Source organism: Paenibacillus sp. CF384 (assembly GCF_900106745.1).
Classification (GTDB): Bacteria; Bacillota; Bacilli; order Paenibacillales; family Paenibacillaceae; genus Paenibacillus_Z.
This window is the reverse complement of sequence record NZ_FNNV01000008.1, coordinates 115343-173013: the sequence shown is the minus strand read 5'-3', so window position 1 is coordinate 173013 and position 57671 is coordinate 115343. Positions and strand designations below refer to the sequence as shown.

The window sequence follows — 57671 nt, the reverse complement described above, 5'->3', positions numbered from 1 at the left end:
CGCTAACCTCCTTGATCAATCTAACGAATCGTAGAAGGCATATTGGGGTAAAAAAAGCCCTATATGTCTCGAAATCAGCTAAATAGGACCTCCACGATTCGTTAGATTTTATTGAAGGGCATTTTCACATAAATAAGGCTCCTACGATTAGTTAGCGCGTACAATAATAAAAACCCTCCATCAGCTCAACTGATGGAGGGTTTACCGGTTTCTTCGATGTTGGAATCTAGCTCAGTTAAGTACAATACGATCTTTCATCTTCACATGATAACACCCGATCTTAATGCAAGGCTGCGGCGAAGACGTGAGTTTACCCACAAGCGCCAGCTCATTATCCCCTTCTTTGAGCCATGAGCGCCAGACATAGAATCTGCGTTGATAGCCTCCAGGATAATATTTGCCGATTAACTCGCCATTTACATAAATCAAAGTGAAATCTTGCACGCCCTCCAGCTCGATGTACATCGGATGAACCAAATCCGCCCATTCTGTATAGGCAAACTGACTTCTCGATATAATCAGGGAACCTTCCTGCCTAGCTATCAAGCCTTTCAAGCTGCCCTGCTCATATGTACCGAGCTCACCCTCAATCGCAGCTTGAATGCCTGATGCTAACGGAGTGAAGTTCGCTTCCCCTTCGATTGCGGTTTTGTAGAAGGAAACGCTGGCAGGCTGAAGGACACCACCGCCTCTTGGCCCCATTAGACAACGAAGCAGGATTTGGTTGGATTCTCCGAATTGAATCAACGAGGTAATATCCCAGTATTTCGGGCTATTCTCGAAGCCCCAGTTGCTCCACCCTTGCCAGATCGCAGCAAGGTGTTTGCCATTCACATAAAGAGCGTAGATTAAATCAGCATCTCGAACTTCAAGCAGCACCCGACTTCCGGCATACTTGGCATCCGCATAAAACTGGGTTCGGTTTAGCACTTCTCCCGAGCCCGTGTAGTCGATATTGGCATCTTTGATCAGAACGCCTTCCGAGCCGAATTCGAATGAGGACCAATTCCCCGTCTCCTTACCGAGCCCCCCGATATCGATGCCGATTGCCTGCGCATAGCCATTATCGTGATAGGAGAGCAGCAGATCCTTGTCCTCGAACATCGCATCCTTCTCTTCCTTGGTGAACAACATCTTCTGTTGCCAGCTCACCAGCTCTTCGTAGTGAAGGGCACCAACATACAAAGGCAGCATCATGCCGCTCAAAGCCGGATCAAGAGCCATATCTTTGTCATGTCCCGTGGAGTAGCAGCGCAGCATCAAGCTGTTTTTCCCGGCAATAAGATTATTTAACCGGAGCTTCATGGTCCGTTGTCCCGAAGCAATCCATTCCTCATTGATAAACAGATCAAAGTAATCATTCACTTCCGGGATCAATAATTGCTGCTCCTCACCATCGCTGATCCATTCACTTGTGTAGACCGCATAGCCGCAATCATTATGCCCGTTGGCCTCAAAGGAACTTCCTAGTTTGGTTTTCTTGGCTGCAGCCTCTGAGGACACAAATGACTTCTCCCAATCCTGGCATATATCCCACTTCATGATTTCGGCGGTTTCCTGAAGATCAGCAGCGATTGCATCAGGTGCCGTGTAAGTCATTTGCTTCATGGATGCATCCGCACTGCGAATCACCGTCAACGCATGGGTAACTCCAAGTTCAGCTTCCACTTGAATATGACCGTCGTCCGAATCCGACCAATCCGCATAATAGAGGTCCGAAATAAGCAAATCCCGTTTGCCGCCGACTTCTGGCCCAAACCAAGTATGCATGGCCCGCTCCCGCGAAACCATCATAATCCGGTAGGCATCCAAGCAAATCCATTGATCTTCCCGCTGAGGCGTGAACGTAATGGTTAATTCATTCGCACGCCATTCTGTCTGCACGGCTCCGGAATCAACCACATGCGGCAGGAACTCGCTGTTCCACACCAGCTTCAATTGATTCTCTTGTCCGATCTCCCCAAATACGATACAAACGCCCGCATCCCTGTAGAGAATTTCAGCCGAGGAATGCATCCATTTCAAGCCCGCATGCAGTAGAACATGCAGCGGATAAATCTTCGTTTCCATCGGCTGAAGCACGGTGAGGGTTGGAACTAAACCTAGCAACTCAGACTCCCAGGTGAACGCTTGTATTTCATCGGAAGCATTACTGAAAGCTAGCAGCTGTTTACCGCGAAGGTTCACCAACACTTCGGAAGGAACCCCTTCTACGCAAGCTTCTGAACCCGTCATGATTTCCGGCTCCTCCACCAGCAAGGATTCGAAGGAAAGCAGCTGAGCATGCGTAGTCTTATAGCGATAGTACAATTCCCCGAGCTCGCCCCACTCTTCGATGGCAGCTTCGTTATAATAGCGATTCGGGAAAAATTTAGCAGGCTGCATCCCCGGATCGGTTCCACCGGCAAACATAAAGTAGTTCAATCCTGCACAGCCGTTTATAAACGCAAGCTTCGATAAGCTTTCTAGCCATACGCGCGGTAAATGTCCCATTGTCGTGACGTCAGAGCTGAGAGCGGTGTTTAACCAGCCCGCCTCAAATTCCTGACTAAAAATCGGTTTGTCCGGATGCGTGGCCCGGTAGTTCTGAAAGTAAGCAGCGACTTCCCGTATTTGATCCGGAGCAGGTGTCGGATAGTAATCAAATGCCCCCAGCAGCCCCTCTTCGGCATAATAATCTCCGTTATTGAGCACGATTGGCACCTCGATGCCAAGCTCTTTCACGCGATTGGCGAGTTGAAACAAATACGGCTTATTCCCGAAACCGAACTCATTCTCCACTTGCCAAAGGATCACGTTTCCCCCCTCTGTAATTTGAGTGTCTTTCAACAAAGGCGTGATCGTATCCAACCAGCGATGCAAATAATCTAGAAATGCGGGGTCGCCGGTTCGCGTTCTGACGCCTTCCGCCCAAATCCAGCTTGGGAATCCCCCACCTGAGATTTCATCGCAAACATATCCGCTCGGCTTCAAGATGCCGAATAACTGATTCTGTTTCATTAACTCCACGAACTCGGCGATATCCAAGCGGCCCGAGAAGCTGAACTGCTCCTTCTCACTCTCATGTAACCCCCAAGGCACGTAGGTGCTAATACAATTCAAGAGACTGGCCTTTAATTTGCGGATGCGATCCTCCCATTCGATCGGGTCCGTTTTGAAATAAGACAATTCCCCGGAGATCACCAGTCTGCTCTTGCCATTTATCTTAAAATAAGACTCCTTGCAGCTTATTGCCGCTTCAAGCTTAGTCGTCATGATGTAGTCTCCCTATCGCTGAGTGCCTCCCGAATGCTGAGTTCTAACGGCGAGTATTCACGAGGATCATCTCGATTCAAGTTCATCCGTTCTGTTAACGGGGTAGTTCGGTTGCACATGAACCGTGGAACGCCGTTATGGTTCTGCGATGACGTATGATACAGAAACGGATGACAGAGGATCACATCGCCCGGCGAGCCGGTCGTTTCGACCACGCGCAGTTGAATACCTTGGGAATCCGTATGCAGTGTATTCATGAAGATATCTATGCGCTCTTTCGCAGAAGAAGCAGCTCTCCCGCTCGTTATGCCGGTCAATTCGGCTAAATAGGGATGCTGGAGGTTTAGCGCATCTATTGCAGCCTGTGATTCAAGTCCCTCAGGATGCTCGGCCAAGAAACGAGCGACCAGCTTATGTGAACCTTCAAGCACTAGCGTACCTCCGCCGCGGGGAGCAATGTCGGAGAATAGGCATAGACACAGCAGTCCCTGCTCCGGGCTATCTACATAATGACGGAAGTGTATGCCATCCCAATGCCACCCTTCAGTAGGAACGCTCCACTCTTTCTCTGCCCCCAGTGCAAAGTTCACCGGCCACCAGCCCCATGTCGAATGAATCTCATCCACGCCGTACACACCTTTATCTGTCCATCTGCCTATGCCGATCAACTCTTCAATCGCATTAGCCATTCTCAGCGTGTTGCAACGGTCAAATTCCGGACTTCGATAGGCTTCCTGGATGTAAATCATCGGCTCTGTCCAGGTCGATGGATCCTCTTGCAGAATCCCTCGCTCTCTCAGCTTCTCCCATAGAAATTGCTGACAGGAGCGTGCGGTTTCCGGCGCAAAAGCCTGTTCGACCTTGACCCAGCCCCGTTCCTTGAAATGCTCGATTTGCTCGAAGTTAAGCACATGATGAAGCATCCGATCCCTCCTTGGTATAAATAAGGCTAACGCTCCGAAGAGCGTCAGCCTTTGAGATGTAGATTAATTACTTCGCCGTTTTTACCCATTCATCCAGCTGCTTCTGCTTCTCTGCAATGATTTTATCGACCCCGATGGACTTCATTTTATTGATGTACTTAGGCAGGAATTCATTAGGATCAACAGTTCCGGTGAACAGAGCAGGCTCGAATTCCTTCTTCGCGTTGTTGAATGCCGCGATTTCATTCTTAACCGGTTCTGGGTTAAAGACAAATCCAAGCACGCTCGACTTCTCCGCGGATTCGTTGAACTTCAAGAAATTGTCCCATTTAGCCGGGTTCTCATTGGCCCACAGATAATCGTTAAACTGATTACCGAACATCCAAGCGCCGTTAAGCACGTAACCTGATGTTGCAGCATCTACGCCTTCCGGGAAATCGATTACGTTATCGGATTTCTTCACGAAGTGCTTACCTTCAATACCGAATGCAAGCAGGTTAACTAAGTATTTGTCGGTGTAAAGGAGATTCAGGAACATCATCGCACGATCCGGATCCTTCGAGGTTCTGGAGATCGATGTCATTGAACCCGTTGTATCTGCCGTTCTGACAATGGGCTTGGTTAACTCCACCTGTACAAATTCAACGCCGTTAGCCAAACTATCTTCCGCATCTTTACCCGGCTTCAGCTGCTGGACGTAAGAGAAAGCTTTACCCGCTTTGAGTGCTCCCGAGATATCTGCTGCTGTTGCCGCATCCTTGTTTACATAGCCGGCCTGGAACCATTTGCGTGCCAGATCCAATTCCGCTTTCACTTGAGGCGTTTCAATGCTGGACACGACTTTAAAGTCGTTGGCTCCGCGTACTACCGATCCCGGGGTGGCGTCTCCCAAATCTTCGAAATTCATGGGATTAAAGATCCAATCCACGCTTGTATCTTTATTCAAGTAGAGCGGAGTTACGCCGGCTTCTTTCTCTTTGATCATTTGGTAGATCGGTTCTAAGTCTTCGACCTTTTTAATTTGAGTGATATCGATTTTGTATTTATCCACCAAATCTTTGCGGAGCATGACACCTGCTTGGCTGGCTAGCTCTTTATTGATAGGAATGCCATAATTGCGTCCATTCACCTTCGAACCTTCAAGCAGCGCCGGGTTGATTACGGATTTCAGATCCGGTGCATTCTTATCGATCAGATCGGTCAAGTCGATAATGTTGCCTTGTTGAATCTTGGTACCGAAGTTATCCCAGTTCATCGTTTGAAGCAAGTCAAACTGCTCGCTTGATGCAAACTTCAAGTTCACTTTGTCCTGCCAGCTGCCCCAGTCGATAACATCCAACTCGAACGATGCGTTAATTTTATCCTTTAGATACTTGCTGACTTCCTCGTTGACCAATGCCAAGTCCTTCGGCACCGCTCCGCCCGGCACGACCATCTTGAGTTTGTATGGCGCCAGTTCCGGCGTGGCAGGAGCTTCATTGGTCGTGGTGGCGGTTTCATTGGTCGCCGTCGTTTCTTGCTTCGTATTAGTAGCGGCCTGCTCGTTGCTTGCACTTTGATCGTTGTTTTTTCCACAGCCTGACAACAACAGAGACGCTGAAACAATAGAGGCTACAACGAGTGGAGCTGCTTTTTTCATTTTCTTCATACAAACCCTCCTGAGTATATTTATCTATGCTAACTAGCCATGCTAGTTTTAGCCTTTTACAGCGCCTACCGTCAATCCTTTGACGAAGTACTTCTGGAAGAATGGATAGGCGAACACCATCGGCCCCGTGCCAACAATACACATGGCCATACGTACGGATTCACTCGGTAAGTTGGCGATCTCCGTAGAGCTCGGCCCCCCTGCTTGAGCGTTTGCCAGCAAGAACTGCAGGTTCATTAACACCTTGTACATCATGTACTGGAGATTGATGATGTCATCATTATTGATGAAGATCAGACTGTTGTACCAGCCGTTCCAATAACCAAGGGAGTAAAACAATCCGATTGTGGCAAAGACAGGAAGCGATAACGGGACAACAATCTGTACGAGAATGCGGCCTTCACCTGCCCCCTCCATCGTTGCGGATTCAATGATCGAGGGATGAATTGTCGTTTGAAAGAACGTTCTCATAATGATCACGTAGAAGGCGTTCATGAGCAGTCCCGGGACGATCAAGGCGAAGATAGTATCCTTTAGATGAAGGAGATTCGTGTATACCAAGTACCATGGCACCAGACCGCCGCTGAATATCATCGTGAAGAAGATAAAGAAAGAGAAGAAGCCGCGGAAGTGAAAGTCTCCCCTCGATAACGGATAAGCGAACAAGGCAGTCATAATGATGCCGGCTATGGTTCCGACAACCGTAACTAAGATCGAAATCCCGTAAGCCGTAATAATACTGTGAATATCGAACCACAAATACTCATATGCGGACAAGCTGAATTTCTCAGGTATTAATTTATAGCCGTGGAGTGCGATCGATTTCTCATCCGAGAAGGAAACGCCTACGACTAATAAGATGGGAAGAAGACACAGACAACCGTATAGGATAAAGATGATGTTTAGAATGATATTGGACTTTGTTGAGACAGCCAGTATGTCTCGCTGATTCCTTCTTACAGCCGAAGGTTCATCTTGCAAAGAATAGTTGACCGATGATGTAGTTTCCAAGCTTCTCCTCCTCCTGTTCTAAAAGAGTGCATTCTCTTTGTCTATTTTGCGTACCAGGAAATTTACACTAACGACTAGTACAAATCCGACTACCGACTGATACATGCCCGCTGCCGACGACATTCCGGTATCTCCCAATCGAATCAAAGCCCGGTAGACGTACGTATCAATGACGTTGGTTGTGGAATATAAAGCTCCCGCATCAAGCGGCAATTGATAAAACAAACCGAAATCTGCATTTAAGATATGGCCGACTGCGAGCAAGGTCAGAATGATCATCATCGGCTTGATGGAAGGCAGTGTAATGTTTCGGATTAACTGCCACTTGGTTGCACCGTCGGTTATGGCAGCCTCATAGTACTCCTTGTCGATACTGATAATGGCCGCTAAGTAAATTACGATGGAGTAGCCTACGTTCTTCCAAATGTAGACGATCGGCAAGATGAACGGCCAGTATTTCGGCTCGCTATACCACGCAATCGGTTCAATGCCGAGTGGAGCCAATAGAATTGTGTTTATGAAGCCAAACTCTTGGCTCAGCATCGAGTAACCAAGATACCCTACGACAACTGCAGACAGAAAGTAAGGGAGGAACATGATGCTCTGATACAAATTAGAGAAGAAGCGGTTGCGCAGCTCGTTCAGCAGGATAGCGAATGTTACGGCACTGACCAGGGTAAGGACGATAAATACTAGATTGTACAAGATCGTATTTCGCGTAATGACCCAGGCATCGCTTGAGTTAAACAGAAACTCGAAATTGTCGAATCCGACCCATGGGCTCTTCAAGTAACCCAGCGCGTAATTGATGCTTTTGAAAGCGACAACCGACCCTAGCATCGGAATGTAGTTGTTAATAATCAAGTAAATGACGCCTGGCAGCAACATGAGTAATAAATAGCGATTTTGATATACTTTCTTCATAAAGGATGTTTTGTATTGATTATTAATGGGTTTATTACCCATATTCAGCACCTTCTCTCTCGTTATCCCCATCTGTTACCTTTATTATAGAGTCTCGATTATAGGCTTTCTACGAAGTGGAATGACCTCATTGCCGTTATTATGACAGCAATAAAATAAACCCTCGGATGAACAATGGATCGCTCACCGAGGGTCTGTTCTTGCACTTATTTATCCAGCAATTGATATCGCTTGCGAAATTCTTGCGGATGAACGCCGACTTGTTTTTTGAAAATTTTACTAAAGTGAGAGAAGTTTTCGTATCCCATAGATTCACAGATTTCACTGATCTTTAGATCCGTTTCGATGAGCATGATCTTGGTTTGATTCATGCGAACGGTAATGATGTAGTCCATCAAGGTTTGCCCTGTTTCTTTCTTAAACAGCCTGGACAGATAGGCGGAATTCAAATGCACATGAGAGGCGATCCCTTCCCTCATCACATCCTTCAAATTCGCTTGCACGTACTGCCTGATCTTCTCGATAATGGCGGAGCTGTCCATCCGCATGACCTGCATATACTCAATTCCTGCTGTAATAACACGTGCGGCCCATTGCTGGAAGTGAGCAATGGAACGGGTAGCCGATGCATCCCCAAACCACTTCCCCGTACCCAGCATTTCCTTCACGGACCGTCCATGCTTATGCGACACTTGGTACACCATATGTAAGATGGAGTGATACAGGGCATCAATCGTTTCAGCGGCGGCACTGGCTTGGTCCTCCCGAAGCTCTGCAAGGATAGCCTCCAATCGCTTCATGAGCTCCTCTTTCTTCCCTAACTCGAACAGCACGACCCAATCCGCGCATTCAATATGGACCGGCGCTTTAATCGGTTTCGTCGACACGCTGCCCGTGCTCTCCTGCTGGAATTGGACAACTCTCGTATTCGCAATATTGCGAGCCTCTAGCTCCAGCAGCGCATGATAGCTTTCCGATAGATCGATTATCTCTGTCGGCCGTCCGATATAACAAGACAAGCTGCAATAGAACAATCGTGAACAAACGTCAATATAGTCCTGACATTTGGCATGCCATTCATCCTTATCGGCTTCTGCAGGGTTCGTCAAATAAATGAGGATGAAATGAAGGCCGTTGCGATCTTGAATGACGTCACCTGCATGGGATTGCAGAAACATCTCGGCCGCCGCATTCCGCAATGCGTACTCCATGATTTCTTCATCGCGCAGATTGAACTCCTTGCTCCACATCTCCACACTAAGCAGAATTGGCAAAATCCATGTTTTCGGGTCAAACGTGACATGATACGCAGGAAGCTGCTCCATCAAATTGTCCGCGGTCGGAATGAGGCGCTGAGCTAATATATCCTGCCAGAATCGTTCGGTCAGCAGCGGCTTCTGCTTCTCCCACAGCTTCTCATAGGTTTGGAAGCGTTCATCGAATTGCTCGACCTTCCTCAGATCTTCTACCCGCTCCTGTACCTTCACCATGACCGTTCTTAGCTGATCATAGTTAACAGGCTTCAGTAAATATTCATAGCTGCCCAGGCGAATGGCCTGTTGTGCGTAGGCGAAATCAGCATGACCGGTCAAGAAAACCGGCACGATCGACGTGCTGTGCTCTCTAACCCAGCCAACCAGATCAAGTCCATTGCTGTCAGGCATTTCAATATCGCACAGCAGCACATCGATGCTCACGGATCGAATAATCTCCATCGCTTCATCTGCGTCGCTCGCGCTGTACACCTCGCTGTAGCCTAACCCCTTCCAATCGATCCCTCGCAGCAACGCTTTAATTGCATAGACTTCATCATCTACGATAAGTAACTTATACATGCTAGAGATCCCCCTGTTCTTCATATGGTGACTGTTTGGGAATAATTAAGCGGACGACTGCCCCTTTAACGGCTCCATTCTCGAACAGAATACGGAATCCCTCACCATACTTCATCCGTAAGCGATGGTGTACATTCCAAATACCGAGATGTTTATCGCCCGAGCCCTGGCCTTCGGCATATTGACCGGCTTGGAACAGCTGCAGTTTATCAGGAGCAAAGCCTTTACCGCTATCGCTGATTCTCACTTCATAGCAATCGGCCGACTCTTCGGATTGGCTCACCGTGATCGCAATGTGAAAGATCGCTTTGCCTTTATCCATTCCGTGTATGATCGCATTCTCAACAAAGGGTTGAACGATTAAGGGAGAGATACTGTATGGCTTGAACGTGTCAGGGACTGTAATCTCAAAGGTTAACTTCTCCGGGAATCGAAGCTTCTGAATTTCCAAATAGTTCTCGATATGTCCGATCTCTTCAGCCAGCGTGATCGTATCCCGGTGGGAACGAGTAATGAAGCGGAAATAATCGCCCAAATGCTCGGTCATCTTCTGAACCAGCAAATTCTCTTCCAGCACCGAGAGGCTGAATATAATATTCAGGGAGTTTAAATAGAAGTGTGGGTTAATTTGCGCTTGCAGATGATTGAATTCCGCCCTCTGCGCGCGCAGCATTTCCTCGTATACGTTGATTTTCAAGCCTTGCATTTGCGAGGCCATCTTGTTAAACGTCTCGACCAGGAAGGAGAACTCTTTGGTGGAATGGTCAGCAAGCCTCACATCCAGGTTCCCCCGGCCGATGCTCTGCATCCCTTTGATCAGAATGTTCATGGGCCGCAGCAGGACGTTCTTCACGAATAACAAGTAGAAAGCAAGGATGATAATTAACCCGATGGGGAGCAAGAAGAGCAGGCGTTGAAAATATAACAGCTTCTGCAGCACGACTTTCTCCGGTATGAAGACGGCCAGGCTAATCGGCGCATATTGAAAAGGAAGGCCGACAAGCATATACTTGCTCCCGCTCGATGACTTCGTAAAGGAGACGTACTTCATCTCGTTGTGTTCGAGCTTCTTCACGATTTCATTCACGTTATCGGAAGAGAGGGTCGTTTCGATCAGGGAAGTGCCCGCGTTCGACATCAGCAGCAGCTCTTTCCCGCTGTTCCCGAAATTAGATTGTTTAAGCGGTTGTATTAAGTGATCAATATCGATTAATGCGCCTACATACAGCTCTCGATTGATTTCATTCGGGCTGATCGGAATGACACGAACCAAGTAATACTTACCCGACCAGGAAGTGACCGTCCAGTTCTGCGTATCCATGTCATTCGCATGCCGTTCGAAGAAGGAATACAGGACGCCGTCAAATTCCTGGGTATCTTCATAGCTCTTCTTGACACTGATCATGTCATTATTCTTCTTCGAATAAACGAAGAAGGTTTTGATTCCTTTGTAAACGCTGAGATCATCATCGAACTTGCGCAATAACCACTGTTTGGCCATAAAATAATCGCCGTTCTCCTTCGGATACAGTGTAAGCGGTATCAAATTCGTGTAGGAGAAATCGCTGCTTCCAAGGCGCAAAATATAATTGTTCGTTTCCTCCAACGTTTGATCGAGAGAGGAGACCTGCGTTTCGAGGAAATTATAATACGACTGGGATACCTCCGTACGCACGACATTCATCGCATAGAAATTATTATAGAACAGAAAAAAAATCAACGGCGTCGTTACGATAAAAAAACCGAGGATGAATTTGAAACGCAATGTTCTCTTCTGGTTCATTGGCTTACCTCTCCCTGCGTCAATCAATCGACCTCAGTCCGGTATGAACAATAAGGACAAGCGCGATGGTAATGCAAATTGTAACCCGATTCCTAAGAAAATGTCGATACTTGGATTAATCATAACGGAAAGGGCTAGTCGTAATATACGAATAGCCATGACATGATTACGGTTATTATCGCTAGTTTCGTAAACAGCGCACAGGAATAAAGCCGCTGCCCTGCTGCTTAAGGCAGCAAAACAACGGCTTCTAATTAAGCGTAAATAGGAATGTCATCCGTAAGGACCGTGCTGATGAAAGCCCAGCAGCCGTCTAAGACGAGGATTCCCTTCCGCGTAATCAATGACATCCTGCGGCATTACGTAGTTAATGAATGGCCAGAATCGCTGCGAGATCCATCTCTTCCCGTACATCATTTGCTGCACGGCGCGATCTGTATCGCTTTGATTCGTCGATCCGCGGTGCCAGGTTTGCCCGGAGAAGATCAGGCAATCGCCTTTGCGCGCGTTAATCGTCACCGGTTCTAGCCCTTTGTAGATCGGCGGATCCTGATTAGCCGGCGGATGCTGACCGCTCCGATGACTGGTCGGGATCAACTGCGTTGGCCCCATGTCTGGTGCAACATCTACCAAATAGTAGATGCACGTAATGAGATAAGTCGGCATTTGGATACGCTCATCCAGTTCCGTTCCTTCAGGCAGCGGGAAGAATAGTTCCTCATCCACATGCCACGTATCGAAGCCTTTGCCTTTCTTAGTCGTGAACGCATTCATGCAGAACATATGGCATTTCTCGCCAAGCAGCGCTTCCGCGAAGTCGACGATAGGTTCATTTTCAATCAATCGGATATACGCTTCTCCCCGCTCGAACATACGCGTACGGAATCCGTCCCCTTGCCCCGGTAAATGCGGTTCTTTCAAATATTGCAGCAACCCGGCATGCAGCTCGTCTGCCCACGCTTCCGAAATGGCCCCCCGAAATACCGTAAACCCTTGTCGATTAAACTCATCCAGATGCGATTGTAAGGTTGTCATGATCAACACTCCTAATCCCAGCTATATTTGGGTTTCTTGAGTCCGTCCTCTATCCATAGGAATCGGCCGGTAATGGAGTCCGACTCCGGCTTTAGCAAATCGGCAATAAGCTGGACAGATTTCGCCGGCGAGTCGCCGCCTGTTCGCTCCACCCAAGCCACCCAGTCCTGCAGCTCCCCCGGCACGCGGACATTGTCCCTTATGGCTTCGAACATTTCCGTTCTCACTTCGCCGGGGTGAAACACGTTCGCAGTCACCCCTGTTCCGCTAAGTTCTGCAGCCAGCTGTCTGGTAAAGTGATTCAACGCCACTTTGCTCGTAGCGTAGGCACTGTTAGTTCCTTCAGGCTCGGCCAATGCTGCCGCTGACGTAACGTTAATGATGCGCCCCCACCCCGCCTTCACCATTTCGCCCGCCAGTGCTCTGCAGATGTAATAAGGACTGACGGCATTGATCATGATCGTTTCCATCCATCCTGTTGGATCGCTTTCCAGAATCGGACCGATTTCTTTGAACACTCCCGCAGCATTCACGACTACGGCCGGGACGCCATAGTTTGTGAAAATGTGCCGAGCCATCGCCTCTACTTCATCCAGCTTCGAAATATCAGCTGCAATCGGGTAAGCCGTCCCGCCTTCTTCCCGGATGATTGCTGCCGTTTCTTCCAGCTTCGCCGCTCGGCGGCCTACCAGTACGAGCTTCGCTCCTTGTTCTGCCAAGCCAACGGCAATGGCTCGCCCGAGCCCGCTTCCGGCCCCTGTTACTAGTGCAATTCGGCCATCCAGCAGCCTTGATGCTTCCGACATACGATCCTCTCCCATACGATGATGCGGATGATAACGATACTTAACTGTTATTGTAGAATAGGTTCAGGTATGCGTCATTGATCACAGTAGACTCAAAATATACGAAATATGACTTTATAAGAAAAGGCTACCGCGCGGGCAGCCTTAGTGAGATATGCGGGCTGTGTGCGATCACCTTGTAACAAGACCAATCATGAACCCATCGTAGCCTTTGCTGCCCACGGTTTGAATCGCAGTGGCTGTAATTCGGGACTCTTCTGCCAAGAGATCATAGAACTGTCTCACCCCTATGACACGAGGATCGGGGTTATTCTCGTCTAGCACCTCGCCTCCACGTACCACATTATCGCCAACGATGACCGTTCCGGGATGGGAGAAATGAAGGGCCCACTTCAAATAAGCTGGATTGTTCGGCTTATCCGCATCAATGAAGATGAAATCGAAGGCCTCCACGCCCTCGTCCCGCATGAGAGCCAATTGCTGCAAAGCTTCGCCCACTCTAATTTCAACTTTATCCTGTACCTGTGCAAGAGCTAGATTAGCTGCTGCAATTTGTGCATGATGGGGGTCGAGCTCAAGTGTGACGAGTTGGCCATTTGAAGGAAGGGCTCTCGCTAACCAGATGGTGCTGTAACCGCCCAAAGTCCCGATCTCCAAGATTCGTTTGGAACCATGCAGCCGTACAAGCAAGTTTAAGAATTTGCCTTGTGCCTGCGAGACATCAATCACCGGTAATCCCGCTTCTTGATTGTTCGTTAGCACGTTATCGAGAATAACATCCTGTTCAATCAACCGCTCCGCAATATACTGATCCACCTTACTCCACACCGCAGCTTGATTCATCATGATCACTTCTCCTTCTCCTTATGAACTTCTGCTTCCAGTGTATTCGAGTTATAATCATAAATATAATATATGTTTAAATTGAATTTATATATTTCATATATGGTTTGACGAATAGGGGGATTGGGATCGCGATGAATCTACATGCCTTACGATTATTTCATGTGATTGCAAGTACGGGGAGTGTCACTCGCGCGTCGGAGCTGCTCAATATCAGCCAGCCCGCCATCACCGCGCAGATTAAGAAATTCGAGAAAGAGCTGCTGCTCCCTCTGCTTAAGCCACAAGGAAGAGGGATCGCTTTAACGGATGCGGGCGAAGAGATCGCTTTGCTGGCGAAGCGACTTTTTGCCGTGGAACAACAAATTGAACAATATGCCCGGGATTACCTAAGCGGCTCGCATGGATGCATTCGTTTGGCAGCGACGTATTTGCCGGCTCATTTCTTGATTCCCGCTTGGATTGCAACCTTCAAACAGCAGTACGAGCAAGTCGAAATGATTATCACCACGACGAATTCCAATGATGCGTTGAAGCAGCTCTTGAATGTAGAGGTCGATATCGCGATTTACGGTGGGATGCCGGAGGCTTATCCGGATACGATTCAGACGGAGGAGTTGTTTCGGGATGAGTTATGGTTCGTCGTTGCTCCCGGGCACCGTTATGCGAATCAACAAATTTCGCTGTCCGACATGATGAAAGAGCCTTTCGTCATGCGCGAAGAAGGAAGCTCCACCCGTGAGCGACTGCTGTCTCTATGCCGCACCTACAACTCCTCGACCCCAACAATCTCCTTGCAATTCAATGGATTGCACGAAGCGATTACCGCTGTAATTGCAGGCTACGGCGCCAACTTCGTCTCTTCGTTGGTTGTGCGAGACTACGTCAAACGCGGAGAACTGTGCCGCGTTTATGTGGAGGGGATCCATCTGACCAACAGCATTGCGATATGTACGCGCAAGCACGAGCCGCTCTCTGCTTCCACGATGAATTTTATCCAGATGATCCGCGCTAACCCGGTTCGCGAGTAGAGTAGCTGAGAGTTCAATCATGGAACTCTCAGCGGCCAAACCAACTAAAACAAAGCTGAGTGTCCAATAATGGAACTCTCAGCTCGTTAAACAAACACAATCCACCTCCGCCGTATGCTGAGCATTCGAAAGTCGAACTCTCAACTGCCAAACCAACTTAAAACAAAGCTGAGAGTCCAATAATGGAACTCTCAACTCACCATTCAAACCCAATCCGCCTCCATCTTATGCCGAAAGTTCGAAAGTTGAGTTTAGTTTCTATCGAAAAACTCTAACGAACCGTAGAGGTCTTATTCGCCTCAAAATAGCTTCAATAAAATTCTAACGAACCGTGGAGGTCTTATTTGGCGTTTTGCATGTTGTTCGCAGTCGATTTCCCTATAATAAGGCCTCTACGATCCGTTAGATTTTCACACCCCAGAATAGATGCGATTTACGTGAACGAAAAGAAACCCGACGTTTATGGAAACGTGGGGTTTCTCTCTACAGGCTGAAAATGCTAGATCGAACAAGCCATCAGCACATTCCCATCCAGGTCTTTAAAAAGAATGACTTCTTCATCCTTGCGTATAATTTCCACGCCAAGCTGAGTTAGAAATTGAAAAGCAGCTTCATGATCAGGAGCAGTTAAACTGAATAACGGCTCAGCAGAAGGGGTTACTTCGTCTCTCTTTTCCAGAAAGATATTCGAGCACTGACTTCCACTTAAGTCGAAGATATGCATGCCCTCTCTGGTTTCCTCCGGGATCGGAAGACCCAGCAAGTTGCAGTACCAATCAACAGATTTCCTCACATTCGTTACATTAACGAAGATTGCCGGAACAATCGGTTTAATTGGAGAAGTCACTGCCTGCTCTACCATATCAATTACCTCCCAATGATGGAAAAAATGTTTATGAAGCTTACCCCTACTCCTATTCTACTCCCGCACGGAATTTCCTTTATTTGTAATCCTACATACTCAGAAAACAAAAAGCTGCCGAATAAGTCGACAGCTTGCGATATTTATAGATAGTAATGATTCGATAACAGTCTTACAACAAGACTCAGCATAATAATCACAATACCTGATGGTATAGATACACATTTGCCTGCAAGTCTTGATTTCTCAAGTACAAGGAAGGCTACTCCGACAAGCAGACCGAAGATAATGGATTTCACATCAGCACTCCCCACCCAGTTCAGTACATACCTATCAGCAAAAATAGATATTAAACAGGTGGCAGCGAGATATAACGGAATACGTAGTTTCATCAGTTAGTCCTTTTTCTCCCATCATAACATTGGAACTGTTTAGGAGATAGGCGTTGAAAACGAAAATCCTCCGATCCCGCCACAAAGGCGAGACCGGAGGCACAGTCAACTTAGTACTGCGATAAATAACCGGAGCCGATGACCGTGATCGACGAGATCCCCGGTCCGGTCCAGCCGACGGCCAGGTTATCTCCACCGCCGCCGTCTTTATGCAGGATTTCAAAATAATACGGCTGACCGGCAGTCAAGGTAATGGATGCCGATTGCTGGGAGCTGTTCTTGTTCCATTCACGAACGCCCGTATATTCGTAGACACTGGCAATCACGGTACCGTTCGAGGGACTGTTGTTGGTGCTGAGCAACAGCTGCGATGCATCGTCACTTGCAATGTAGAATGTATAGGTACCGCTTGTTGCAGGCATGATATAACCGCGAATACGATCCCCGTAGTTATCCGCCCAGTTGGTTGCTCCTTCAAGACTGGTTAGCACGGTTGTGCCCGAAGGCGCTGTGCCCGTTGGAATGCTGCTGACACTCGTTCCGGAGACACCGGTCCAATACTCTTGGATGACGCTGCCCGCACCGCCGCCGCCTGAAGCATTCGTCGTCACACTGATCGATGTGCTCGCAGCGGAAACATTGCCCGCTGCATCCTTGGCTTTGACAGAGAAGGAATAGGCTGTATTCGCTGTCAACCCGCTAACGGTGAATGCCGTACCTGTTGCAGAGCCGACCAGTGTCGTACCGCTGTAGACATCATAGCCGGTTACAGCTACGTTGTCGGTCGAAGCCGACCAGGATAGACTGACGCTCGTGGATGTCTTCGATGGTGAGGTCAGATTGGCCGGTGTTGAAGGTGCTTGCGTATCGGCACCGCCGCTGCCGCCGAGGTTCACATCGCAAGTTTTGTAGGAGCCCGGAATCGGGTCGCCGAACGTGCTGTTGCCGCAATAGACGGAATTCGTGAACGTCCCGTATGCGTAAGAGCCATTGGCTCCATAACGTACTTCTTTCGTTCCGCTGAAGGAGCAAGTATTGTTCTCGCCTGCGCAATTCGTCCAGTTCGCCGCAGCCGAGCTGCTGGTCGTGACGCTAAGCGAGCTGCTGGCCGAGGAGATATTGCCCACGGCATCCTTCGCTTTCACGGTGAACGAGTAGGACGTATTCGCCGTCAAGCCGGAAACGGTGAACGTCGTGCCGGTTGAAGAGCCCGCAAGGACGCTGCCGTTATAAATGTCATAGCCCGTTACACCGACATTGTCGGTCGATGCCGTCCAGGACAGGCTGACGCTCGTGCTCGTCTTCGAAGGCGAAGTGAGGCCTGTCGGCGCGGTTGGCGCTTGCGTATCAGTCGCCGCGTTCGTCGTGACGCCGAGCGCTCCGCTCGCAGCCGATAAGTTGCCGGCCGCATCCTTCGCTTTCACGGTGAAGGAGTAGCTCGTGCTGGCAGTCAAACCGGTCACAGTAAAGGAGTTGCTTGTCGGTGTTCCCACCAGCGTCGAGCCACTATATACCTCATAGCCGGTCACGCCGACATTGTCGGTCGATGCCGTCCATGACAAACTGACGCTCGTGCTCGTCTTCGAAGGCGAAGCGAGTCCGCTCGGTGCAGTCGGCGCCTGCGTATCCGCAGCGGCATTCGTCGTGACGCTAAGCGTATTGCTTGCGGCAGATGCATTGCCAGCCGCATCCTTTGCTTTGACGGTAAAGGAATAGGTCGTCCCTGCGGTTAGACCGCTAACCGTGAACGTCGTTCCCGCCGTCGTGCCTGCCAGCGTAGAGCCGTTGTACACGTCATAGCCCGTTACGGCTACGTTATCCGTCGAGGAAGCCCAAGACAGGTTAACGCTTGTGCTTGTTTTGGACGGCGAAGTCAGACTGCCCGGAGCAGTAGGCGCAGTCGTATCGCTGCTGCCGGTTCCGGCTAAATTTACTTCGCAGGACTTATAGGCACCCGGAGCCGGATCGCCGAATTGGTTGTTCGAGCAAACGACCGAGTTCGTGAAAATCCCATAGTTAAAGCTGCCATTGGCGCCATAACGGACCTCTTTGGTGCCGGTAAAGCTGCAGGTTTGGTTCTCGCCTGCGCAAGCGGTCCAATTCGCGGCCGGATCGGTAGTGGCGGACGCCGAACTGCTCGCCGCCGATACGTTGTTCGAAGCATCCTTCGCTTTGACGCTAAACGTATAGGCCGTGCTAGGCGTCAGCCCGGTTACGGTCTTGAACGTATTGATTGCGCCGGTCGTCGATCCCACCACGGTCGATCCGCTGTAGATATCATAGCCGGTTACGCCCATGTTATCGGTGGATGGCGACCAGGCGAGAGTGACGGTCGTATCCGTGACGTCCGTAATCGTCAGACCTGTCGGCGTCGTCGGCGCTTGCGTATCGCCTACGTCCGTCGTTACATTCAGCGTGTTGCTGGCAGCCGACACGTTGCCCGCCGCATCCTTCGCCTTAACGGTAAAGCTGTACGCCGTGCTAGGTGTTAAACCGTTGACGGTTAAGGACGTAGCGGACGTAGAGCTGTAAAGCGTGCCGCCTTTATAAACATCGTAGCCGATGATGCCGACGTTATCGGTCGCACCGGACCAGGACAGGTCCACGGTTACGTTTGATTTGGACGGGGAGGTAAGCGTCGGCGCCGTTGGCGCTTGCGTATCCGGCGGACCGGCATAGACGTTGACCATCTGCTCCTTCAGGCTTGCGCGGCCCGTATTATCCCAAACGACGAGCGTTACACGATAGTTGCCCGCGGTCTGATACGTGTACGTCGGGCTTGTTGACGTTAACGGAGGTCCTTCGCCCAGATCCCACAGGTTCTCTGCGATGGTGCCGTTGTCCGTAGAGGAGTTGGTGAACGTAATCGGCTGACCGAGCTGCACGGTCAGCGGGGCGCTGAAATTCGCGACGGGCTTCGGATCGCTGAAGCCGCGGCTCGTCAGCTGCGTGTTGGTTCCGTTGCCGCTAACCGTGTTGCCTGACCATTCAAGATCGGCCGCCGCGGATGGATATTGATCGATGGACGCTCCGGCATTGCCCGTAATCGTGTTGTTGATGAAGCTGATCCGATCCGTACCGGAGGCCGTCGTAATCTCGATCGCTTTGCCTCCGTTGTTCGTGATGATGTTGCTGTCGAAGGTCAGGTTCTTCGAATTGCCGTGAATCCGGATCGCGTTGCCGGCATAGCCGGGATAAGCGGCAGCCGGGTTGTTGTTCGGGCCGTTCTTGAACGTATTCTTATAGAAGTATTGGAACTGCTCCGTCTCGCCCGTTCCTTCACCTTGAAGCTGCATGCCCCACATGACGATGTTCTGAACGGTGTTGTAGCCCCAGTATTGGTAGCCGGTGCCCGGGGATTGCTGCATGCCGACTTGCTGACCGCCATCCACTAAGTTGTCGGTCGTCACGCCGTGCGTCACCATAACTTCGAGTCCCATGCCTTTGACCGTGCCGGCCGTGGTATGAACGACATTGCGCCGAACCGCGATAGACTCGGACCGTACGGCGCTGATCCAGTGGTCGACGTTGTTGTCTTCAATGACCGAATTGTTGCAGTTCGTGTGCAGCTCGATCGAGAGGCCGTGCGCATTGACGCCCGATCCCGTAATCGTGTTGCCTTTGACGACAACCCCGTTACAGCCGTCACTTGCGAAGATCCCGCCGCGGCCCGTGTTGGAAATCGTGTTGTTCAGGAACTTCGTATTGTTCGAGTTCCAGCCGGCACGAATCCCTGCGCCCCATTCGGAATTGACGCCGATATTCGAGATCGTATTATTGGAGATAACCGAGTCGGAGGAAGCTGACAGCAGGATGCCAAACGGCGCGAAACCATCCGATTTGGTCAGATCCTTAATGATATTGTCATGAATGTAATGACTGCCGCCGGGCTCGCCCCAGATCCCGGAAACAACATGGTTGTTGCTGTTGCCGTCGATGGTGAGCTGCGCGATCTCAACGCCGGTTTTGCCGCTGAGCGAAATCATATTGTTGTCCATCGTGCCGTTATACTTGATAATGGCTGTCGATTTGCTTTGTCCGATCAGTTTAACGCCTGACTTCGCGACAATCGTCCCGGACGTATAATAAGTACCGGACGGGAAGTACACCGTGTCGCCGCTCGACGCTGCCGTAATGGCATTGTTGATAGCCTGCGTATCATCCGCAGTATCGCCGCCATTAGCTCCGTATGAGGTGATATTGTAACTTGCTGCACTGGCTACTGGTATGGATACGGCTGATAAGAGCATGGATAGAACAGGCACGATCAGGGCAACGCTTGTAACTAATTTTCGCTTTCGGAATTTGAATCTTTTCACTTCATCACAACTCCTTATTCATCATGTGTACGGCTCGATGATACCCTTGCCTGACGTCTGCATGGATCATGTTGCATGTGTACGGAGATTGATAAGCTGCAATCAGCCCCTTTCGCCAACCGGAATGTAAGCGCTTGCCAAACGCTTGTTTTATATGCTACATGCTGGAAGAAGTGGCTGAAAGTGTACAATAATGGAAAGCCTCTTTATGGGATTGGCAGCCGACTATGATTTTTTCGAATTCATGCACTTTCATGAATTTTTCCTATAAAATGGACAATTGTACATGAAAAAAAGGACTATAGGGATGATCCCTACAGCCCTTCAACTAAACCTGACTCATGCTGATTCTACATTCACCTTGGTCATTCGGACTCCTCAATTCAAGTCGAATCCGATACAAGTACTCTCCCCATGCACCTCGCATAATTGGATCCTCAAGCGTAATGGTTTCTACCGAGCCTGCCAACTTCGTACTGTTGTATTGGATGCTAACCTTGTTGTGACTCTCATCCTGCAAAATAAAGCTCCCTTCTCCTTCACGGCGAGGAAGGTGAGGCGACAGCAGCACCCACGTTATATCCTCCGTCACCTGCTGCAGCAAAAATTCATCCTTGATCTCCACATATGAGGTCGAATCACGAATGAGACTTATCGTCCGAATCCAGCTCTTAATCCCGGCAGATTCCGGATAGGCGCCTCCGATATCCATCGCTAAGGATGCAGCATTATCATCAAGCTTACAATCGACATCAACAGCTCGATAGATGCTTCCATTCCTTTGCTCTACGCCATTTACGATCGGAACATTGTGGTAGCCGGATTGCATGGCCCATATCGAATAGCGCTCCGCAAAAAACGATTGCGAGGTATAGGTCAACACCCCGGGATCGATAATCATCGGAGAGCCGTTGCAATACACGATGAAATGACCAATGTCATTATGATTATGGCTCTCATCGTTATGTCCGCCCTTCGCTGCAACGAATAACCCTGCGGACGACCCCTCCTGCTCTCTGGCCACCATCATTTGGATGCCATCCAGCCACGCCTCTCGGACGTAAGGCAGTTCTCCCACATCGTGTTCGATTTCCGAGTAATGAAATAACGCAGGCAGCAGGCGGGACATCGAAGAAAACTCAAGGTCGGTTGCCGCTTCCCGCTCCTTCCTCAGTATCACGGCTCCCAATCCGGCAAGCTTACTATCTCCGATGCGGCGTCCATACCGATAGACGAGCTCTGCCGGAATCTGCACCTTAGGCTTGCTGTCTGCGAAATTAACATAGTAGTCATCATCGATAAACGCTTTGTACAGGTAACGTCCGATTTGCCCAATGAGCGGCTCCTGATAAATATTGATCTCGCCAGCCGTTGCGCTATAGAGCAGCTCCAAGCAATCGAACAGCATTCCGCCGGCGTACATCCAATACTTAGGTCCTTCCTCGCAGCCTCCATCGGGGTAGAGCCGTTCCATATACTGATCCAAGCTGCGCATCGCCTTCATTACCGCTGCTTCACGGCGTTCGGGGTCATCCTCCAGAAGCAGGAATGCCGCTAAACAATTCGAATTACACCATGGATTCCAATTATTCAGCATCCTCTCTTGATTAAAGCCCATCCACCACAGATCGTTCCGATCCAAATACGGATCCAGTATCCGCTTCCTTACCTCATGCTGTATCCGCTCGCAGACCATCTTACTTATGCCATCCAGCCCAGTCCTCAGCAAATAACAAGTCCAAGCAAGCAGTGCTCCAGTCTCCGCCGAGAACAATTCAATAACGGGATCCGTCACATCCGGAAGCGCGCTCTGCCTCTTCATCATATAGCCGTGCCCGGGAATCCCCCAGAACGTTTCCTCGCAGATGCACCATACGCCGTTCACGATGTCATCCAAGAATCGCCCCTTGTTCTCGATACATTCCGCGATGACCAAGGAAGCCAAATCCCGTCTTCGCTCCCATGAAGCCGAATCGTACCGCGACCGATTGCCCGTTCTGCTATAGTCCATGTACGCGGTGGCCGGTAACGGATTCCAGGCACAATTGAGCTTCTCAACGCCTTTATTCACCCAATAGGTACGCAGATGAAGCGGCAATCCGTCCCATGCATCACGGTCATCACTAGTCGGATAAGGCTTGTAATTCTCCCGCGAGATCAATATCCCCCTCAGATCCGCAGTCATATATCGCTGTGCCAGCATAGCATCTTCAACCTCCACCCTGCCAAAAGAAAGGCAAGCAAACGGACAGCCCGCTGCTTGCCTCTTCTCTTATTTAAAATACTTAGCCAAATGCTCCGTCGCCTTCATAACCCCTAGTCTCTCGGCCTCTATAGAGCCCCAGAAACGGTGATCCTCCAGCTCAATGCTTACGGCTCCTGCATAACCAAGCCGATCGAGACGGACAGCTACTCTTCCCCAATCGACTTCCCCATGACCAGGAATCGTATATCGCCAGGCTCCCTCGGAGAAGTCGTATTTCGTTCCGAAGGTTGGTGTGATAACGCCGCTCTCGTACTGCTCTTCGCGAAGGATTTCCGTATCCTTGCCATGGCAGTGATTAATGCGTTCTCCGAATTCGTCCAGCGCACGAAGGTAGTCAATGCCTAAACGCACGAGATGAGAAGGATCGTAATTCAGTCCAAAATGCTTGGAAGGGATCGCCTCGAACATCGCTCTCCACATTTCCGGCGTACAGCCAAGCGTTGGATAGTGCGGCGCAGGTCCGGGCCATCCTTCTATCGCAATATAGATTCCCGTCTGCTCTGCATGGCGTACGAGCTCCGGAAATGTTTCCTTCCAGATCGCGAAACCTTCCTTGCGCGGGAGGGTATGATCCTCAGGCACCAGACACATGAACAGCACGCTTCCGCCTAGGGCAGCAATGGAGCTCAATTGTTTCTTCGCCGCTTCCAGCGCTTCCTCGCGGCGGCCTTCATCGCGGCTCAGCAGCCGTCCTGTATGATGGGCATCAATCGATCCGATGCCTATCCGAGCATCCTCGCAAGCGGCCTTCACTTCGGGAGTCAGATTGGATACATCCAGTACATCAAGCCCAATGCTTGCAGCCCACGCGGCCGTCTTCGCGATTCCTTCCGCCCCAATTCTAGGCGGAATGCGCATTCCTAATTGGATCGTCATGCCGATTGCTCCCCCTTCGCTTCTGCGTCTGCATGCGGCTCGTAGCCGGCAGCTTGATAGATCATCTCCGACAGCTTCACGACCTTCAAGGCAAACTCGCCCGGTACAAGCACCTCATGCCGGCCAAGAATCGCATCGATAAAGCTCTTATCCTGATTGGTCGTCTGCTCCGGAAGCTCCGGCACGATCGCATCTTGTCCGAGGCGGCGCAACGTGATCTTCCCATTATCGTAGAAGACGCCGCCTTGCTCCCCGCAGAATACGAAGGTTTCATGCCAGCACGGCGAGTACCCGACCAAGTTCAAGCCGGCAACGGCCCCTTCCGCGAAACGGATCGACGTGAACGTGTCGATCTCGACGGCGGCGCCGTGCATATGCAGCTGCGGCTTCACTTCAATCGGCGTAAGGCCGGTCGTCCACAGCAGCACATCGATGATGTGACTGCCGGAATCCATCAGGAAGCCGCCGCCGGATAAGGCCGGATCAGCCCGCCAAGAACCGGGCGTTCCTTGTCTCCATTGCTGGTAGAGCGATGCCGTAATCGAAGTGAGCTTACCGATTTCTCCGCTCGCGATCGCATTACGAATATATAAGAATTCCGGTTGAAAGTGGCGTTGGTAGGAAACTTGCATGATTTTGCCTGACTGCTCCGCAACTCGCATTAACTGCTCCGCTTCCTCGGACGAGCAGGTCATTGGCTTCTCGATCAACACATGCCGCCCGCTGCGCAGTACATCCTGCGCCTGAGCGAAATGCAGCGTGTGCGGGGAACAAATAATAACGGCATCGATGTCCGCCTGCTCCAGCATCTCGCGATAATCCGAGAATTGCAGCACGTCGGTCAAGGTGTTTTTCGCAATGAAGTTTTCCCTATTCTTGCTGCTCGTATCGGCGACAGCCTTAATCTCAGCCTCCGGAAGCTCCAGCAGCTGCCGGGCATGCCACCCTGCAATGCCACCTGTTCCGATGAATCCAATGCGTACTTTATTCATGTCCATACCTCCCAAGAATGAATGTACTGCTAAGTTCCACACGCGAACCGAGCTCTTACTCTACCAAACCGGAACGCTCCACGCCTTGAATGAAATAGCGCTGAAGGAAGAAATAAACCAGCAGCATCGGCAGCAGAGCCATGAAAGTAGCGGCCATTACAACAGGTAAACTGAAGACTTCAAAGCTGCTGCCCGTTAACGTATCCAGCGATTGATAGAGACGAGGCAGCATCATCGGCAGCGTGAATTTCTCTTCCGAGGTCAGGAAGATCGACGGTTCGAAGAAATCATTCCAATGCCATACGAGCGACAACAGCATAGTGACTACAATAGCGGGCGGCGTAAGCGGCAATATAATCTTCCAATACACCTTGAAGCTGCCGCATCCATCCACTCGGGCTGCATCCTCGAGCTCCCAAGGAAGCCCGCGGAACAGCTGGCGGAAGATGAAGATGAACAGCGCACCGCGAAGCCCGCCTGCGAAGAAAGACGGGACAATGAGCGGCATGACGCTATCGAGCCAGCCCATTGTTTTGTACTGCATAAACAGAGGTACAATGATCGTTTGCGGCGGAATAATCATCGTGAACATGCATAGGAAGAACAGAAGCTCGCGCCCGGGAAACTTGATGCGGGCAAAGCCATAAGCAACAAAGGAACAGGACAGCACCTGGCCGACCACGCTCAAGACGGCAATGAGAGCGGAGTTATTGAAGTGCGTCATGAATTGCAGGCCCTTCATTCCGTAATAGAAATTCTCCCAAGCCAGACTTGTCGGAATCCACTTAATCGTAAAATCCATCAGATCCACCGGATGTTTAAGCGCAGTCGTAACCATATAGATGAATGGATAAAGGAACACGAAAGCCAAATCAATCAGAATGACATAGACGAAGGTGCGATAGATGAGCGAGATCCAGCGGCTCTTGCTCCCGATTCGGCTTACCAAGCTGTGGTTTCGGATCGCCTTTACTTTGCTGCCCACCTCTGTTTGCGTAACAGCAGCAACACGCTGCTTGGATTTCGGAATGGGAATCGACTTCACGCTGCAATCACCTCCTGTATTATTTTTCCCCTGTGTACACTACAAAGCGCTTGGTAGAAACGAATACGAGAATGAGCAGCACGAAAATAAACAGGAAGTAGATCCAGCCCATTCCGGAAGCATACCCCATCTGGATGTCGGTAAAGGCCGTATCTTTGATATAAACCATCATCCTATTGTTGATATCCGTAAAGGAATCGACGCACGTATAGACCAAATTAAGCAGAATGATCGGCGTCATGAGCGGCAGGGTGATTTTCCAGAACATCTCCCACTCGGTCGCGCCATCGCATCTTGCCGATTCATACAGGGACACGGATATGCCTTGAAGTCCGGCTAAGAATAGCAGAATTTGCACGCCTGTCTTCCAGAAGATTACGGTGAGCCGGCTTAACATATCGAAGACGATCTGCGAGAAAGTAGGTCCCATATAGAGAAACACTTCATCCGGAACGCCGATTCCGTTGACCAGCGTATCCTTGCCTACCCCGGCATACAGCAGCTGCTGCATTGCCAGACCGGAACCGATCAATACGGGCAGGAAGAATGCGGCTCGGAAGAATGCTCGGCCTTTAATGTTATGGTTGAGTAGAATCGCGATAAACAATGAAAACACGAGTACAAGCGGCGTATTGATGACCGCATCTTGTATGACCGAGATAAACAGCGGAATAAACTGCGTATCGAGCACGAAAGCGCGATTGAAATTGTCCCAGCCCACAGACTCCAGCTCGAAATTTCCTACGCCGACGACCTCATGAAAGCTAAGCCACAGGGAATACACCAAGGGATAGCACATAAACAAGGCGAAGCCGATTGCCCATGGGGCGATATAAACATAGCCAGCCAGCATCTTCTTCTTCTCTAAACTCATCCTCCGCTCGCTCATGCTTATCCCCCCTTCGGTACGACGATAAAGTCTTTATCCGGCACAAGGTGACCATCGATCTTGACCTCGCGCGGCAAATAATTGACGATTAGTCGACTTCCATCCTCATAAACGACCTCATAGACGTCCTTCTCCAGCTTGCGATGCCCTACCATCGTCTGCGACCATACCGGCTGAAGCTTCTCGCTCATCTCTTTGTATTGATCGACCGCTTGATCGACCCAGTTGTGATAAGCTGAGCTGAACAAATCGCTGTAATACGTGTCTTTGAGATCCTCGGAATGTTTCTTCGTAAATTGGTAGTAAGGCATATAGCCGTATTCCACCATCTTCAGAAACTGCAGCCGCGGATCGTAAAATAAATTCTGCGCATCACCCGAGTATGGGATCAGCCCGTGCACGACCATTTGGTAGAACGGAATCGTTTCATCGGTGAAGAAATAGCCGCTGTCTTCCATTGGAATACTGAACAAACGAGACGAGTGGGGAATGGTATATCCGTTGCCCCCGATTGACGCAGCTGCGCCAAACTGGTCTACCGATTTGCCCATCATCTCCAGCCACTTCGAAGCCGTTCCTTCTCGATTCAACGGGTAAGCCTTATTGTAATCGTAGTAGTCCGTATAACCGATACCGTCGAAATTAATGCCGGTAATCGCCAGTTTGCTTAGCGGATCAAGCACCTTATCTTGAAAACGTTCATTTTGCTTGCCCGCATTCAAGTAGAAGAGCTCGCTATACCGATCCGTGACGGCAAAGTGATTCGCTCCGACAACGACATCGCTGCGTGTAGAGAAGCCGTCGACGCCTTTCCAGGCCATGATGTAATTGTCCTGTAGAAACAGCTGATCGTTATTCGCCTTGGCATACTCGCTTAATTTCTTTAGTCCGCTTGTGCCGCCGATCTTCGAAGATGGTTTATAGCCGGATGGGTACTCCAAGTAGCCCTCTCTGGTCCAGCCCAGCAGATTGGCGGAGATGCTGCTTACTCCCCGCTTGTTCAGATCCTCCATGATGTCCTGCGCTTCTTCGAAGGATGTCGTAGGAATGAAATGATCGAACAGAATTTGGCCTTCCTTAATGCCCATCAGCAGATCAAGTCCGAACGGAATCGCTTCTCCCTTCTTGATGCGCGGAGCGACCCCTTTCTCATCGATGAGATATTGCCGATACGCGGAAGCCATATGGCTGTAATCCGCTTCCTTGCCGCTAAAGAACACATAACGAATGGTATGATCTTCCCGCAGCAGCTGCTTCTCCGGTTTCTTGGTCAAATTCCCGTCCTTCTTCACCGCTTCATACTCACGCCTATAGACAAGCTCCGAGGATACGCGATTCATATTGATCAAGTAACCGCTCGGCGAATACAGAATGTTCGCATCGTACTCGCCTTTCGTGATCATGCCGAGGAAAGCATTATCGTTCACCTTCAAGCCGAATATGGGCAACAGCGCATTCTGCTGCCGTTGATAGTTATTGAATGAGATCGTATCCGAACCATACACGCTTGCCTTGTAGGGATTTAAATAATTCGGATGGTTCGACTTAAAGGTCGACAGCGCTCCTGGACCATCCGGGTAAATCGCATAGCCTTGATCATGATCCAAGGCCGCTCCGAAGAACGGAAGAGGCGATATCGCCATCAGCCAATTATTCTCTGCTTCTTGGATCGATTGGCCGGGAACGGTGACCTCCAGGGCATTCCCTTTCAATTCGAAAATCATATCGAAACTGATCTGTAATCTTGGCAATTCATAGTGAACGGATATTCCGTTATCCAGCGCCGTTGTCTTGATCTTCGGCTGCTCGATCACCGAGTTCGTCTCCTGCGTTTCAAGCGCCGGCAAATTCGGATCCGTAAACGTCATGTGGAAGATAGACTGGCTGCTAGCGGTCCATAGATCATTGCCTTCCGTTGCCGCGTCCTGAATCGGAACGGCCGATTGCCATGTATAGCCATTGCTCTTATCCTTCACCACAATCGCCGAATCGGAAGAACGGAACAGCAGCTCAAGCCGCTCGGTTTCCCCCACTTTCTTGAATTCGGTTGGCGTCTGCTGCTCTGCATCACTGGTTGGCGTATCGGCCGCAGCCTCCACCACTTCGTTCTTCGGCTTCATTTCCAGCTGCGCGCGGGCAATGGCACTCTTGACCGAAGGTAAGGCAATGATGACCAGAAGCACCACAATGACGGCAACGACTGCTGCATAGATGGTTTTGCGATTCGCTATTCTCGTAATCATGGTACCCCCTTAATTCTCCCACAAGTATCTGATTTCAATGGAGACTTCACGTACGAATTGCAGGACATGATTCGTCAGGGAGAAGACGAGACCAACCGTTCCCCAGAAGGTGATAAACGCAAATATGGACAGCAGGAGGACGCCTACCGATTTCTTGAAGGAATAATCATTCAGCACCTTCAGCTGGATAAAGATAAGCAGCGCGACCCATAACCAGATGATGAGATTGATGCTGTTGTACAGCCCCAGCTCGCCTCTTGATAACACCAAGGAAATCGCGGCGAGCGGAATCGCGAATACGATATACGGAATGAGGGCGTAGGACATCGCCGTTAAGATTTGGCTGAAATACGCCTCGCCGTCCATAATAGCCGTAATCAGATAACAAGCGATAACCCCCGATATCAGCGGCACTACGAAACGGATGATTTCCAAGTTCAAATCGGCGTATTCCGGCTGCAGGGACGTAATATGGAAGCTAGTCATATAGATCGTGACGATTCGAACACATAAGGTGAGCAGAATGAGCACGACTGCCGACATGAGATGTTTCTTCTTCTGCAGCTCTTCAAAGGCATCCACCGGATGGAAGAGAATGGCTACCCCGAGCCGCAGCGAACGCAGACCGGACTGTTTCACAGCTGCTGTATTCAATAGCCATACCTCCTAATGACGGTGTTCGTAATGCGAATCATGAATTTCACGATGAGATAAATCACGTAAATGATGAGAACGGCAGCGATGAGAATCCAACCGAGATATTCGCGCATAAAGTCATGCCTGTACTCGGCAAAGGCCTTCGAATACCCATCCTGATCTTCGCCCAGTTTGAATTCCTTCATGGCCTCTTTCCATTTCTCTTCCTTCATCAGCGCTTTGGCCACGCCGCGATGGGCTAACGGGTAATTCTCATCGATCTTCAGAACTTCCTTCCAAGGGACTAATGCCTCTTGATAACGGCCGTTATAATGCAGCTGACTGGCTTCATGGACGAGCTCTGCAAACCGCGTCGGCTTGAACATCTGAATGTTGTTCCGATCTCGGTCAAGCACGTAGATGGTGCCTGCTTGATCGACAACGATACTCGACGGATACTCGAACCTGCTCTTCGCATCGCCTTGACCGCCGAATACGGCCAGCAAATTTCCCTCTTGATCGTACTGATAGATCTTCCGTGACATGGCATCCAGCGCATTGATAATGCCATACTGATCAATCGCCAGATCGGCGAAATAAGGAAGCTCCAGCGTTCCGCTGTCAATTGACGATTCACCGAAGAACTTCTTGGTGTAGATGTTCTCCCCCATGGCATTGAACTTCTTCAGCTGATCGCCGCTGCTCAGCACGGTTGGCGCATAGATGAATCCCTTGCTGTCAATGGTCAGATTGGAATTCTGCTGCGGAACCGCATTGTTGAGCTGCTCCCTCTGCTCGGGCGTTGCCAGTACGCGAATAAGGAGCTTCTTCCAATCGAAAGGAACCCGGTTGGCTCCGATATAGCCTCGAAACCGGTTCATGGCATCGATCATCATAAAGCCGCTGTAGTCGGTCTTATTCAGCACGTACAAATAACCGCGCCGATCCATAATGACTTTATCCGGGGCGAATTCCAAATCCTCGCTTAGCAAGGAAGACTCCGGCTTCACGAATTCTTCGACGAGCTTCCCTTCCGGCGACAAATGGATGACCTTGCCGCTGCCCGTGTCCGCTACGAACATATCGCCAAGCGTATCGACGAATATGCCGCTAGGCTGGTCGAGCTCGACGCCCTGCTCCTTGCCATAGATACCCAGCACTTTCCCGTCGTTGTTTAGTTTCACGATCCGATTGTTATCCGTATCCGCGACATACAACTGTCCCTTCTCGTCGATAAACAAGTCGCTTGGTTTATTTAAGCCAGGCGTGCCGACATCGAGAATGACATTGTCTACCGTGTACGTGAGCGGAATCGGAATTTTGTAGCCATACATCGGATCAAGCGTATACGACATTTGCGGTAATGCATTGGCGGCGGGTAAAGCTCCAAGCAGAACGAGCAGACAACAGCCGATTATGCTTGCTGAGATACGTTTGATCATCGTGTCCGCCCCCTAAGATTTGATCCCGGAATGGACCATCGTGTTCATGATAAGCTTCTGAAACAGCAGGAAGATTAAGATAGGCGGAAGCGTAATCAAGAACGTGCCTGCGGCAAGTGCGCCCGAGCGCGCAACAACCCCAGGTCCCCCGGCAAGCGTTTGGATGGCCAGCGGGAGTGTCTTCATCGCTTCACTTGTCGTAAAGACAAGCGCGGAGAAATAATCATTCCAGTTGCCGATGAAGGTGAAGATGACCAAGGTTGCCCAGGCTGGCTTGCTCACCGCCATAATGACGCGCCAGAAGATCTTCCATTCCGAAGCGCCGTCGATATGCGCGGCTTCGATTAAGGCATCGGGAATCTGATCGAAGAACTGTTTCATCAGGAAGATATTGAAGGCAACCGCGACCTTCGGCAGTATTAATGCCCAGTACGTGTTGACTAAACCCAGCTTCGACACGATCAAGTAAGTCGGGATCTGCGTCACCTGCGGCGAGAACATCAGTGCCGACAGAATAACGGCGAAGATGAAGCCCGCCCCCGGCGGCTTGAATTTGGAGAGCACGTAGGCGCCCAAGCTGCATACGAACAAGCTTGCCGCTACGATGGAAATTGAAATGAATACGCTGTTGAAGATATAACGAGAGAAGGGCACGATCGAGCTGTCCGTTGCAGTCAGCAAATCATAGAAGCTGCGCATCGTCGGCTTCTGCACGAAAAATCTCGGCGGATAAAGAAATAGCTCGTCCAGCGGCTTGAAGGCGGTTGATACCATGTAAATGATCGGCATGGCCGTAAAACCGACCAGCGCGATCATGACTAGGTACAACAGTCCCCGGTTAAAGCGGGCCGCAAATTTCGCATAGTTTACCGTCACGTCCTTTGGCCCCCTTATTGTTCTTTGGATGATAACAGCTTCATTACGATTCGCCCTAATCCGAAGGTCAAGAAGAACAAGAAGACCGCGATGGAAGATGCGTATCCGAGCTCGAACCGAATGAAAGCATAATCGAAGAGATGCGAGATAATGGTATGCCCGGCGTAGTTCGGGCTTGGCATGCCCGCAATGGCCACGGCAATGTCGAATACGCCAAAGGCGGCGACGATGGAGTTGACCGCGCCGAACAAGAGCTGCGGTTTCATCAAGGGCAGCGTAATAAACCACAGCTCTTGGAATCTGCTTGATATGCCGTCAATCGAACCCGCTTCATAGAGCTCGGGCGATACATTCTGCAAGCCTGCAAGGAAGACCAGGAAGCCGGTCCCCATGCTCATCCATAACGAAACGATGATGATCACCGGCATGATCGTATCCGGGTCGGTCGTCCACAGGATCGGTTCGCTGATCATGCCCCAGCTGAGCATCCAGTTGTTCAATAATCCGTAACGGTCTCCCGAGAAAATATAGAGCCAGACGATCGATAACGCGATCCCGCTCGTAATCGACGGCACATAGAAAGCGAGCGAGAAGAGCATTTTGGCGCGCAGCGTGTTGATGATCCAGGCGAGCAGGAAAGAGAGACAGTAGCTCAGCGGTCCTGCTATGACGGCGAAGATAAACGTATTCTTCAGTGACTTGATGAAGATATCGTCTTCCAAGAACAACACGCTGTAATTCGAGAGGCCGACCCACTTCGCCGGTTGAAGCATGTTGTAATAGGTGAAGCTCAGATAGACGGATTGAACGACTGGGACAACCGTAAAGACGATGAACAGAATGAGGAATGGACTCAGAAACAAGTAACCTAGCGCAGCCTTTCGGCCGGCCTGGGATAATTTGAATCGGCTTACCTTCTGTGATTTCAGCTGAAGCGGATTATTCACTTCTACACTGCTTTGCATACCGCTCCTCCTCGTGCCTTCACAATTAATCCGGCGTGAACCCGAACTCTTTTTGCTTGGCTCTAAGCTCTTTGTTAATATCCTTGACTCCCTGCTCCAGCGACTCTCTTATATTCATTCCGCCTAGAACGACGCGGTTCCAAGCATTATCGATGTTCCGAGGCGTAAAATATCCGCCAAGCACATACGGCTGTTCCTTGTAATACTTCAATTGCTCCGATAGTGCCTTCAAGTCATCCTCTGGCCAAGGCAGCTGCGTGAAGGCTTCCATATTAGCCGTATTCCAGCGGGCCTCGACGCCAAGCAATGCTTCCAGCTCTTGCGCGAATTGCACCTGACTGTCCTTGCTCGTCCACCACTTCAGAAACTCCCAAGCTTCCTTCTGATGCTTGGATTGCTTGAAGATGGCTACGGATTGCGCAACCCCGCCGCTCGTACGATCAATCTTGCCTTCTTTATTGATATGTCCCGGCGAAGGTGCTACGCCCCAGCGGCCAATCAGCTCAGGCGCTGCCGTAGAGAGCAGTACGTAGGTTAGATAATCCGATATCCCTATTGGCATTTCCCCTGTACGGAACCGGTTGAAGAAGTTCGCGGCAACCGGAAATTTGTAATTGGTGTACAGCTCCGTCCATTCCGTAAAGGCTTGGAAGGCTTCCGGAGAATCAAGCGCCGACTTCGCTCCGTTCTGTTGATAGAATTCTCCTCCGTTCTGATAGAGGAACGGCATGAAGCCGAGCGAAGAAATCGGATAATACATCTGCATACCGTTCTGCTGCAGGATCGGCAGCATGGCATATGTGTCTTCCCAGGTTTGCGGAACCTGCACGCCAAGCTCCTTCAAGATATCCTTGCGATACACCAATACGTTGAAATCCTGCGTTTCCGGCAGCGCATAATTCCCGCCGTTATAGCGGAACGGGATCAGCGAGCCCGGCAGAAACCGTTTGCTCACTTCCTCGTAATCCGGAAACTGGGCTAAATCAACGGCAGCATCCCTAATCGCAAACTCGACGGGCAAATGGGAGTCGACTCCGGTCGCGACATCCGGCGCTTTGCCTGAACTCGCCGCGAGCAGCAGCGTATTGACGGAACCCGAATTGAGCTGTCCGGCCGGGAGCGTGTTCACGTTGATGCGTATGCCGGTCTTAGGCGTGAACTCTTCCTCCGCCATTTCCTTCATGATCTCCGCCCATTCTTTGCCCCGAGACACCCATACCTCAAGTACCGGACCTGTTGCCTGTGCCGGCTGGTCCTTGTCGTAGACGCTGCCGACGCCGGTGTAGTCTTTCGTAAAGGACGCGATGAAATTCTTCACCGTACTGACGGACTTCTGAAAGAAATTTGATTTCACCTTCGGATACTTCGTGTCCGGCGAGCTGACCAGCAGGTAATCCAGCACGAGCGGGACATTCTGGAGGCCCATCAGCAGCGTGCTTAAGTTGGTCTGGCTGTTGCTGAGCTCCGAAATTTGCCTCGGAATCGAATCGGGATTCTTGATCATTTTCTCGAAGGTATGATTCATCATACGAAGACTGTTTACCGTACTCGGTTCCTTCTCCGATATGGCATTCAGTGCATCCATTTGGACAAGCAAATCATCGGCAATGATCTTCAAATCATCGATAAGCTTAGGAATCTTCTTCCCTAGCTCGTATTCGAAGTTTGGATCCGGCGTCGGTCCGGTGACCATAATAATGCGCCTGTATAGATCGGATAGCTTCTGCGTATCCGCCGTTAAGTTCTCGACAATGGACTGATAAGGCCCGACAACCGCCACCATCGTGATGGTATGCTCGCCTGCAGTCAGATGCATGAGCAGCGGCTGCGCATCTCCGTCTTCCGTGTCTTTGTGAAGGGTTTCAATTCGCCAGTTTCGGGAATAGGAGAACGGATACTCGGCCAGCTCTTGAAACGGAACCTTCCCATCTATGAGAATTTGGCGATAAGACGGTAACCCATCGCCCCACCATTGTCCAAATTTCATGCCGATCTTATATAATCCGTCCTTCGGGACCGAGAACGTCCATGAAGCCCTCTGTCCGCCTTTTCTCCAGCGCCAGTCGCCGAATGCATTCAGTAGTTTCGTACCGTCCCCTGCCGGTTCCATTAAGGGATCGCCATTGGATTCTCGGCGAATCGTCGGATCGGATTTCATCGGATTGTTCTCCGCTTGCACTTTCACGTTCACTTGCTGTACCGGCTCGAAGCCTTGTGTTTCGTAGCCCTTCTCGATTTCGCCATAACCAGGCAATTGCTCCGGAGACGTCACACGTATTTCATCCAGCGCCATCGCTTCAACCAAATAATTCATGCGAATCACATGCTTGCCTGCACCGAAGTAGAACTGAAAGGGCTCTGAGTACAGACCGTTTCCATCCATGATCGCGGTTTCCATCCAGATCGGCTTCTCGATTTGTTTCGGCCGAACGTCATCGCCTTGATTGTTCTGAAGCGGTTTGCCTGCATCCATCCAGTTGCGGGTGAAATAGATCCGCTGCGCTTCGCGGAAAGGACTCTGCCCATCGATGAGCAGCTCGCGCTGGATCGGGAGCCTCTTCCCGGCTAGCGGATAGTAGCTCGCCACGAGGCTGTAAAGTCCATCCTCCGGAACTTCAATCGTCCACTCCAGCCATTCCGTATCCTTCTCCCATATCAGTGCGGAGGAGGTACCTTCAACTGCTTCGGTTCTTGGCTTAACGCCTCCGAACGCTGAATAGTGATCGGCTTGCAGACTGGCCTCGAAGGCTTCGGCCTTCTTATACCCCTTCTCCTTATACACGCCTAACGTTTTCCCATAGGTTGGCTTCAGAATGTCGTCAACGGACATATCCGTTAAATCCGCTTGCGGTACGCCTTGATTCTGATTGCGATCCCGTAAACGCTCGCTGGCATAGGATTGCATGGTATCGCCAAAAGTGACCGAGAAAACAAGAAAGGTGATTGATATAAGCATGACTTTCTTCCATTTCCATGCATCATTCCAATGCCATTTCAACAATCCTCACCTCTTTGCATTCAAGTAGGAAGGGGTAGCAATGGCTCCTACCCCTTTCGTTCCTATGCTTCTATTTGGCTGTTAATTTCTTGAGCTCATTGTCTACATTCTTCTTCGCTTCATCGAGCAGCTTCTTCGGCTCGCCTTTTCCATTGAGCGCTGCATCCGAGGCTTTGAACGATTCATCCCACAATTTCTGACCTGCCGGGGTAACAGGACGGGTATGCGCGATTTCCATTAAATCTACGAATACTTTCAATTTTTCTTTTTCCGTGATCTTGAGCTCTTCGTTTACTTTCGGCATCGCCGTTATATCGTTGCCGGCATCGGCGCGTTTACCCCACAGCAGCGTGCCTTCATAACCGGCGATAAATTTAAGGAGCTCCCACGATTCTTTAGGATGCTTGGCTCCCTTAGGCATAACCCACGACCAGCCGCCTGCCCAAGTGGTTTGCGCGTAACCGTCTTCGGAAGGCATCGGAGCGACGCCCCACTCAAAGGTTGGTTTGACCTTGGCATTGCTGGTCAGATCGTTCAAGATCCAGTTGCCGTCGAACACAAAGCCGACTTTGCCCGTCCAGAACGGGTTAATGCCCGTTTTGCCCATGACGTCGTTGAACTTGTTAATCTTGGCCATGTCGTATTTCTTGGCATAGCCGGCCATCCATTCCAGCGCTTTCACGATTTGCGGATCGTTCGGCGTTAATTCCTCGTTCTTCGCCCATTCTCCGCCAAAGTTCCAGCCCTGCGTATATAAGAAGCCTTGATTCATCCATGGAATAAAGCCGACTTGTTCGTACCCGCTGCTCGTTTTCTTAAAGATCTTCTCCGCTGCCGCATCGAGCTCGCTGATCGTGGTCGGCGGTTTCTCCGGATCAAGACCCGCTTCCTTCATCAAGGTTTTGTTATAATACATGGCGCGGTTATCCGTGCCGAACGGCATCGCATACAGCTCGCCTTTATAATTTCCTTCGGCCCATACGCTTGGATAATAATCGTCCGCGCTTACATCGGCGTCAATCTCGAGGTAGGGGTTCAAGCTCTCGATCGAGCCTTTAGCCGCCCATGCTCCGGCCATGAAGCGATCCAGCAGCGCCACATCCGGCGGCGTGCCTCCGGCAATCAGCGTCGTTAATTTCTCGATCCCTTGCTCGGCAATGTATTTCACTTTGATATTCGGGTGCAATTTCTCGAATTCGCTGATGACGATCTTGGTGTAGTCCGTCTGGAACTTGCCACCCCAGCCCCAGAAATCGAGTGTAACTTTCTCATCGCTGTCTGCGCTCGCTGTATTGTCCGGGGCTGCTGTGTTGTCTGGGCTTGCCGTATTGTCTGGACTTGTTGTACTCGATGCGTTGTTCGCTTCGGTCGTATTCGTTCCATCATTCTCGCCATTCGTACCCCCACAGCCTGTCAATACCAAACTTACCGATAGTGCAGCAATGAAAAACTTAATCATGCCCGGTTTCAAAGCTAGAGCTTCCATACCTTTTCTCCTCCTATTAACTCGTTTTACTGGGTATTCGTCGCTACACGTTCTCAGTGTAAACGCTTTTATTTCCTGTGGTAACGAGACTGCTTTTGCATTTAGTGTACTATTTTGACTTGATATGGTTTTTCTCGTAAAAAGATGGCGCCGGCTCCCAAACGTACGGAGCAGATCACCTCCTCAGCGGCAAAAGTGAGGGTATTCGCTAATAAATGCTGCTTGATTTGCAACATTTCCAGCCCGTATGAACTAAAAACAGCCAAATGTTGCGCGATAGGCAACATTTGGCTATGGAATCGCAGTCAGGAGGCTAGTTTGGACGAAAATGTTGACTTATGTGCAACATTTTCGCCACTAGCCTCCTTTTGCATTGGAAATGTTGCCTGTTATGCAACATTTCAGCTAGATACGGTACTGCTAGGCTATAACGTGTCCGGCGTGGGATGCTCCGTCTTGCTGCGCTCCTCGGCCTTCACTTCAATGAGGTGAGCATCGAGTTTCCGCTTCAATTCGGCCAGCAGCGCTTTCGGCTCGCCCTGTAAATTGACAGCCAGTTTCTGCACCCGGTACAGCTCATCCCACATATATCCGCCTATCGGCGACACCGGACGAATATATGCATGGTCAAGCAGGTTAACGAATACCTCTAAGTTCTTCTTCTTATCCAAGCCCAGCTTCTTATTCACTTCCGGAATACTGCTCAAATCATAGGTTTGGCCGCGGCCTGCCCAGAGATACGAGCCCTCGATCCCCGCCACGTATTTGATAAATCGCCAGGCTTGTTCTTTATGCTTCGCGCCACTCGGCATGGCGAACGACCAGCCCCCTGCCCAAGTTACCGATTGACCGCTTTCTTGGGTTGGCATAGGCGCAATTCCCCAGTCGAAGCTCACGTCATCCAGATCATTCAACAACCAATTCCCTTCATAAATAAATCCGACCTTCCCGGAAGCGAATGGGTTTACCCCGGCCTGCCTGATTGTATCCGAGAAGCTTGCCAGCTTCTTAGGGTCATACTTCTTCGCATAACTCTGCATCCATTCCAGCGCCTGCACGTTCTCAGGATTGTTGGGCGTCAGTTCTCCATGGTTCTCCCATTGACCGCCGAAATTCCATCCATTCGCATACAAGAAACCTTGCGCCATCCATGGAACGAAACCCACTTGCTCATAATTGCCCTTCTTATTGAGGCTGAACATTTTCTCAGCCATGGCATCTAACTCGGCAATCGTGGTTGGCGGCTTATTGGGATCAAGGCCGGCTTCTTCCATCATCGTTTTATTGTAAAGCATGGCACGGCTGTCCACGTTCCATGGCAAGGCGAATGTCTTATTGTTATATTGCGTTTCCGGCCAAATATTCGGATAGTAGAGGCTAGCCATGCCATCCTGAGTCACATCGCTCGACAAGTCCTCCAATGCCCCCATCGCCGCCCATTCGCTGACTAGGAATCGGTCGAGCATGGCGACATCCGGTGCCCTGCCTCCCGCGATGGCCGTTAACAGTTTATCGGAAGCCTGAGAATTATCGGAATTCTCGACAAATCTCATTTTGACTTTAATATCGGGGTTTGCTTTCTCGAAAGGTACGACGACCGTATCGTGAAATTCTTTCTGAAATCCCCCGCCCCATGGGAACCAGAAGCTTATCGTTACAGGACTGCTGCCATGCTTCGCCGTGCTCTTGGAATCCTGCTGCAAATCCGTCAAGTCTGCAATGGCCTCCGAACTCGAACGGGTCCCTTTGATAAATAAGACACTCGATAACATGATGATGATGATCATGAGGACAAGCATGAACGAAACAAGCTTTTTATTGCTTAAAAGCATTTTCATCGTGACCTACATCCTCTCTTACATTCTCGCGAAATCAGTTGCTTCTACTGCCCTATTGCGTCAGGCGCTCAGCCGGCATGCTTGCTTTGATTTCTCTGTGTAAGTGGGATCGTCATCGTGACTTCGGTGCCAGCGCCATGTTTGCTTTGAATCTCGATTCCATATTGCGTGCCGTAAGCGATGTGGATTTGCGAATTAATATTCCGCAGGGCAAAATTATCGTATTCCTCAGGCCCTTTGCCGCCTAGGATAAGCTGTAGATCGGAGAGCTTGTCTGCCGCAATGCCCGCACCATCATCCGTTACCTTAAACTTCAAACAGTCATCTTCGTGGATAAAAGCTACATCTAACCGGCCTTTACCCGACTTTTTCTCCAGACCATGATAAATCGCGTTCTCCACAAGCGGTTGGAAAATATACTTCAATACCGTATACTGCTCAAGCGAATGATCGACATGCAAATGCAGCGAAAACTTATCCTGGTAACGAATCTTCTGAATCATGATGTAGCTGTCGAGCAGCTGAATGACCTCGCTGACGGCAACCTCGTCCCTGCCTTCATTCAAGCTTACCCGCAAATATTTAGACAGCCCGAATATCATCGTACTGATGTCGTCTACCTTGTGAATACGGGCAATCCAATGAATCGAATCCAGGGTATTGTATAGAAAATGGGCATTGATCTGAGAGCCCAGCATCTTGAGCTGAAGCCCCTGTTCTAGCAGCTTCTGCACGTATAGCTCGTTAATCAACTCCTTGATACGAGCAACCATGCGGTTAAAATGACTGAACAGATAACCAAATTCATCCTCCCGCTTATCTTCGATGCGGGCGTTAAAGTCGCCATTCTCAGCCTTGCGCATCGCTCGAATCATCTTCTGAAGCGGTCGATGGACCGTTGAGGCAATAAAGATCGCAAGCAGAATGCCGATGAAGGCGAACGCCAGCCCAAGAGAGAGGATGTACCACCGCAGACTGCCTGCTTCCTTCATTAAATCAGCGCCCGGAAGCATACCGACCAGCGTCCAATTACTCGTTTCCAACCGGTTATAGACAACCAGCATCTGTTCCCCATCCACTCTAGTGCTTACGATTCCTTGGCTTTCTTTACCTAGGGGAACACCAAGCTCACTGGACAGACGTAACCCATCCTTATCGCCGATAATCTGCTCCTCATCATCCACAATGACATTCATGCCTGATCCGTTGTAGTCGATTTCCGACAGAATCTCGATGATCTCCGTTGGATCGACTTCATAGACCAGCACGCCTATAATTTCTCCACGGGTCGTAAAGTTTTTCTCGGCACGGCCAAAGCTGAATACCAAATTGGTGTCGCTGCCTCTAATGAGCGACGGTCGAATGCCAAAATAGACGACTTCGCCGTCAGCCTCCCGAATCTGCTTATACCAAGATTCCTGCATAAATTCATTAGCGTAAGCGTTATAGGAGGGAAATGACGTCTTAGGCGAATAATGGAAAGAGAACCCTTCCTCGCCCAGCAGATAGATATCATTGATGTCGTTTCTTGAATTGACCAGATTCGATAAGAAAGCCGTATTCGCATCATTATTCTGTATTTCCTCTGTCTCGTTCGCGAACTTTCCGATCAGCTGTTTCTGAATCTCCTCGCTGCCAACGACCTGAAGGGAACGATCCTCATAACCTTCCAAGAGAATATCGATCCGCTTGCTCATCTGCTGCACATTCTGAAGCGCCATGCCTCCGATTTTGTTCTCCATCAGCTCAGCGGATTTATCATAGAAGAGATAGCCCATTACGGTAATAATAATCAACATGCTGGCTACGAATAGGACAAATACTTTCATACCGACAGTAGGGAGCTTCAGCTTACCGAAGAGTGACGACATGATGGGTTCCCTCTCTTCTTATGTGCCGTAGTTTCGAAATTGGGCAGGGGTGATCCCTTCCGATTCCTTAAAGGTTTTGACGAAATGCCGAAAGTCTCTATACCCTACAGATTCCGCAACCTCATAGATCTTAAGCGGCGTCTGCTCGAGCAGTTCCTTCGCTTTGGCGACTCGAATGCGAATGAGATAACGGCTCAGCGTCTCCCCAACCTCAGCATGGAATACCCTGCTAAAGTAGGAAGGATTCATATAGATCGTTTCTGCTACTTTATTGAGGCTGATGCCATGATGATAGTTATCGTGAATGTAGCGCAGGGCGATTTCGATTGTACTTCGCTGTCCGGACCCGGCAGCAGCTCGATCTTTCTTCAGAAAAGCACTTATGATTGCGTTCTTCCAGTTGCCCAGCGTACAGCGGTACAGCTCAAGCTTCTGTTGATGGGTAACGAAGTAGGCGTCAGAATGCTCTCTCCCCAAACACAGCTCCTTCCACTTGGATAGAAGGGTCCCGAGATACATGTTCATCTCACATCGAACGGCAAGCGCGGAAGTCTCTTTAACAAGCTCTTCAAGCAGCTCCGTCTGCTGGTCAAGCAGATCGGTTAGCTTCCCTTCGTCCATAAGCTTGATGGCATGAAGAACGCGATTCATCCATGCCATATCGAGTGCATCGGCTTTCATCGCAATGGAGGGTATGCCCGCGGTGAACATAACCGTTTCTTTTCCTTTACAGTCTCGAGCAGCTGCTTCTTCCGGACCATGCACTCGACCAGGGCCGTACAATACATATCTCGCACTATTTGTAAGCGCTTCCCTAAAAGCGACTACTAGTCGTTCTCCCTCTACCATGCTGCTGATGCCGATGCTAATTTGAATGCCTAGCACTTCGAGCGCACCTTCTATCATCAGCTTCGCGCAGCGGTAGACTTCCATAGCAGGATCGGCTGTTACCTTCTCCCACGAGCTAATAAGCGCTGCATCCGCAAATTCATTCTCATGTAAGGGACAGGCCACGCACGATACATCTCCCTCATGAAAGACCTCCTCCATGAGTTTGCCAAGCGCATATCTAAGTTGTGAGCAGCCCCTCTCACTTATTTCCCGCTCACCCCAATCATGGATAACGGCTGATAGGACAATGAGTCGATTCGGTTTCAACTCAATGCGAAGCGCCTCCCACTTCGACAATAATTCCGGACCGGCAATTGGCTGGGTTAAACACATTTCCAAATGCTTCTGCCTAGCGAGGGGCAGACTCTCTCTCACACGACCGGAAAGCTCTTCTAAGCGGAGGGCAAGCTCTCTCTTATTCGTAATTTCGCAGATGCAGCGCTCAATAATCTCCATGAGAACCTTTTCCTCGATGGGCTTGAGGATATAATCGAAGGCTCCCAGCTTCACGGCTTTCTGCGCATATACGAAATCACTGAATCCGCTGATAAAAATCACCTTGATGTCCAATCCTCTTCGCTCGATTTCTTCTATTAATTCCATTCCGTCCATAGTGGGCATTCTAATATCCGAGATGACGATGTCCGGAGCATTCGAATCGATCAGCTTCAGTGCCTCACATCCATCTTCGGCATCGCCTATGAATGTAATGCCATGCGAGCTCCAGTCAATCGTCTGTTTCAATCCTTCACGAATCCAGCGTTCATCATCGACTACCATAAGTTTGATCACTTTATTTGCCCCCCTCGATCAATCGTTCCTCTTAAACCAGACTTTGACTTTCATATTACCGAAGCCGGGGAAGTTAAATAAGGTTGTTATTTTTGGATTTGGTGTATTATTTTTACCTTGCATGAATCCTCCTTATCGTTTCCTATATTTGAAGAAATGCCCATCGCATAATTATACAATAATCGAACAAATAGACCGTTCTTTGTCGAACGGTTGAAGCGATCTTTAGCGAAAATTAAGCACAAAAAGGGCCAACCCGTATTATAAGGTTGACCTATGTCGTCATTCGTTGTTCCTTATGCCTCCTTAAGTCCGAAGGTCTGCAGCGGTCCGAAGGTGGTCATTCGGGTTATCAACAACGCCATCTCTGCGGGAGAAAGCTGCATGCCGTGTTCCAACCAGTGCTGGATGACTCCTAAATTTGCAGCAGCCAGATAGGCAATAATGTACTCACGCGGCATTGCTTCCTGTTCGGACGGAATCAAGGACAGCTTATTGTAGATAAGCTTCTCCATTATTCTTCTGATTTGAATGGGATAAGCCGGATCGCCTTTAGGCCCTAAGAGAACTCTGAAAAATACGGCATGCAGCGTAAAGAAATCGAACAGTTTCAGGAAGGCCGGATCAGGCTCGTTACGCGCGGCATATTTCATGAGGAGAATAGGGTCGATCTCATTGACGATTGCTAGAATTTCATTAATCATATCCTCTTTGCTCAATTCTAGTAAATCGTATTTATCCCGGTAGTGTAAATAAAACGTACTCCGATGCAAGCCGGCCTGCAGCATCAAATCCCGGATGGTTATCGCTTCTAATCCTTTCTCTTCCAATAAGTCAATTAAGGCGTCTCTGAGCATCAGCTTCGTTCTTATTATTCTAGGATCTGTCTTGTCCTGCATGTTCTTCCACCTCGAAGTGAACTAATTTCGCAACTAATGAACTTCCTTAAGCCGTGTGTCGAGTAGTCGACTTTTAAGCGCATCTTGATTATTGAATTAATCGTCCATCTCATTATAATAAACTGTGTGACGACTAATCAACACAAGGTCGATTAAATGGGAGGGATTGTATATGAGATCGGAGACGACCCGTATGCAATATACGCGAGAATTTTTAGGCCAGCATCCTATTTTGTTTCTCATCTCTATTGTCATCCTTAGCTGTTGCGGGGTCATTGCGACATTCGGCAGTCTCTGGACGATTCCGGCGATTTGCGTTGGCGCTGTCTTATTTATCTTAATCGAATACACGGCACACCGATTCGTTCTTCATGAATGCCCGCAATTTGCTCCTAAATCCTATAAAGGGCATGTCGCTCACCATGAGACGCCTAACGATGTAAAGCATTTATTCGGACCGGTAGCTGTCGATGTGTATGGCTATTTGATTATCCTCGCAGCGGCGTATTTGGTAACGGGATTTGATTGGCATCTGTCACTGGCCGTCGTGTTCGGTACATCCAGCTTTCAGATCTATTATCAATGGCAGCATTATATCGCTCATCGCCCTATCGTACCGTTCACGCCTTGGGGGAAATGGATGAAGAAAAGACATCTGCTGCATCATCATATGGATGAGAAAGCGATGTACGGCGTAACGAACCCTGTGATGGATATGGTCTTGCAGACTAACCGGCTAAAGCGTAAAAACCGCAGCACTTCATTTCCTAAACCGCATAAGGGGGATGCTGCACATGAGCGAAATGACAAGAAAATGGCTTAGTTGGATTGGCATCGTATTAGCCATTATCGGCTGTTTCTTTGCCACTGCCTGGATGGGCAGCATAGCTGTTATCCTCGGACTCGTTTGCATGGCAACCGGTCAAACGCCTGTGCGTTGAAAATAGATGCAATTCCAGTCGGGTTGCGATGATGCGACATACCTACCTTACTTTAGTCGAAGCAGATAACTTGCTCATACAAATCTAAACTAATGGAGATGTTAATTATGAATGAAACAGCAGCAAAATGGCTTGGTTTGATCGGTATTGTATTGGCCATAATCGGGTTCTTCTATTCCCCTTTCGTGTTGGGTGGGATTGCCGTTATCCTAGGGATCATTTGCTTTGCAAATCCCAAGAAGGCAATTGCATGGTGGACCACCATTCTAGGTATAATTGCATTGATCATTCCTTTATTTCAATAACCTAAACTAATCCTGTACGTTCGTTAAAAGTCGTTATATACAGAGGTAGGTATGTGGCATCATGGCAACCCCCACGATAAAGTGGATTTACGATAAAGGATACCCTATTTGGTGAATTGAATGCCAAGTAGTTGAAAAGACCCGATCATGAGCGCATGATCGGGTCTTTATCCTATATGGAACTAGTTCTCCGCGTGCTCCTGGTTCAACTTCTCGAGAATTCTACGCTTCCGATACATCATTTTACCAGTTTCTGCGACATCCTGAAGGGTGGATCGGTTCAGATAGGCTCCGAACAGCATGCCTGCGATCGGAATCATTTGGAACAGCTTCTTCCATCCGAAATTGTCTCTATACGTAAGCATGACCTCGCGCCAGCCTTGCAGCTGGGACATGACCTGACCGCTGCGCTCACCGGATTGGAACACGGCCAGATCATCCAGAATCGCTTTCTTCCCGACGATATCAGCGGAGGAGAACTGCAAACATTTGACGATAAAGACCCGCTCTGCCTGTTCCGTTGGGTCATAGCCGTAGCTAATCGCAATTTCCTGGAGCGCTTTAAGCGAAATGCCAAGCAGGAGCGGAATATCAATGGCAAGCGTGAAAATACCCCCGATTCCAGTTGTCGCCCCTTGCACCGTCGCCGTCTTGCTGCTTGTTTGGATAATGCGATCGGCCATTTCATCCATTCGACCTAGCGGAAGCTGAGCGATTCGCTCGAAGTCAGCTGTTTCATCCCGCTCCGCATTCGGGAAGAATTTGCGGTACATCTGCTCCTTGCTGATCAGATATCGCCCGCCGCTCTGGACATAATTGCCGAGCTCGTCAAGCGCCGTACCAATCTTATCCTGTATGAACTTTGGGGTGATTCGGTCCAAGATGGCAAAAGGCAGTCTGCCGAGCTTCTCCCAGAAGAACAGCCCTTTCTGATCTTGCTCCCATCGTTCGATTTGCTTTAATTCTGATCTTAAATATTCGGTAGTTTCTGTATTCGTCATCATGGAGTAGGCACCTCGTTTGGAAAATTCCTTTTTCCATACATACTGCAATATGCGCCTCGACGTTTCATTTAATTCAGATGAGATAGAAACTAACCTAGCTTAAACAGTTCAAACCGGCGGAGCCGCATCCCAGCTTCAGAAGCAGATAGCTCCAGTCCGGTTGCACCCGGTTCGGGGAATATTAAATCGGTTATCACGGCGATCCCATCATTTACGAATACCTCGACAGAAGAGCGATCCACGAAGATATGCAGCTTGATCGACTCGGTCGCCGTCGCCAGCTTCACCGCATGGATTCCCGCGAATCCTTTATGAAAATCAATGATTCCAGACCTTGTACGGTCAACGTATATTTCGTTCTGATTCGCCTCATAGCCAATAACCGTTTGCTGTGAATCGGATGCTCTGACTTTTATTGTGAGAGCCTTCGTCATTCCGGGAACGAATTCTGCGATCATTTCAAAGCTGTCCAATTCTAATCCGGCTATATGTAGCTGAGCTTCTTCGATCGATGTTTCCTCCAACGATAGAATAGAGATTCTAATCTGCTCCAATTCTCGAACAGGATTCTGGATCAACCTGATTTGATTATGCCGGGATTCCAAGGTCAATGTCCTAGGAACCGTCATCGCGCTGCGCCACTCATCCGTAGGGGTCACAATGGCATATTTCCCATTGCTCATCCACGCGATATAATTACGGCGTCCATCTTCTTCAGGCACATCAGACCAGCTGACCCCCGCGTAATTGTCGCTGCCGTGATCAAGACGAAGTACGACGTCAGCCGGATTATCGTTTACGAATGAATGGCCGTCAAATTCCCCGATAAAATATTGCGTCATGGTTCCTTGCTCTGGGCGGCCAATGCTGACGATCATCACCCACTTCATGCGGGATGGATCGCCATCCACGGGAAGTGCAAATAAATCCGGACATTCCCATACCCCGTCATGCGAACCGTTACCATGGCCAAATTCGCTGCTAAACGTCCACTCCTTCAAATTGTCGGAGTGGTACAGACAGACCGATTGTCCTGATGCCAGAATCATGACCCACCGCTTCGAGTCAGAATGCCAGAATACTTTGGGATCTCGAAAATCAACGAAGCGATCGCTTTCAAGAACAGGGTTGTCGCTATACTTAATCCAGCTTCTGCCGGAGTCCAAGCTGTACGCCAAGCTTTGGCGTTCCCTGACCCGGTCCATCCCCGGCATTCGATCATGGTGTGTGAATATCGCTACTAATCCAGGCTTCCCGCCAAAGAAACCCGATGTGTCCTCCCAGTCTACAACTGCGCTTCCCGAGAAGATTACCCCATTCTCATCCGGATACAAGGCGATAGGGCAATGCTCCCAATTCACCATATCCGAGCTGATTGCATGACCCCAATGCATCGGCCCCGGCAGTGCGCTATGCGGGTGATGTTGATAGAACAGATGGTATTCTCCATTAAAGAACACCATCCCATTCGGGTCATTCATCCAATTCCGTTCAGGTGTAAAATGATACTTCGGTCTAAACTTATCCATACGGCTCACATCCTTGTTTGTATTCTGTTTTCACTTCCGATTAGCAGATAACATCAGGATTCTTGAATATTAGTGAATACGTATTCATATTCTTCTAACTTTTTCCACCTTAGCTTATCATCCGTTATTTTCCTTGTCAACGCATAATTATTGCTGGATATAAGCGGTTATTTACTACGACTTCAAATACTATCCAAGGTAGAATTGTGCATATTTCATCGATTTCAAGCTGAATTATTCACAATATAAGAATACGTTTTCTTGAATAATATTCAGAATATATTCTCCCATTCGGTTTTATGATATAGTAACTCTGAAAGGAGCCTATCCCCATGGTAAAACTGACTATGCATGAAATAGCCAAACGGGCGAATGTGTCCCAACCAACCGTATCCCGGGTCATTAATGGCCATAAAGGTGTCAGCCAAGAAAACGTCAATGCCGTTATGCGCGTGATTGAAGAGGTTGGCTATATTCCCAATAAAGCAGCTCAAACGTTGAAAAGAAGCAGCACCAACATTATTGGCGTATGCGTAAAGGAAATCTACAATCCTTATTTTGTGGAGATCCTTGATTCGCTAGAGTTAGAAGCAAGGAAACACGGATACAGCATCCTGTTTCATCATTCCAAATTCAATCCGGTGACGGAATGGGAAAACATTCAAAACTTCGTCTCCCGGCAGGTGGATGGGATCATCATTGTGCCAACAAGCGACTTTAATCTTGAGCGTATTTCCAAATTGGAGATTCCCACCATTGTGATCACCCAGAGTCAGAAATTATTCGACAGTGTCGGACTCAATCATCTTCAAGCAGGCAAATTGGCAGGCGAAAGCTTCATTCATTCCGGACATCAGACATTTGGGTATATTGGAGCGGAGCGAGACGAAGATAAATTTCGAGGTTTCGAGCAAGTTTTGCAGGAAAACGGCTTTGTGTTTCATACAGAAAACTTCATCCAGATTCATGAAACTTCCCAAAGCAGCTTTATGATCCGCAAAGAAATCGAGAACTATCTGGGTCAAGCGGACAAGCTTGACTTTACATGCCTTTTTGCAGGAAACGACATTATGGCCCTTGAGATGATGAAGGCCGCGCAGGAAAGACATATTCGGATTCCCGAGGACGTCAGTATCATTGGTTTTGACGATACCTACCTGTCTAAAATGATGGAGATTTCAAGCATTCATCAGCCTATCGGGGATATGGTGAAGACGACCTTCGAGGTACTATTGAATCGCATCCATCAAGAGACGTCCTCTAGCTTGGTTACGATCATGATGGAGCCTGCATTGATCGAAAGAAAAAGCTCCAAGTTTAGACGAAGATGAGGATGGCGGCTAAATTCACATAACAAAGACAGCCGATCGAAATCTCGAAATCAGCTGTCTCATGATTAGCCTTTGTGCGATGCAGGCTGTTGCTCATATCCACCTTAGAAATCGCTTATGGACCAACTTTACATCGTTCTGAACAGCCCATTTCCCTAGATCCGAGATGCCTTGATCTTCATCCTTAGCGAACCTAAAGCACATCTGAATAGGGACGATATTCTTCCCATGCGGCTTTATTCCGATCGTCGGTCTGAAATACCCCATAATGAGGATGACTTTCATATCCTTCGCTTGAATGTTGCGCCCGTTTACTACAAGCTGCTCCCTGTTAAGATAGAGTTCAGTCGGTTTCTTACATCCTCTAGCCAATGTCGTTATCAAGACAACTACGCACAGGAGATGCTCTGCAGCGGCAGCGGATATGGAAATTATGCTGTCTCGGTCGTGTATGGAGTCAATTACATGGTAGATTAACAGACTAATCATCATCGTCATGGCGACTAGGATTCTGTTCCCGGAAGGATTTCTAATAGAATACTCTGCAGGTCCCAATTGTGTCTCCCCCTCTCAACTCTCAACTGTTTGTATGCTGGTGGAATCCTCTACCTGAATACAGCGGAATCTCGTCCCATTAGCGGAGAGCGTCTCAATATGTGCTTAATGGTCCACTCATCTACTGGAATGCCTCTCTTAATATCTCGACAAGCATCTTCAATGAGCCACGCCCACCATGCCGGCGTGAGCAGCTCCCATTCCTCAAGCTCAAGCGGGGAAACCTCATCATACGCCCGGACAATATCATCATGCATGCCTCGCCATGAAAGGGCGAAGTCGGCGACTCGATGGTTCCAATGGGACAGATCAAAGTCAAGGATTCCCGAGAGGCAACCGTCTAAGAATCGCAGGTTCCACGGTGTGAAGTCTCCATGGATAACAATACCCGGCCGAGCTTGAAGGTTAAGCCCTGCAACCCGCTCGCGCGCTCGTTCAAGGTGCCATCGCAGGATACGGATCTCCTCCGGTTGCCTTTGCTCTTGCTTGGATAGCATAATGTCCAATGCCGGGTCATTAAGGATCTCCTCACAGCGCCGCCAGCCTTCACGCTGCCCGAACCCATTAAGTTTCGCCAGATCATCGTGGAATTGAGCCAACAGTCTTCCTCGCGCACGTTGTTCGAGCATCCGATTATCTACGGACGGCGGTTCACCGGGAAGATAAGGAAACAGGCACCAATAATGACCATCTACTTCGATAGGTGATTCAACCGCGGGCGCGACGGGCCATCCTTGTGCAGCGACGCTTGTCAGCAGACGTAATTCGTAGTCGATATTGTCAGTAGATGTGGACCACCACCGTCTCAACACAAGCCGCTCTCCGCGACAATCTACTAGCCAGTGCAGATTATGGGTTCCACCCAGCGGAGCGACTATTTGAACGTTGAATTTATCCAATACCTCGTTGTTCAGAGTCATTGACCCGAGTATGTTATCCATTGTGCAATTTGCATCTCCTTCTGCAACAGGTTCATATCGAACTTATAATCGCACCTTATGACGCTTAACGATTAACCAAACAATCAGGCCAATGATAATGATAGCAATTGTAACAATCAGAGTTATCGGCATCAGGTTGCCAGACTCCGTCGGTGCATAACCGGTACCAAGAATGGCTAGCTCGGCTTTAGCAGCAGCTATCGGCTTCGTTAAGTCACAGATATTGGTTTCAAGAGGTTTGGAATCTTCATAAGCTGATACAATGTACTTAGTCCCGACTTCGAAATTCTCAATGCCGCAGCTTGCAGAGCTCATGGCGGTGTATACTTCTGCTTGTTCCCGCACTACACCTTTCCACACTCTGGACACCTCGAAAGTAACTCTAACTTGGTCTGCCGTGGACATAACTAATTTTTGAGGTGGTTGTTTTATATCAACTACAGTTCCTTCAAAGATCGCCGATTTGCGATCAAGCTCCCCTTTAACTTGCTCCTCTGCGGAGATCGGAACCACGCAGGAACAAGCTGAGACGATATGCGGCTTTACGAAGAATGCTGGGCTCAACAACGTTGCCAAGAAGACAATGAGTAACGATTTCTTAATTATAGAAATCACCTCCGAGCTGATTCAACCAATAGACGTAGATGAAATGGAATTTGTTGTGGTGGGAAATACTCGATGGATCTATCTAGATCAAGAAAATGATTTTGAATGTCTTTCACCTTCCATAAACGAATAGGATTTATCGAGGTGAATGGAATGTACATAAGCATAGGTGGTCTTGCTAATGCTGCAGGGATTGATGGAAGAATCATCCCCTTCATTATAATTGGACTTGCTATCGGTGCTATACTAGAGATTTGGGTTAAAAGAAAATAATAGTAGACTAAGGGCAAGTTTCTTATGTTTCACTATCGTACTCGTTCGTGAAATAGAAATGTCACTTCGACTGGACTTTTAAATCTTCACCAATCAGCTTTGTTCCTTCATAAATGACACCATGGTATATCAATGTTTGTTCTCTTACTACAAGATACAGCTAATAAATGAAATAAGTAATAAGATGAATACTATCTTCCTACTCATCAACATTACCTCCATTCTTATCATATGGTACCATATATTGGAACTAAACTGTCCGTTAGCGTAGCGAAGGGCTGCCTTTATTCCGTATACCTTATCTTTGTGTTTATTGAGCTATGGTGCCCGTTCGTTCAATACCACCCCAATATTTCAGTACCATTCTTATATATCCTTGTCACGTCGGGGTCGTAATTGACAGGTGTACTTGAGAAACAATACCATATTCGACCTTTGTTGGTTTCGATAATTGTCGCGTCAGCGATACTTTGGTCTTTGTATTTAATCTTTATTTTTTCTATTGCGTCTTCGTAAATGACACCAAATGTTAGGGATACAAGTTCATCGTCAGCTTTTATTTCTCTAGGTTGTAAGTTGCTGAACATTCTGGTTAAAATTTGATTGTCTTCGTTAAACATTTTACTACCTGCTCCAAACCCCCACCGATATCCCAGAGGGGTCTTTTCAATTAATCCCACTGATAAAGTATCGTCATTACCATAAAAAATGATCGTGTAACCTTTATAATCGGTAGTATGAAAAATTTCATCAATAGGTACGTTTGATTCGCTTATTGCTTCATCAAGAATCTTATAATTCGTTTTATAATAAACCACACTTAGAACGGAAACCAACAAAATTACTGCTATTATTGAGAAGATTATTTTAGACCTCATAACTCACCTCCTAGAGACTCTGAAAGATAAAAAACCTTACCCTCCTTACGATTCCAAGGATTGGAAAGTTGCATTTATAGTGATTCTCTTAATAGGCATATTTCAATTATTAATAAAGAAAAAGTAGTACAGGCCTCCTTTAGGATAGCCTTGTACTACTTTTCTTTTCCATCTATCGGACCCGTTAGTTTAAAGAACTCCAGTATTTATACCTAATCTGACATAATAACGAGGTTTAAGGCAACTCTTGCTTGTTCGACTGAAAATGGGTTTTCTCTAAGGTCGAAGGCAACTATCTGACCCTCTTTGAGAAATTTGAATCCCGTTGGAAATCGGATAGTATCGGGATGTATTCCAGAGAAATGCACCCATACATCTTTCACACCGTCAACTGAAATCCATCCATATCCTTCTTCATAATTATAGGATTTGACTCGACCGTGAGGCATCAGTTTTCCCTCCCCAATTTAATCAGCAATCACTCCACATAAGTACCTGTTAGCATAATAAAAAGCTTATCACCGCTTTACAATTCAAGTTTATTTTCTTCAATTGTCTTAAAAATTCTTGAATACAAATCTTCTATATGTGCATCAGTTTTTTCATCATTGTATAAACCGAATTCCCAATGTTTAAATGTGTGATTTTTTTGTAATGAGAGAACCCCAACAGCGTAGCTATTGCCAGGAGCCCAGCCCCAAGACTCTTCAAATTCTATGTCTTTTTCAGTAAATGGAACATGACTTTTAGTCGATATAAAAAAAACTGGAATGATGGAACTCAAGTAAAAATCTGCATATTGACTCTCAGCGGCTTCGAGAAGATTTTCTTTCATAACAAAGACCGCATCATAATCCTTCAAATTATCACTTATCATTTCATCAAATGAAATCTTTATAAAACTTACTTGTTCTTCTTTTACTTTTGGAGGTACTCCAACCACAGCTATTCTCAACGGTTTTCCTTCATACAAATCGAAATCTGGGTTTGAAGTGCACGCCGATAGTGCAAATATTAATACGATAATAAAAAATAAGTATTGTTTTTCTTTTGTTCTTTTCACTTACTACCACCGCTCCTCGTCGAAACAGGTACCCCGTTTAGGCAGCACCACTGTAAACTCCATATTATTCCATACCAACTGATACGATATTAATGATGATTTAGCCGCCCGCCTTCTCTTCGTTGATAATAACGATTTCTTCATGCGGATCGGGAGCCAAGCCGTCCAACAGACCGATCTCCCATTTTTCGGTACTCGCATCGTACACGATCTTCGTGACGATCGGGACTTGCAACTCAGATTTGCTGGCAATCGCCTGCGCTAACGCTTGCTCCGGTCTAAGCTTCGCTTCACTCACGATCGGAATCGGGACGACAACGACGCTGCTAGCCGAACCAACACCAGGGTAAGAACTATCAATATCTCCGTCGAGCGTAGCCTTTACGCGTTGACCGATGGCAAGACTTCGGTCGGAGACACCAAGCCACATGGCATCGTACATCTCGCTTCCAGTCATTTTCCTTTCCGACGCTACGAGAATACGATCTGTGGTTATTTTTGTTATGTAACCCGTATAAGTAACGCTTGCAGGCTTCGATTCAACAACTTCCCTCTGTTTATTGCAGCCTGTAATGCTAAGTACACTTAAAATTAACAGTAATCCGACTATTAATTTCTCCATCTTTTCCCCCTAACTCACTCTATTACTTAATGATTTATCCCTTACAGGTGTTCGCCTTATGCTCCTTACAATCTGATAAACGGATCGGCATAATAAGAATCCGATAAGGGTCCCCGCGCTGTTTAAAATTAAATCATCTACATCGGCTGATCTTATACCGAGGGAAAGAAGAGATATGGCCAACTGCATTGCCTCAATTGCGAGAGATACCAGTAGTCCATATAGGAGTGCTCTCCCCACTGTTTTAACCTTCACTATCCATAAGAGTGCACCAAAAGGAAGCAGTAAAAGTAAATTTCCTAAGACATTGCGGATACCGACCATATAATAAAAATGATTGAGCGATCCGGAGATACTCTTAAACGGAATGAGGTTATATGAAAGGACAACACCACTTGTTTTCATATCCGCAATTAAACGCTGGTCTATAGGCATGGGAAAAAACGTAACAGAAATAACCGCACCCCCATATATTAAGGCCAATACACTGATAACATGGAAGATTAATCGTTTTTTGAAGAGCAGATTGATAATGATTAGAATGGGTGCTCCTAGCACGGATATTGTGATAAAAGCAAAGCTGGTGTCAAGCATCCTCTATTTCTCCTTTCAATAAAAGATTGTTATAGACCTAATTCGCCCAACTTACAACATTTTCCTTTACGATAATTCTGCCCCTTAATTCAACAAAAGGGGCAGCAGATCCTCTGATCTGCTGCCCCTGTATTGATTGAACTATAGTATCCGTTAGTTCAATCAAAAGGTTTAAAATCCACGAACAGATTGAAATAGACCGGAACCTGCCTTTATTGTTGCTTCAACTGTTCCCGATATATTGATATTAATAAATCCTAAGTCATCTTTTTCGATATCAATATTTCCTCTATATGTGTTGTTGCTTGACCTCAAAGTAATTTCTTGAATATCAAAAAAGTCGAGCTCCACAAAAACAGTTGTATAACCCCCCTCAATCCATTTTTTAGGTGGATTATCAGCAAATACAGGCAAATCAAAACCGATGGTAATTCTATCTCCTTCACGAGAGATTTTAATTTCTTCAATTCTCAGGTTCTTTAGTGGAGGTACATCTTTGTATAACATTTTGATAAATGTATTTTCACTTAAATTGTCATACCACATGAAGTTCCCCCCATTTTTTGTCCGTAGCTTTCTTCATTTTATCATTTCTCTCTATTCAACTAAACTGCCCCGTTAGCGGAACAGACCGCCGATTTACGTCGGCAGCCTGTTCTTTGGTTGTCATCGTGCCAGTTAGCGCAACGATAAGATGGAGCAGTGCCACTTGAAAAATACTGTAATTTCAATTCCGTCCTTACTTGGATAGTCTCATTAGTATGTGATGAACTATCACTTCCCAATTATGTTCTTAATATTCTCCAATTGTCTTTCTTGAACTATCGTGATCCGTTCGTTCAATAAGTTCAGACAAATGAATCGTGATTTCGCTAGCGTTTAGCTAAACCAAAAGTTATAAAAGTCCTCTGCAAACCAAAATAGATATACTCCAAAAAGAAATAAGAACAATCCGAATATTTTTATTAACCTTAAAGATAATTTACTTGGTTCTTTGTACTGAATATTCTCTTCAAATTCATGATTTGGTTTCATTGATCTATAGGCGCTAAAAGTAAAAAACCTGAAAACCAAATCAGGAAAACAAAATAAAAAGAGACCAAGTAATGCAATTGGGATCGAAGACAATCCAATAATCATTGGATCCATTTCGATCTCAGATTCCTTATGAAGTGCAGCTCTAAGAAGTATAATTTTCACCTTAATTCCGTAGTTATATAAATCATTTTATCTTAAATTTGTAAGTTTATTAATTGGTAAATGTACGGACAGCTGTTGAGCTACACAGCCCGTTACTTCAATGGAAAACGGCAGCCGATCGTATGCCGGCTGCCGTTGTGTTTCCATTCAGCTATCGTCAGCCATTCTGCTATTTCTAAACAATCCTATTACTAATCCAACTAACATTCCGAAAACAATTCCAAGACTTATATTATCAAATGCTGCTCCAAACGCGGCACCAAATGCAATTCCAATGCTTATGTAGATTCCGACATCTTTCAATTCAATAGATCACTCCATTTCTTTACTATTGCACATCATCTTCCTCCGCTGACAGTGATGGTTTCCCCCAACACATAATTCGCCGCATCCGAAGCAAGGAAACAGATTACTTCCGCAATTTCCACAGGACTTGCAGCGCGTTGAACAGGAACGGAAGCGACCAGCCGTTCTAGACGATTCTCATCGGGAGCAAATTTTTCATGAAATGGCGTATCCACCATACCGGGGGCTATTCCATTAACGATAATCCCATATTCGATAAGTTCTCTGGACATACCGACCGTCAAGGTATTTACGGCCCCTTTCGCTGAGGCATAATGGATACTTTCGCCTGCGCCTCCAAGACGAGCCGCTGCTGAAGAAAGATTAATTATTTTGCCTGATTTTTGCGGGATCATATGATTCAATGCAGCCTGGGAACAAAAAAGGATGCTTTTTACGTTTAACGCATAGGTCTCCTCCCATAATTGTTCCGTCATATCCATAAATGTGCTCTTCTTGACGCCCCCTCCGGCGTTATTTACCAGTATATCTACGGCCCCAAAAGTGGAAACAACCTCTTGAACCATTGTCTCTACTTGATCTTTTTGGGTTACATCGGCTTGAACAGCAATACAATCGCCACCCGATTCACGAATAGCCATAAGCACTTCCGTGGCCCCTTTTATGTTATCGCGATAATGGATAGCGACCTTAGCGCCTCTAGATGCCATTAATTCCGCAGTAGCTCTGCCGATTCCCGAACTAGCCCCAGTTACAAGAGCAACCTTCCCAAATAAATTCTGCACAGATGCGCCTCTCCCTTGACCACCAATATGGCGTCCATATGTATTAGAGCTGAGCAAAAGAGAACCATTGGTTCACTTCCCCCTTAATCTTGCTCGTAAGTAATCAATATCAAGATATATTACTAGGATTTAGTTCTGATAACCATCCGTACACATTGACCATTCGTCCAGTCAACTCACCATCTGTGCCAACTTCTGAAATAACAAACGATGGAAATTCAGAATCATCTAAATCATCCATATAGGTGTGTTCAAATCGATAGAACGTGTCCATGATTCCTTCATAATGAAATACTTTCAAAAGAGTCATCAACTCTCCGGCAGAAATACCTGCATTATTCACTTTATGAATGATCTCTTTAATTAATGGGTATCCATTTTTCTCAAGGGACCTTGCACGGTCTGACGGGTTTTTATCGTAATCAGCAAGGCTTTTTTTAAGATATTGAATAAATCTGTACTCCGACAGAGCTGGTGAATTCCTTTCGATTTCTAAATATGCAATACCCAACGCTTTTATTTTTTCAGAATTTGGAGTAATTCTGTGTACTTTGTCAATCAGTGAGTCCGCTTGGGCTTTCTTCTCCATATCGAGTTTTTCATACCAATTTTCATAATACATCTAACAACACTCCTCAACTTGCATTTTATTGAAAAGAATATTACGATTTCATTCCCTCAAAATACTACATTTTCATGAGTGCGATTACTATACTTAATTTGAACTAAACTGCTGCGCCATTTCTGAGAATTACTTGCATAAATGTGTTCTTAAAAAATCAACAACATTTTGAAACGCACTTTGAACCATCGGATCATAAAATTTCGATCAAAATCATGATCCACTCCTTCAATCGTTATCAACTCAGTATATACTCCATGTTCTTGAAGCTTCTTATACATCATCACCGATTGCTCATATGGCGTTATTTTATCTTGATCTCCATGTAGAAATAACGTAGGCGGATACTCCGCAGTGATATTATGAATAGGGCTATATTGTGTTAATTTATGATAATCATTAGCCGGATCGAATCCGCTCACTTCATTAACCCAAACACCTTGC

At 48.2% G+C, this 57671-nt stretch carries 47 protein-coding genes and 1 pseudogene (1 of these 48 cut by a window edge); 5 read left to right on the top strand and 43 right to left on the bottom strand.

The genetic code is table 11. From position 1 onward, the window contains the following. Positions 1 to 231: 231 nt before the first annotated feature. The 10 genes from BLW29_RS15315 to BLW29_RS15270 all read right to left on the bottom strand — a co-directional run bounded on the left by BLW29_RS15315 (position 232) and on the right by BLW29_RS15270 (position 14063). Positions 232 to 3255 carry a beta-galactosidase gene (locus BLW29_RS15315; RefSeq protein WP_090980984.1) on the bottom strand — a complete coding sequence of 1008 codons (3024 nt, stop codon included), beginning with the start codon at positions 3253 to 3255 and terminating at the stop codon, positions 232 to 234. Then, on the bottom strand, positions 3252 to 4178 hold the full coding sequence (locus BLW29_RS15310; RefSeq protein WP_090980982.1) for a phytanoyl-CoA dioxygenase family protein: 927 nt from the start codon (positions 4176 to 4178) through the stop codon (positions 3252 to 3254). The genes BLW29_RS15315 and BLW29_RS15310 overlap by 4 nt, the downstream gene beginning before the upstream one ends. 67 nt (positions 4179 to 4245) lie before the next feature. Further along, positions 4246 to 5826 carry an ABC transporter substrate-binding protein gene (locus tag BLW29_RS15305; RefSeq protein WP_090980981.1) on the bottom strand — a complete coding sequence of 527 codons (1581 nt, stop codon included), beginning with the start codon at positions 5824 to 5826 and terminating at the stop codon, positions 4246 to 4248. A gap of 48 nt (positions 5827 to 5874) precedes the next feature. Then, entirely contained in the window at positions 5875 to 6837 is a 963-nt protein-coding gene (locus BLW29_RS15300) for a carbohydrate ABC transporter permease (RefSeq protein ID WP_256208641.1), read from the bottom strand. An 18-nt stretch (positions 6838 to 6855) separates the two neighbouring features. After that, a complete protein-coding gene (locus BLW29_RS15295; protein WP_256208640.1) occupies positions 6856 to 7803 on the bottom strand; it encodes an ABC transporter permease in 948 nt (315 codons plus the stop codon). Positions 7804 to 7967: 164 nt separating this feature from the next. Continuing rightward, a complete protein-coding gene (locus BLW29_RS15290; protein WP_177186644.1) occupies positions 7968 to 9596 on the bottom strand; it encodes a response regulator transcription factor in 1629 nt (542 codons plus the stop codon). A 1-nt stretch (position 9597) separates the two neighbouring features. Then, the gene (locus BLW29_RS15285) at positions 9598 to 11379 is read right to left on the bottom strand and encodes a sensor histidine kinase (RefSeq protein WP_090980977.1); all 1782 of its coding nucleotides are present in this window, start codon (positions 11377 to 11379) and stop codon (positions 9598 to 9600) included. A 273-nt stretch (positions 11380 to 11652) separates the two neighbouring features. Further along, complete coding sequence (locus tag BLW29_RS15280) at positions 11653 to 12414, bottom strand: phytanoyl-CoA dioxygenase family protein (protein WP_090980975.1); 762 nt, start codon at positions 12412 to 12414, stop codon at positions 11653 to 11655. A gap of 11 nt (positions 12415 to 12425) precedes the next feature. Then, on the bottom strand, positions 12426 to 13220 hold the full coding sequence (locus tag BLW29_RS15275; RefSeq protein WP_177186643.1) for an SDR family NAD(P)-dependent oxidoreductase: 795 nt from the start codon (positions 13218 to 13220) through the stop codon (positions 12426 to 12428). Between the two features lie 171 nt (positions 13221 to 13391). Then, positions 13392 to 14063, bottom strand: coding sequence for an O-methyltransferase (locus BLW29_RS15270; RefSeq protein WP_090981188.1), 672 nt, complete (start codon positions 14061 to 14063; stop codon positions 13392 to 13394). Positions 14064 to 14197: 134 nt separating this feature from the next. Here BLW29_RS15270 and BLW29_RS15265 point away from each other — a divergent pair, with 134 nt between their 5' ends. Continuing rightward, a complete protein-coding gene (locus tag BLW29_RS15265) occupies positions 14198 to 15094 on the top strand; it encodes a LysR substrate-binding domain-containing protein (RefSeq protein ID WP_090980971.1) in 897 nt (298 codons plus the stop codon). Positions 15095 to 15593: 499 nt separating this feature from the next. Here BLW29_RS15265 and BLW29_RS15260 read toward each other — a convergent pair whose 3' ends face one another. The 19 genes from BLW29_RS15260 to BLW29_RS15155 all read right to left on the bottom strand — a co-directional run bounded on the left by BLW29_RS15260 (position 15594) and on the right by BLW29_RS15155 (position 43672). Then, a complete protein-coding gene (locus BLW29_RS15260) occupies positions 15594 to 15956 on the bottom strand; it encodes a VOC family protein (RefSeq protein WP_090980969.1) in 363 nt (120 codons plus the stop codon). 143 nt (positions 15957 to 16099) lie between these two features. Beyond that, the gene (locus tag BLW29_RS31455) at positions 16100 to 16255 is read right to left on the bottom strand and encodes a hypothetical protein (protein WP_177186642.1); all 156 of its coding nucleotides are present in this window, start codon (positions 16253 to 16255) and stop codon (positions 16100 to 16102) included. Between the two features lie 203 nt (positions 16256 to 16458). Then, complete coding sequence (locus BLW29_RS31615; RefSeq protein ID WP_218147110.1) at positions 16459 to 20667, bottom strand: fibronectin type III domain-containing protein; 4209 nt, start codon at positions 20665 to 20667, stop codon at positions 16459 to 16461. A 328-nt stretch (positions 20668 to 20995) separates the two neighbouring features. Further along, complete coding sequence (locus BLW29_RS15230; RefSeq protein ID WP_090980967.1) at positions 20996 to 22870, bottom strand: heparinase II/III domain-containing protein; 1875 nt, start codon at positions 22868 to 22870, stop codon at positions 20996 to 20998. Positions 22871 to 22939: 69 nt separating this feature from the next. Further along, positions 22940 to 23809, bottom strand: coding sequence for a sugar phosphate isomerase/epimerase family protein (locus BLW29_RS15225; protein ID WP_090980965.1), 870 nt, complete (start codon positions 23807 to 23809; stop codon positions 22940 to 22942). Next, on the bottom strand, positions 23806 to 24801 hold the full coding sequence (locus BLW29_RS15220) for a Gfo/Idh/MocA family protein (RefSeq protein ID WP_090980963.1): 996 nt from the start codon (positions 24799 to 24801) through the stop codon (positions 23806 to 23808). Before BLW29_RS15220 ends, BLW29_RS15225 begins: the two co-directional genes overlap by 4 nt. Before the next feature lie 55 nt (positions 24802 to 24856). After that, positions 24857 to 25846, bottom strand: a complete 990-nt coding sequence (locus tag BLW29_RS15215) for a carbohydrate ABC transporter permease (RefSeq protein WP_090980961.1) — start codon at positions 25844 to 25846, stop codon at positions 24857 to 24859. A gap of 19 nt (positions 25847 to 25865) precedes the next feature. Then, positions 25866 to 26735: a carbohydrate ABC transporter permease gene (locus tag BLW29_RS15210; RefSeq protein ID WP_090980959.1), complete on the bottom strand. Its 870-nt coding sequence runs from the start codon at positions 26733 to 26735 to the stop codon at positions 25866 to 25868. Between the two features lie 2 nt (positions 26736 to 26737). Further along, positions 26738 to 28978, bottom strand: a complete 2241-nt coding sequence (locus tag BLW29_RS15205; protein WP_090980957.1) for a DUF5696 domain-containing protein — start codon at positions 28976 to 28978, stop codon at positions 26738 to 26740. Between the two features lie 9 nt (positions 28979 to 28987). Next, on the bottom strand, positions 28988 to 29632 hold the full coding sequence (locus BLW29_RS15200; RefSeq protein ID WP_090980955.1) for a Yip1 family protein: 645 nt from the start codon (positions 29630 to 29632) through the stop codon (positions 28988 to 28990). Next, the gene (locus BLW29_RS15195) at positions 29629 to 31056 is read right to left on the bottom strand and encodes an SMP-30/gluconolactonase/LRE family protein (RefSeq protein ID WP_090980954.1); all 1428 of its coding nucleotides are present in this window, start codon (positions 31054 to 31056) and stop codon (positions 29629 to 29631) included. Before BLW29_RS15195 ends, BLW29_RS15200 begins: the two co-directional genes overlap by 4 nt. Before the next feature lie 12 nt (positions 31057 to 31068). Next, positions 31069 to 31932: a carbohydrate ABC transporter permease gene (locus BLW29_RS15190; protein ID WP_218147109.1), complete on the bottom strand. Its 864-nt coding sequence runs from the start codon at positions 31930 to 31932 to the stop codon at positions 31069 to 31071. Positions 31933 to 31946: 14 nt separating this feature from the next. Beyond that, positions 31947 to 32897, bottom strand: coding sequence for a carbohydrate ABC transporter permease (locus BLW29_RS15185; RefSeq protein ID WP_090980951.1), 951 nt, complete (start codon positions 32895 to 32897; stop codon positions 31947 to 31949). Between the two features lie 25 nt (positions 32898 to 32922). Then, positions 32923 to 35895 carry an extracellular solute-binding protein gene (locus tag BLW29_RS15180; protein WP_090980949.1) on the bottom strand — a complete coding sequence of 991 codons (2973 nt, stop codon included), beginning with the start codon at positions 35893 to 35895 and terminating at the stop codon, positions 32923 to 32925. Positions 35896 to 35965: 70 nt separating this feature from the next. Then, positions 35966 to 37381 carry an ABC transporter substrate-binding protein gene (locus BLW29_RS15175; RefSeq protein ID WP_090980947.1) on the bottom strand — a complete coding sequence of 472 codons (1416 nt, stop codon included), beginning with the start codon at positions 37379 to 37381 and terminating at the stop codon, positions 35966 to 35968. Positions 37382 to 37806: 425 nt separating this feature from the next. Further along, a complete protein-coding gene (locus BLW29_RS15170) occupies positions 37807 to 39219 on the bottom strand; it encodes an ABC transporter substrate-binding protein (RefSeq protein ID WP_090980945.1) in 1413 nt (470 codons plus the stop codon). A gap of 68 nt (positions 39220 to 39287) precedes the next feature. After that, positions 39288 to 41090 carry a cache domain-containing sensor histidine kinase gene (locus tag BLW29_RS15165; protein WP_090980943.1) on the bottom strand — a complete coding sequence of 601 codons (1803 nt, stop codon included), beginning with the start codon at positions 41088 to 41090 and terminating at the stop codon, positions 39288 to 39290. An 18-nt stretch (positions 41091 to 41108) separates the two neighbouring features. Further along, positions 41109 to 42773: a response regulator transcription factor gene (locus tag BLW29_RS15160; protein ID WP_090980941.1), complete on the bottom strand. Its 1665-nt coding sequence runs from the start codon at positions 42771 to 42773 to the stop codon at positions 41109 to 41111. A gap of 296 nt (positions 42774 to 43069) precedes the next feature. Next, on the bottom strand, positions 43070 to 43672 hold the full coding sequence (locus BLW29_RS15155; RefSeq protein WP_090980939.1) for a TetR/AcrR family transcriptional regulator: 603 nt from the start codon (positions 43670 to 43672) through the stop codon (positions 43070 to 43072). Between the two features lie 172 nt (positions 43673 to 43844). On the opposite strand from BLW29_RS15155, the gene BLW29_RS15150 reads away from it, so the two are divergent. The 3 genes from BLW29_RS15150 to BLW29_RS15145 all read left to right on the top strand — a co-directional run bounded on the left by BLW29_RS15150 (position 43845) and on the right by BLW29_RS15145 (position 44918). Continuing rightward, positions 43845 to 44495 carry a sterol desaturase family protein gene (locus tag BLW29_RS15150; protein ID WP_090980937.1) on the top strand — a complete coding sequence of 217 codons (651 nt, stop codon included), beginning with the start codon at positions 43845 to 43847 and terminating at the stop codon, positions 44493 to 44495. Further along, a complete protein-coding gene (locus BLW29_RS31445) occupies positions 44467 to 44613 on the top strand; it encodes a hypothetical protein (protein ID WP_177186641.1) in 147 nt (48 codons plus the stop codon). Before BLW29_RS15150 ends, BLW29_RS31445 begins: the two co-directional genes overlap by 29 nt. Positions 44614 to 44720: 107 nt before the next feature. Beyond that, a complete protein-coding gene (locus tag BLW29_RS15145; RefSeq protein WP_218147108.1) occupies positions 44721 to 44918 on the top strand; it encodes a hypothetical protein in 198 nt (65 codons plus the stop codon). A 182-nt stretch (positions 44919 to 45100) separates the two neighbouring features. Here the strand turns inward: BLW29_RS15145 and BLW29_RS15140 are convergent, their stop codons facing one another. Together BLW29_RS15140 and BLW29_RS15135 are read right to left on the bottom strand one after the other, a co-directional pair. After that, positions 45101 to 45919, bottom strand: a complete 819-nt coding sequence (locus tag BLW29_RS15140) for an EcsC family protein (RefSeq protein WP_090981182.1) — start codon at positions 45917 to 45919, stop codon at positions 45101 to 45103. A 92-nt stretch (positions 45920 to 46011) separates the two neighbouring features. Beyond that, positions 46012 to 47451 carry a glycoside hydrolase family 32 protein gene (locus BLW29_RS15135; RefSeq protein ID WP_090980933.1) on the bottom strand — a complete coding sequence of 480 codons (1440 nt, stop codon included), beginning with the start codon at positions 47449 to 47451 and terminating at the stop codon, positions 46012 to 46014. A gap of 332 nt (positions 47452 to 47783) precedes the next feature. Here BLW29_RS15135 and BLW29_RS15130 point away from each other — a divergent pair, with 332 nt between their 5' ends. After that, positions 47784 to 48782, top strand: coding sequence for a LacI family DNA-binding transcriptional regulator (locus tag BLW29_RS15130; protein WP_090980931.1), 999 nt, complete (start codon positions 47784 to 47786; stop codon positions 48780 to 48782). Positions 48783 to 48875: 93 nt separating this feature from the next. On the opposite strand, the gene BLW29_RS15125 is transcribed toward BLW29_RS15130, so the two are convergent. The 12 genes and pseudogenes from BLW29_RS15125 to BLW29_RS15065 form a co-directional block, all read right to left on the bottom strand. Continuing rightward, the gene (locus tag BLW29_RS15125) at positions 48876 to 49337 is read right to left on the bottom strand and encodes a hypothetical protein (RefSeq protein WP_090980929.1); all 462 of its coding nucleotides are present in this window, start codon (positions 49335 to 49337) and stop codon (positions 48876 to 48878) included. Positions 49338 to 49387: 50 nt separating this feature from the next. Continuing rightward, positions 49388 to 50257, bottom strand: a complete 870-nt coding sequence (locus BLW29_RS15120; protein WP_256208660.1) for a phosphotransferase enzyme family protein — start codon at positions 50255 to 50257, stop codon at positions 49388 to 49390. Between the two features lie 63 nt (positions 50258 to 50320). After that, entirely contained in the window at positions 50321 to 50791 is a 471-nt protein-coding gene (locus tag BLW29_RS15115; RefSeq protein ID WP_143044410.1) for a hypothetical protein, read from the bottom strand. A 701-nt stretch (positions 50792 to 51492) separates the two neighbouring features. After that, positions 51493 to 52035: a hypothetical protein gene (locus BLW29_RS15110; RefSeq protein WP_090980923.1), complete on the bottom strand. Its 543-nt coding sequence runs from the start codon at positions 52033 to 52035 to the stop codon at positions 51493 to 51495. Positions 52036 to 52247: 212 nt separating this feature from the next. Then, a complete protein-coding gene (locus BLW29_RS15105) occupies positions 52248 to 52484 on the bottom strand; it encodes a cold-shock protein (RefSeq protein ID WP_090980921.1) in 237 nt (78 codons plus the stop codon). A 77-nt stretch (positions 52485 to 52561) separates the two neighbouring features. Continuing rightward, positions 52562 to 53098 (bottom strand): hypothetical protein, encoded by a 537-nt coding sequence (locus BLW29_RS15100; protein ID WP_090980919.1) that lies wholly within the window; start codon positions 53096 to 53098, stop codon positions 52562 to 52564. A gap of 100 nt (positions 53099 to 53198) precedes the next feature. Beyond that, complete coding sequence (locus BLW29_RS15095) at positions 53199 to 53720, bottom strand: DUF3221 domain-containing protein (protein ID WP_090980918.1); 522 nt, start codon at positions 53718 to 53720, stop codon at positions 53199 to 53201. A gap of 9 nt (positions 53721 to 53729) precedes the next feature. Then, a complete protein-coding gene (locus BLW29_RS15090) occupies positions 53730 to 54314 on the bottom strand; it encodes a VanZ family protein (RefSeq protein WP_090980916.1) in 585 nt (194 codons plus the stop codon). A 171-nt stretch (positions 54315 to 54485) separates the two neighbouring features. After that, on the bottom strand, positions 54486 to 54860 hold the full coding sequence (locus tag BLW29_RS15085) for an Imm50 family immunity protein (protein WP_090980914.1): 375 nt from the start codon (positions 54858 to 54860) through the stop codon (positions 54486 to 54488). Positions 54861 to 55852: 992 nt separating this feature from the next. Beyond that, entirely contained in the window at positions 55853 to 56605 is a 753-nt protein-coding gene (locus BLW29_RS15075) for an SDR family NAD(P)-dependent oxidoreductase (RefSeq protein ID WP_090980910.1), read from the bottom strand. A 109-nt stretch (positions 56606 to 56714) separates the two neighbouring features. Continuing rightward, complete coding sequence (locus BLW29_RS15070; protein WP_090980908.1) at positions 56715 to 57227, bottom strand: hypothetical protein; 513 nt, start codon at positions 57225 to 57227, stop codon at positions 56715 to 56717. Between the two features lie 149 nt (positions 57228 to 57376). After that, positions 57377 to 57671 (bottom strand): annotated as a pseudogene (locus tag BLW29_RS15065) (alpha/beta hydrolase family protein) (its annotated part continues 227 nt past the right edge of the window); the annotation flags it as partial.

What these genes read in the sequence shown, in the direction of transcription:
- BLW29_RS15315 (WP_090980984.1), bottom strand. Translation starts at nt 3,255, where the DNA reads ATGACGACTAAGCTTGAAGCGGCAATAAGCTGCAAGGAGTCTTATTTT.
- BLW29_RS15310 (WP_090980982.1), bottom strand. Translation starts at nt 4,178, where the DNA reads ATGCTTCATCATGTGCTTAACTTCGAGCAAATCGAGCATTTCAAGGAA.
- BLW29_RS15305 (WP_090980981.1), bottom strand. Translation starts at nt 5,826, where the DNA reads ATGAAGAAAATGAAAAAAGCAGCTCCACTCGTTGTAGCCTCTATTGTT.
- BLW29_RS15295 (WP_256208640.1), bottom strand. Translation starts at nt 7,803, where the DNA reads ATGGGTAATAAACCCATTAATAATCAATACAAAACATCCTTTATGAAG.
- BLW29_RS15290 (WP_177186644.1), bottom strand. Translation starts at nt 9,596, where the DNA reads ATGTATAAGTTACTTATCGTAGATGATGAAGTCTATGCAATTAAAGCG.
- BLW29_RS15285 (WP_090980977.1), bottom strand. Translation starts at nt 11,379, where the DNA reads ATGAACCAGAAGAGAACATTGCGTTTCAAATTCATCCTCGGTTTTTTT.
- BLW29_RS15280 (WP_090980975.1), bottom strand. Translation starts at nt 12,414, where the DNA reads ATGACAACCTTACAATCGCATCTGGATGAGTTTAATCGACAAGGGTTT.
- BLW29_RS15275 (WP_177186643.1), bottom strand. Translation starts at nt 13,220, where the DNA reads ATGTCGGAAGCATCAAGGCTGCTGGATGGCCGAATTGCACTAGTAACA.
- BLW29_RS15270 (WP_090981188.1), bottom strand. Translation starts at nt 14,063, where the DNA reads ATGAATCAAGCTGCGGTGTGGAGTAAGGTGGATCAGTATATTGCGGAG.
- BLW29_RS15265 (WP_090980971.1), top strand. Translation starts at nt 14,198, where the DNA reads ATGAATCTACATGCCTTACGATTATTTCATGTGATTGCAAGTACGGGG.
- BLW29_RS15260 (WP_090980969.1), bottom strand. Translation starts at nt 15,956, where the DNA reads ATGGTAGAGCAGGCAGTGACTTCTCCAATTAAACCGATTGTTCCGGCA.
- BLW29_RS15230 (WP_090980967.1), bottom strand. Translation starts at nt 22,870, where the DNA reads ATGCTGGCACAGCGATATATGACTGCGGATCTGAGGGGGATATTGATC.
- BLW29_RS15225 (WP_090980965.1), bottom strand. Translation starts at nt 23,809, where the DNA reads ATGACGATCCAATTAGGAATGCGCATTCCGCCTAGAATTGGGGCGGAA.
- BLW29_RS15220 (WP_090980963.1), bottom strand. Translation starts at nt 24,801, where the DNA reads ATGAATAAAGTACGCATTGGATTCATCGGAACAGGTGGCATTGCAGGG.
- BLW29_RS15210 (WP_090980959.1), bottom strand. Translation starts at nt 26,735, where the DNA reads ATGAGCGAGCGGAGGATGAGTTTAGAGAAGAAGAAGATGCTGGCTGGC.
- BLW29_RS15205 (WP_090980957.1), bottom strand. Translation starts at nt 28,978, where the DNA reads ATGATTACGAGAATAGCGAATCGCAAAACCATCTATGCAGCAGTCGTT.
- BLW29_RS15195 (WP_090980954.1), bottom strand. Translation starts at nt 31,056, where the DNA reads ATGATCAAACGTATCTCAGCAAGCATAATCGGCTGTTGTCTGCTCGTT.
- BLW29_RS15185 (WP_090980951.1), bottom strand. Translation starts at nt 32,897, where the DNA reads ATGCAAAGCAGTGTAGAAGTGAATAATCCGCTTCAGCTGAAATCACAG.
- BLW29_RS15175 (WP_090980947.1), bottom strand. Translation starts at nt 37,381, where the DNA reads ATGGAAGCTCTAGCTTTGAAACCGGGCATGATTAAGTTTTTCATTGCT.
- BLW29_RS15170 (WP_090980945.1), bottom strand. Translation starts at nt 39,219, where the DNA reads ATGAAAATGCTTTTAAGCAATAAAAAGCTTGTTTCGTTCATGCTTGTC.
- BLW29_RS15165 (WP_090980943.1), bottom strand. Translation starts at nt 41,090, where the DNA reads ATGTCGTCACTCTTCGGTAAGCTGAAGCTCCCTACTGTCGGTATGAAA.
- BLW29_RS15155 (WP_090980939.1), bottom strand. Translation starts at nt 43,672, where the DNA reads ATGCAGGACAAGACAGATCCTAGAATAATAAGAACGAAGCTGATGCTC.
- BLW29_RS15150 (WP_090980937.1), top strand. Translation starts at nt 43,845, where the DNA reads ATGAGATCGGAGACGACCCGTATGCAATATACGCGAGAATTTTTAGGC.
- BLW29_RS31445 (WP_177186641.1), top strand. Translation starts at nt 44,467, where the DNA reads ATGAGCGAAATGACAAGAAAATGGCTTAGTTGGATTGGCATCGTATTA.
- BLW29_RS15145 (WP_218147108.1), top strand. Translation starts at nt 44,721, where the DNA reads ATGAATGAAACAGCAGCAAAATGGCTTGGTTTGATCGGTATTGTATTG.
- BLW29_RS15140 (WP_090981182.1), bottom strand. Translation starts at nt 45,919, where the DNA reads ATGACGAATACAGAAACTACCGAATATTTAAGATCAGAATTAAAGCAA.
- BLW29_RS15135 (WP_090980933.1), bottom strand. Translation starts at nt 47,451, where the DNA reads ATGGATAAGTTTAGACCGAAGTATCATTTTACACCTGAACGGAATTGG.
- BLW29_RS15130 (WP_090980931.1), top strand. Translation starts at nt 47,784, where the DNA reads ATGGTAAAACTGACTATGCATGAAATAGCCAAACGGGCGAATGTGTCC.
- BLW29_RS15120 (WP_256208660.1), bottom strand. Translation starts at nt 50,257, where the DNA reads ATGACTCTGAACAACGAGGTATTGGATAAATTCAACGTTCAAATAGTC.
- BLW29_RS15110 (WP_090980923.1), bottom strand. Translation starts at nt 52,035, where the DNA reads ATGAGGTCTAAAATAATCTTCTCAATAATAGCAGTAATTTTGTTGGTT.
- BLW29_RS15105 (WP_090980921.1), bottom strand. Translation starts at nt 52,484, where the DNA reads ATGCCTCACGGTCGAGTCAAATCCTATAATTATGAAGAAGGATATGGA.
- BLW29_RS15095 (WP_090980918.1), bottom strand. Translation starts at nt 53,720, where the DNA reads ATGGAGAAATTAATAGTCGGATTACTGTTAATTTTAAGTGTACTTAGC.
- BLW29_RS15090 (WP_090980916.1), bottom strand. Translation starts at nt 54,314, where the DNA reads ATGCTTGACACCAGCTTTGCTTTTATCACAATATCCGTGCTAGGAGCA.
- BLW29_RS15085 (WP_090980914.1), bottom strand. Translation starts at nt 54,860, where the DNA reads ATGTGGTATGACAATTTAAGTGAAAATACATTTATCAAAATGTTATAC.
- BLW29_RS15070 (WP_090980908.1), bottom strand. Translation starts at nt 57,227, where the DNA reads ATGTATTATGAAAATTGGTATGAAAAACTCGATATGGAGAAGAAAGCC.